The organism is Mesorhizobium sp. M7A.F.Ca.ET.027.02.1.1 (assembly GCF_004022985.1).
Taxonomy (GTDB): domain Bacteria; phylum Pseudomonadota; class Alphaproteobacteria; order Rhizobiales; family Rhizobiaceae; genus Mesorhizobium.
Genome location: NZ_RZOL01000009.1, coordinates 1 through 41,143, shown reverse-complemented (window position 1 = coordinate 41,143; position 41,143 = coordinate 1). Strand labels below are relative to the sequence as shown.

The window sequence follows — 41,143 nt, the reverse complement described above, 5'->3', positions numbered from 1 at the left end:
CGGCGATTGAACTGCTCGATGAGGGCGCGACAGTGCCGTTCGTGGCGCGCTACCGCAAGGAAGTCACCGGCGGGCTCGACGACACGCAATTGCGCGATCTTGCCGAACGCCTTGCCTATCTGCGCGAGCTCGATGCGCGCCGCGACAGCATCCTTGGCTCGATCCGCGAACAGGGCAAGCTGACCGAGGAGCTTGAAGGCAAGATCGTCGCCGCCAGCACCAAGGCGGAACTTGAGGACATCTACCTGCCCTACAAGCCCAAGCGCCGGACCAAGGCCGAGATCGCCAGGGAGCGCGGGCTGGGGCCGCTGGCCGAAGCCATCCTGGCGAACCGCTCATTGGTGCCTGCCGAACTGGCGCTGGCCTATGTCAGCGAAGAGGTGGCCGATACCAAGGCAGCGCTCGAAGGGGCGCGCGACATCCTGTCGGAACAATTCGCCGAGAATGCCGATCTGGTCGGAAAATTGCGCAGCTACATGAAGGAGCGCGCCTTCATGCGCGCCAGGGTGGTCGACGGCAAGCAGGAAGCCGGTGCGAAATTCTCCGACTATTTCGACCATGTCGAGCGCTGGGCAAATGTGCCGAGCCATCGCGCGCTGGCGATGCTGCGTGGCCGCAACGAGGAAGTGCTTTCGCTCGACATCGAGGTCGATGCCGATGATACGTCGCCGGTGAAGCCGGTCGAGCGGATGATTGCCAATGCCTATGCCGTCGGCGGCAGCCTGCCGGGTGACAGATGGCTGATGGAGGTGGCGGGCTGGACCTGGCGCATTAAACTGTCGCTGCACCTGACACTCGATTTGATGCGCGACCTGCGCGAGCGGGCAGAAGAGGAAGCGATCCACGTCTTTGCCCGAAACCTAAAGGATTTGCTGCTGGCCGCTCCCGCCGGCTCGCGCGCCACTATGGGGCTCGATCCCGGCATCCGCACCGGCGTCAAGGTGGCCGTGGTCGACGGCACCGGCAAGGTGCTGACCACGACGACCGTCTACCCGTTCCCGCCCAGGAACGATGTGCGCGGCACGCAGGCGGAACTCGCCAAGCTCATCCGGCTGCACAAGGTCGAGCTGATTTCGATCGGCAACGGCACCGGCAGCCGCGAGACGGAAAAGCTGGTCGCCGACATGCTGTCCGACATGCCGGCGGATGGTGGTCCGAAGCCCCTGAAGGTGATCGTCAGCGAGGCCGGCGCCTCGGTCTATTCGGCATCGGCGACGGCGGCGGCGGAATTCCCCGGCCTCGACGTATCGCTGCGCGGCGCGGTGTCGATCGCCCGGCGCCTGCAGGATCCGTTGGCCGAACTGGTCAAGATCGAACCCAAATCGATTGGCGTCGGCCAGTACCAGCACGATGTCGACCAGTACCGTCTCGGCCGCTCGCTGGAAGCGGTGGTCGAGGACGCGGTCAACGCCGTTGGCGTCGACCTCAACACCGCCTCGGCGCCGCTGCTGGCGCGCGTTTCAGGTCTCGGCGCGTCTCTGGCCGACGCGATCGTTGCGCATCGCGATGCGACCGGGCCGTTCGCCAGCCGGAAGGATCTGCTCAAGGTGCCGCGGCTCGGACCGCGCGCCTTCGAACAATCCGCCGGCTTCCTGCGCATCGCCAATGGCAGCGAGCCGCTCGATGCCTCGTCGGTGCATCCGGAGGCCTATGGCGTGGCGAAGAAGATCGTCGCCGCCTGCGGGCGCGATGTGCGGTTGTTGATGGGCGATAGTGCCGCGCTGAAGGCACTCGACCCGCGCGTCTTCGTCGACGAGCGTTTCGGCCTGCCGACGGTGCGCGACATCCTGGCGGAGCTGGAAAAGCCCGGCCGCGACCCGCGCCCAGGCTTCAAGACGGCGACCTTCGCCGACGGCATCGACGACATCAAGGATCTGAAGCCCGGCATGCTGCTCGAAGGCACGGTCACCAATGTGGCCGCCTTCGGCGCCTTTGTCGATATCGGAGTGCATCAGGACGGGCTGGTGCATGTCTCGCAACTGGCCGACCGGTTCATCAAGGACGCGCATGAGGTCGTGAAGGCCGGCGATGTGGTCAAGGTGCGGGTCGTCGACGTCGACATCAAGCGCAAGCGCATCGCGCTTTCCATGCGCAAGGATGGCGGCGAGGGTGGCGCACCGCGTGGCGGGCCACGCGACAATGGTGGCGGCAGGCCACGTTCGCCGGCACCGCAGCAACGCCAGCCGGAGCGGCCGGCACAGCAAGGCGCATTCGGTGCTGCCTTGGCGGATGCGCTGAAGCGAAAGTAGCTACCACGCCAGAACGGCCGGCTCCTTCTCGACCTGGCCCAGCAGCCAGTCGCGAAAACTGGCGACTGGCGGATGGCCGCGCTTGTGGTGTGGGACGACGAGATAGTAGGCGCTGCGGCTTTGCATGGGCTGGCCTGGCGCCGGCACCAACTGGCCGCGCTGCAATTCACCTGCAATGAGGATCAGCGGCAGCAGCGCCACGCCGAGCCCCGCCATGCAGGCCTGGGCGGCGGTGCCGAACTGCTCGAACTGCATGCCCGGTCCGGTCGGCGCGCTCAGGCCCTGATGCTCGAACCATTCGGTCCAGGCGCCAGGACGCGTCGCCATGTGCAGCAGCGGCAGGCGGCCGATATCGGCCGGTGAGGCGATGGCGCGGCCGGCGAGGAATTCGGGCGACACGACCGGCGCCACGGTTTCGCGCACCAACAGTGTCGAGTCGGCCTCGGGCCAGTCCGGCAGGCCATAGTGGATGGCGGCATCCAGCCTCTCCCTGGCGAAGTCGAAGCGGCCGACGCGGGTGACGAAATTGATGGTGATATCGGGATTGTTTTCTACGAAATCGGGGATCATCGGCATCAGCCAGCGCGTGCCGAAGGTCGGCAGAATGGCAAGGTTCAGGATGCCGCTATGCCGATTGCTCATCAATCCAAGGGCTGCGTCACGCAACTGGCCAAGTGCTGAACGCACCGCCTCGGCGTAGATTTCGCCCGATGTCGACAGCCTGACATTGCGGCTGTCGCGTTCGAACAGCCGGCGGCCGAATTGGTCTTCAAGCGATCTGATCTGCCGGCTGACTGCGCCCTGGGTCAAATCGAGCTCCTGGGCGGCAGCGGTGAAACTGCCCAGCCGGGCCACAGCCTCGAAGGCGGCAAGGGCGCTTATGTTGGGCAAAAGGCGGCGTTGTACACTCATGATCCATTCCTAGAGCTCATTGATCGGTGAATCAATTTCGTTTGATTTTTTCGAGACGCAGGCCGATAGAACGGGCCAACATTTTGCTTCATGCATGTCATCGTTTTGAGCGACATGCATTGGTTTGGGAGAAACGCGATGGCCGCCGACAAGAACGCATTCGTCTGGGAAGATCCGTTCCTGATCGAGGGCCAGCTTTCGGAAGACGAGCGCATGGTGCGCGACGGTGCGGCCGCCTTCGCCGCCGACAGACTGGCGCCTCGGATCGAGGACGCCTACCTCAACGAGACATTCGATACCGCGATCTTCCGTGAAATGGGCGAGGCCGGCCTGCTCGGCATCAACATCCCTGAAGAATTCGGCGGTCTCGGCGCCAACTATGTGACCTACGGACTGGTCGCGCGGGAAGTCGAACGTGTCGACTCGGGTTATCGCTCGATGATGTCAGTGCAGTCGTCGCTGGTGATGTATCCGATCTACGCCTATGGCTCGGACGACCAGCGCAAGAAGTACCTGCCCAAGCTTGCCAGCGGCGAGTGGATCGGCTGTTTTGGCCTGACCGAGCCGGATGCCGGCTCCGACCCGGGCGGCATGAAGACACGCGCCGAGAGGACAGCCAACGGCTACAAGCTGTCCGGTTCGAAGATGTGGATTTCCAACGCGCCGGTCGCCGACGTGTTCGTCGTCTGGGCGAAGCTGAAGGGCGAGAACGGCAAGGACGAGATCCGTGGCTTCGTGCTGGAAAAGGGCATGAAGGGGCTTTCGGCGCCGAAGATCGGCGGCAAGCTGTCGCTGAGGGCGTCGATCACCGGCGAGGTGGTGATGGAAGGCGTCGAGGTCGGCGAAGACGCGCTGCTGCCCAACGCAAAAGGCCTTGGCGGACCGTTCGGCTGCCTCAACCGGGCTCGCTTCGGCATTTCCTGGGGCTCGATGGGCGCCGCCGAGGATTGCTGGCACCGCGCCCGCCAATACGGTCTCGACCGCAAGCAGTTCGGCAAGCCGCTGGCCGGCACGCAGCTCTACCAGAAGAAGCTGGCGGATATGCAGACCGAGATCGCGCTTGGGCTGCAGGCATCCTTGCGCGTCGGGCGGCTGCTGGATGAAGGCAAGATGGCGCCGGAAATGATCTCGATCGTCAAGCGCAACAATTGCGGCAAGGCGCTCGACATCGCCCGCCAGGCCCGCGACATGCATGGCGGCAACGGCATCCAGATCGGCTACCACGTCATGCGCCACGCGCAGAATCTGGAGACGGTCAACACCTATGAAGGCACGCATGACGTGCATGCGCTGATCCTGGGACGGGCGCAGACGGGGATACAGGCGTTTTTCTGAGCCGGCAACCGTTGCTTAAATTAGGTGCACCGCAACATCTCTGCTTGGAGAATGGCCGCCTGATGTGTCAGGGTTCAGCGAAATCGTTTGAAACGCTGAATTCCGGGGCTCCATGGCAATTCTGGCAGCTGTCTACCACCTGACCCATTACAAATATGACCGGCCGGTGGTCCTCGGGCCGCAAATCATCAGGCTGCAGCCGGCGCCGCATTCCCGCACCAAGGTGCTGAGCCATTCGCTCAAGGTCGAGCCGGCCAACCACTTCGTCAATCTGCAGCAGGACCCCTACGGCAACTTCCTCGCCCGCTTCGTGTTTCCGGAGCCGGTGACGGAGTTGAAGATCGAGGTCGACCTCGTCGCTGACATGACGGTCTACAATCCGTTCGATTTCTTCGTCGAGCCGTCGGCCGAGGCATTTCCATTCGAGTACTCGGAAGAAATCCGCGACGATCTCGCCATCTATCGCACGCCGGAACCGGCGGGACCGCTGCTGTCGGCGCTGCTGAACACCATCGATCGCAGCGCTGCCAACACCGTCAATTTCCTGGTGGACCTCAATGCGCGGCTGCAGCGCGAGATCGCCTATATCGTGCGCATGGAAACCGGGGTGTTCTCGCCGGATGAGACGTTGGCCGCGAAAAAGGGGTCATGCCGGGATTCAAGCTGGCTGCTGGTGCAGATCCTGCGCAATCTCGGCATCGCCGCGCGCTTCGTCTCCGGATATCTGATCCAGTTGAAGCCCGATCTGATCGCGCTCGACGGTCCGCCGGGAACGGCGATAGACTTCACCGATCTGCATGCCTGGTGCGAGGTCTATCTTCCCGGCGCCGGCTGGATCGGCTTCGATCCGACCTCGGGCCTGCTCACCGGCGAAAGCCATGTGCCGCTGGCCGCCACGCCGCATTTCCGCAACGCGGCTCCCATTTCCGGCATGGCGAGCTTCGCCAATGTCGAATTCGGCTTCGAGATGCGGGTCGACCGCATCGCCGAGCATCCGCGCATCACCAAGCCATTTTCGGACGAAAGCTGGCAGGCGCTCGACGCGCTGGGCAACAAGGTCGATGCAGCGCTTGCCGCCGGCGACGTGCGGCTGACGATGGGGGGCGAGCCGACTTTCGTGTCGATCGACGATTTCGAGTCGGCCGAGTGGAACACCGCCGCCGTCGGTCCCACCAAGCGCGAAAAGGCGGACGAACTGATCCGTAAACTGCGCGAGCGCTTCGCGCCCGGCGGCTTTCTCCATTACGGCCAGGGCAAATGGTATCCGGGCGAAAGCCTGCCGCGCTGGACCTTTTCGCTCTACTGGCGTGCCGACGGCCAGCCGGTATGGAGCGATCCGTCGCTAATCGCACGCGAAAAGAGCGAGGCCGATATCGGCCCGAAGCAGGCCGAAAGCCTGCTCACCGCGATTGCCGGCGAACTCGGCATCGACAAGGCCATGGTCAGCGAAGCCTATGAGGATCCGGCCGAATGGCTGCTCAAGGAAGGCAAGCTGCCTGACAATGTCGATCCGTCCAACTCCAGGCTGGAGGATCCGGAAGAACGCAGCCGTATGGCGAAGGTGTTCGAACGCGGACTGACCAAGCCGTCCGGCTATGTGCTGCCGGTGCAGCGCTGGAATAGCCAGGCATCGGATCCGCGCTGGCGCTCGGAAAAATGGAAGACGCGGCGCGGCCGGCTGTTCCTGGTACCCGGCGATTCACCCGTCGGCTACCGCCTGCCACTCGGCACGTTGCCCTATGTGCCGCCGGAGCAATTCCCCTACATCGTGCCGGTCGATCCGTCGCTGCCACGCGGACCGCTGCCCGCGCGTGAAGCCATCCTGCCCTCGGCGGCTCCGGCTGAACTGGAAGGTGCCGACGAGATGGCGCGCCGCCAGCAAGCGGCATCGTTCACCGCTGCGACCGGCCAGCAGGACCGGGTCGAACAAGAGATCACCGAGATCGGCGGCGCGGTGCGCACCGCGCTTTCGGTCGAGCCGCGCGATGGGCGGCTTTGCGTGTTCATGCCGCCGGTCGAGGCGCTGGAAGACTATCTCGAACTGGTCGCTGCGGCCGAGAACGCGGCGAAGGCGATCGGCCTTCCCGTGCATATCGAGGGCTACGGCCCGCCTCACGATCCGCGCCTCAACGTCATCCGCGTCGCGCCTGATCCCGGCGTCATCGAGGTCAACATCCATCCTGCTTCCAACTGGCAGGATTGCGTGGCGACGACGACGGCGATCTATGAGGAAGCGCGGCAGACACGGCTTGGCGCCGACAAGTTCATGATTGACGGCCGCCACACCGGCACCGGCGGCGGCAACCATGTCGTGGTCGGCGGTGCGACACCCAATGACAGCCCCTTCCTGCGAAGGCCGGACCTGCTGAAGAGCCTGGTGCTGCAATGGCAGCGCCATCCGTCGCTGTCCTATCTGTTCTCCGGCCTGTTCATCGGGCCGACCAGCCAGGCGCCACGCTTCGACGAGGCGCGTCACGACTCGCTCTACGAGCTTGAGATCGCGATGGCGCAGGTACCGCATCCGGACCAGGGCAACGCACCCTTGCCATGGCTGGTCGACCGGCTGTTCCGCAATTTGTTGACCGACGTCACCGGCAATACGCATCGTTCGGAAATCTGCATCGACAAACTGTTTTCGCCGGACGGACCGACCGGTCGGCTGGGACTGGTCGAATTCCGCGGCTTCGAGATGCCGCCCAATGCACGCATGAGCCTCGCGCAGCAACTGCTTGTCAGGGCGATCATTGCCCGTGCCTGGAAGAGCCCGCTCGATGGCCGCTTCGTGCGCTGGGGCACCTCACTGCACGATCGTTTCATGCTGCCGCATTATGTCTGGGCCGATTTCCTCGACGTGCTCGACGACCTCAAGCTCAACGGCTTCGAATTCAGGCCCGAATGGTTCGACGCCCAGCTCGAATTCCGCTTCCCCTTCTGCGGTCAGGTTCAGCATGCCGGCATCAAGCTGGAACTGCGGCAGGCGCTCGAACCCTGGCATGTCATGGGCGAGCAAGGCGCGATCGGCGGCACCGTGCGTTTCGTCGATTCCTCGGTCGAACGGCTGCAGATCAAGACCGAAGGGCTGAACCCGGAGCGTCACGCAGTTGTCTGCAACGGCCGCATCGTGCCTATGAAGGTCACCGACAATCGCGAAGTGGCGGTGGCGGGCGTCCGCTTCAAGGCCTGGCAGCCGGCATCGGGCCTGCATCCGGCGCTGCCGGTCAACACGCCGCTGGTCTTCGACATCTATGACCGCTGGTCGGGACGTGCGGTCGGCGGCTGCGTCTACCACGTCGCCCATCCCGGCGGGCGCAATTACGACACCTTTCCGGTCAATGGCAACGAGGCGGAAGCTCGGCGGCTCGCCCGCTTCGAACCGCGCGGCCATACGCCATCCGCCTATGTGATCCGTGAAGAACAACCGGCGGAAGATTTCCCGATGACCCTTGACCTTCGGCGGCCGGCAAGACTCTGATCAGCGATGGCAAAGGGGAATCACAAGAGGGGACGCGGCAAGCCGCAGACCCACAGCCTGCTGGAGCACTACCAGCCGATCGACGGCGTCGTCGACGAGATGGTCGATGCGTCAGGCAATCCTCGCCCGGCCTGGAAGCATTTTGTCGAGGCGCTCGAGGAACTTGGCGCTGAAAAGCTCGGCCAGCGCTTTGCCCGCGCCGACCAATATCTGCGCGATGCCGGCGTTTATTACCGCGTCTATGACAAGGCCGGTGCCAATGAGCGCGAATGGCCACTGGCGCATGTCCCGGTTCTCATCGAGGAGAGCGAGTGGGCGGCGATCAGCGCCGGCCTCGTGCAGCGCGCCGACCTGTTCGAGGAAACCATCGCCGATATCTACGGGCCGAACCGGCTGGTCGAGAAAGGCATCCTGCCGGCGGGATTGATCGCCGCCAGCCCCGAATATTTGCGGCCTGTCGTCGGCACCAGGCCGGCGGGCGGCCACTTCCTGCATTTCTGCGCCTTCGAACTCGGCCGCGGACCTGACGGCCAGTGGTGGGTGCTGGGCGATCGTACGCAGGCGCCGTCCGGCGCCGGTTTCGCACTGGAAAACCGCGTCGCCACCACACGCGCGCTGTCCGACATCTATGGCGAGATGCATGTGCACCGCCTTGCAGGCTTTTTCCGCCGTTTTCGCGACGCGCTGATCGGCATGGCCAAGGAGACCGACGGCCGCGTCGCCATCCTGACGCCGGGGCCGCTCAACGAAACTTATTACGAGCACGCCTACATCGCCCGCTACCTCGGCATCATGCTGCTCGAAGGCGAGGATTTGACCGTCTCCGGCAGCCGGCTGATGGTGCGCACGGTTTCCGGCCTGATGCCGATCAGCGTGTTGTGGCGGCGGCTCGACGCCGCCTTCGCCGACCCGCTGGAACTGCGCCCGGATTCGCAGATCGGCACGCCGGGCCTGGTCGAGGCGATCCGCCAGGGCGCGGTTGCTACCGTCAACGCGCTGGGCTCCGGCCTGATGGAGACGCGCGCGCTGCTTGCCTTCCTGCCCAAGATTTCACGGGCCTTGCGGGGCGAGGAATTGCTGCTGCCAAGCGTCGCGACATGGTGGTGCGGGCAAGCAACCGAACGCGCGCATGTGCTGGCCAACATCGATCGCATGGTGATCGGGCCGGCGCTGTCGACGAGGCTTGCCTTCGAGGACGACGATTCAACGAAGCTAGGCTCGGCTCTGTCGGCCGGGGAGCGGGCGGAACTGGTGGCGCGCATTGAACGTGATGGCGGCGATTTCGTCGGCCAGGAAGCGGTGACGCTTTCGACGACGCCCGTCTATGTCGGCGGCTGGCTGGAGCCGCGGCCAGCCAGCCTGCGCGTCTACCTGGCGCGAACGCCGGAAGGCTGGACGGTGATGCCGGGCGGTTTTGCCCGTATCGGCCTGTCGCTCGACCCGACGGCGATCGCCATGCAGCGTGGCGGCCAGGCGGCGGATGTCTGGGTTGTCAGCGACAAACCGGTGGAGCGCGAGACGCTGCTGCCGCAGGAAGGCGACAGTTTCAGCCGCACCAGGCCCGGCAGCCTGCCCAGTCGCGCGGCGGAGAACCTGACCTGGCTCGGCCGCTATATCGAGCGCTCGGAAGACACGGTGCGTATCCTGCGCGCCTACCATGTGCGGCTGGCCGAAACCTCCGACCCGGATATGCCGCTGCTCGCCGACATCAGGGATTATCTCGAACCTTTCGGCATCGATGTGGAGACGGCGATCCCGTCAGGGCTGATCGGCACGCTGGATAGTGCGGTCTACAGCGCCGGGCAGATCCGCGACCGCTTCTCGCCCGATGGCTGGCTGGCGCTGAAGGACCTGTCGAAAACCATCCATCAGTTCGCAACGACGGTCGCGCCCGGCGACGACGCGACCCGGGCGATGACAGTCATCCTGCGTAAGCTCGCCGGCTTTTCCGGCCTGCTGCACGAGAACATGTACCGCTTCGCCGGTTGGCGCTTCCTCGAGATCGGCCGCCGGCTGGAGCGCGGTATCCAGATCTCCCGCACGCTGTCGCGGCTGACCAGCGCCAAGGCGCCGGACGGCGCGCTGGACATGATGCTGGAGATCGGCGACAGCGTGATGACCCATCGCCGCCAATATCCGGTGCAGGCCGGTCGGCGCACGGTGATCGACCTGCTGGCGCTCGATCCGCTTAACCCGCGCTCGATCCTGTTCCAACTTGAAAGGCTGAAGGCCGAAATCGGCCTGTTGCCGTCGCTCGGCGGCGAGGGGCAAATGTCGCCGGCGGCGAAGGAAATCCTGCAGCTCAACACCCAGATCGCCATCAAGGAGCCTTCGGATATGACGGCAAAGGCGCTGGACGACCTCGCCTTTGAAATCGGCGGCCTCTACAACAGCCTCGCCAAAGCCTATTTCGGCTAAGCAGGTTCCGCAAAAGTGTCGCACGGTTTTGCGACAAGAACCTGCGCAAAGGCAGAAAAATAGAACATGCTCTACGACATCAGGCTTCATCTGCATTACGATTACGCTGCGGCGGCCGGCGGCGGTCGTCATCAGGTGCGCGTACTGCCGTCGACGATATCAGGCGTGCAGCGTGTCATCGCCGCATCCCTGTCCTTTGCGCCGGCACCCAACGAACGTTCCGACTTTTCCGATTTCTTCGGCAACAACGTCACCTCGATCGCCTTTCGCGACGCGCATGACGCGCTCGACATCAGGATGAGCGCCCGCGTGTCGGTGTCTCGGCCCGAGCCCGGGCTCGACGTGTCGCCCGATATCGCCCGGCTGAGGCAAGAACTCGCCGCGATGCGGTCTCTGGCACCTGATGCACCGCACCACTTCCTGACGGCCAGCACCCATGCCGGCATCGACGATGCGATCACCGCTTACGCACGCGACAGCATCGCCGGCTCTGCCGCCGGCACGGCCGTGAGCCTGTGCAATCGCATCCATCGCGATTTCACCTATGACGGCGAAGCGACAACGGTGCGGACCCGGGCCAGTGATGCCTTCAAGTTGAAGCGCGGCGTTTGCCAGGACTTTTCGCACATCATGATCGCCGGCCTGCGCGGGCTCGGTATTCCGGCCGGCTATGTCAGCGGCTTCTTGCGCACCATCCCGCCGAAGGGCAAGCCCCGGCTGGAAGGCGCCGATGCCATGCATGCCTGGGTCAAGGTCTGGTGCGGGCGCGATGCAGGCTGGCAGGAATTCGATCCGACCAACGGCATGCGGGCCAGCAACGACCATATCACCGTCGGCCACGGCCGCGACTATTCGGACGTGGCGCCGATCGTCGGCGTGCTCAAGACCACGGGGGGACAGGTTGGCGAGCAAGCTGTCGACGTCATTCCGGTCGTGCTCGAAAGAGCCTGAAGCAGGTCGTACACGCAGCGGTATTTGCGCCGCAATTCGGGATGGACAAGACTGCTTCTCAAATACCGATGCGGCCGCTAGTCTGTATTCGTTTCGGGGTGACGGTAGTTGTATCCTCAAGCGCATGGCGCGAGGTTTTGTAATTGGGAGCAATCAGCGTCGTCATTCCTGCCTGTAACGCGGCGGCGACCATTGCTGCAACGCTGGCATCGCTACGCAGTGAGGCCGAGATCATCGGCGAGATATTGCTGGTCGACGATGCGTCGACCGATGGCACGGCAACCATCGCGCGGGAGGCCGCGGCACAACTCTCGTTGCCGCTGCGCGTGCTGTCGGCCAAATGCCGCGATGCAGGCGGTGCCCGCAATTTGGCGCTGGCCGAAGCGGTCTATTCCTGGGTCTACCTGATCGATGCCGACGACCTGCATCTGCGGGGCGGGTTGCGCGCGCTGCTCCGCAAGGCCCGGGAGCAGCCGGAGGCCGACATGATCGTGGGTGCCTACCGGCGACGGGTGAACGGCCAGGACCGGCAGATCAAGATGCCGAACGGCTATCAGGCTGCGTGCCTGGCAAATGCCTCGGCCTATGTGAAAGGCGACATACGTTCGGTCGCCGTGGGCAGCGTTCTGGCATCGCGGACCCTGATCGGCGAGACGCGGTTCCCCATCGGAATGGCCTATGACGAGGACACGCTGTTCTGGGCACGGCTGATGAGCAAGGCATCGCTCGCCATGGTCTCGCAACCTGTCATGGTCTATGAGGTTTCGCCGGTACGTTCCGATGACCGCTTTGCCCTCAACCCGGTGCGGCGCTTTCTGGACTGGCGCCGGGAACTGCGCACACTCACCGACTGCAACATCCCGTTGTCGGCGCTCAAGGCCAGGGAAGGGCTTGTCGCCCTCAAGATCGCCCGGGTCCACTATGCGCGCGGCGATCTGGGCACCGCGGCGCGCTTCCTGGCGGTAGCCGCGGCCGCGCCGAAGCGGCGCTCAGAAGCTTGGCGCTGCCTGCGCTACAGGTTCAAGCTCGCGGCGCGGCGGCGTTTGTCGGCGCCGCCGATCAAGCTGCAAGGCGCTCTGTAGGCGCCGGCCAGCGCGATATCGGCGCGAGGCGCTTTTCGGACGGCGGGTGGAACCAGGAGTCGGCCAGTGGCTTATCTACGGAATTCGCGTGGAGCCGACATGTTGCAAAAATCCGGATTGTCGCCCAGCCGACCGGCTGGCGAGGACGCTGTATCGCCAGATGGTGCGCCCAAAAACGGGGCACAAAGCTCGGCCGACCATGCGTCGCTTAGCTATGTCAGTGATGCCGAGCCCGGTATCCGGCGGCTGAAAACAGGCAAGGGGTTCTCCTACAAGGGACCGGACGGAGGAACAGTTTCGGACACTACCAGGGCCCGCATCGAGGCGATCGTCATTCCGCCGGCCTGGACGGATGTGTGGATTTCGCCGGACGCGGACGGCCATATCCAGGCAACCGGCAGGGACCAGCGCGGACGCAAGCAATATCGCTATCATCCGCAATGGGCCGAAGAGCGCGATGGTGCCAAATATTCGAGCCTGGTTGCTTTCGCCGAGAGCCTGCCGGACCTGCGGCACAGGATCGACAGCGATCTGCGCCGTCGTGGCCTGCCGTTCGAGCGTGTCGTCGCCGCGGTCGTCTGGCTGCTCGACAACACGATGATCCGGGTCGGCAATGCCGCCTACGCCCGCGACAACAAGAGTTTCGGGTTGACCACGTTGCGCGACCGGCATGTGGATATTGTCGGTTCAAGCCTGCGCTTTGCCTTCAAGGGCAAGTCGGGCAAGGAGTGGAAGCTGAAGCTGGTCGACCGCCGCATCGCCAGGATTGTGCGCGGCGCGCAGGACCTGCCAGGCCAGAAGCTGTTCCAGTATCTCGATGAGGACGGCAACAGGCGGCCGGTCCGCTCCGAGGACGTCAACCGCTATATCCGTGAGGCGGTCGGTGACGCCTTCAGTTCGAAGCATTTCCGCACCTGGGGCGGCACCATTCACGCCGCGTCGCTGTTTGCCCAAACGGAACTGCCGCAAAGCCAGGCGCAGCGAAACAGGGCGATGAACAGCGTCATCGACAAGGTTGCCGAGCGGCTGGGCAATACGCGTGCCGTCTGCCGCAAATGCTATATCCATCCGCAGGTCTTCGAAGCGTGGTCCGAGGGGCGGTTGCTGAATGAAATGGCGCAAGCCAACAAACGCAAACGCTCCATCGATGGTCTCGATGACGAGGAAGCTCTCGTGCTGCGATGGCTGAAACTGGGAGAAAGCTGACCGGCGCGGCTGGCCGTGGCCAAATCCGTCCACATCTGGATTTTTTTATCGACGTCGTGTCGGGATCGGTCTTACTGTTTCGTCCTTTGACAGAGAAAAAAGGACCAGCCATGCTCTACGCAATCCTCTGCTATGCCTCCGAAGATGTCGTCTGCTCCTGGAGCAAGGCACAGGACGACGAGGTCATGGCCAATCTCCTCGACGTTCAGGACAAGTACGCCAAGGCTGGTCGGCTCGGCCCGGTGGCACGGCTTCTGCCGACGACCGCCGCGACGACCCTGAGAAAGGTCAAGGGCGAATCGGTCGTCATCGACGGGCCGTTCGCCGAGACCAAGGAACAGTTCCTCGGCTTCTACACGCTCGAATGCGCCGATCTCGACGAGGCGGTGGAGTTCGCCCGCGAGCTTTCCGAAGTCAACCCGAGCGGCGGCTCCTATGAGATCCGGCCGGTCTCGATCTTCAATCCCGCCAAGGTTTCCGCATGACCGAGATGGCCTGGATAAGCTCCGCGATCAGCGCCGCCCGCCCGCAGGCGATGGGTGCGCTGCTGCGTTATTTCCGCGATCTCGATACGGCGGAGGAAGCTTTCCAGGACGCGTGCCTCAGGGCGCTGAAGAACTGGCCGCAGAACGGGCCGCCGCGCGACCCGGCGGCGTGGCTGATCTTCGTCGGCCGCAACAGCGGCATTGATGCGGTGCGCAAGCGCGCCAAGCAGGCGCCGATGCCGGAGGAAGACCAGGTTTCGGATCTGGAGGACGCCGAGAGCGATATCGCAGAGCGGCTGGACGGGGCGCACTACCGCGACGACATATTGCGGCTGCTGTTCATCTGCTGCCATCCTGATCTGCCGGCAACGCAGCAGATCGCGGTGGCGCTGCGCATCGTCTCCGGTCTTACGGTCAAGCAGATCGCGCGCGCCTTCCTGGTTGGCGAAAGCGCCATGGAGCAGCGCATCACTCGCGCCAAGGCGCGCATTGCGGACGCCGGCGTGCCGTTCGAGACGCCGGGCGCGGTCGAGCGGTCGGAACGCCTCGCCGCCGTCGCCGCCATGGTCTACTTGGTCTTCAACGAGGGCTATTCGACCAACAGCGGCGAGGCGCCGGCCCGCGCACCGCTGTGCGAGGAGGCGATCCGGCTGGCACGGCTCCTGCTGCGGTTGTTCCAGACCGAGCCGGAGATCATGGGGCTGACGGCGCTGTTGCTTCTGCAGCATGCGCGCGCACCGGCCCGTTTCGACGAGAGCGGCGAGATCGTGCTGCTCGAAGACCAGGATCGCAGCCTGTGGAGCCGCAAGATGATCGATGAGGGGCTGGCGCTGGTCGACAAGGCGCTACGCCATCGCAAGCCCGGCCCCTACCAGGTGCAAGCGGCGATTGCCGCATTGCACGCGCGGGCCGAAAGGGCCGAGGATACCGACTGGAACGAGATCGACCTGCTCTATCGCTTGCTGGAGCAGATGCAGCCGTCGCCGGTGGTCACACTCAACCGGGCCGTCGCGGTCTCGAAGGTGCGTGGACCGGCAGAGGCGCTGGCCATGATCGAGCCGCTGGAAGAACGGCTTTCCGGCTATTTCCATTTTTTCGGCCTCAAGGGGGGCCTCTTGATGCAACTCGACCGGGGGGACGAGGCGCGCGTCGCCTTCGACCGCGCCATAGCGCTTGCTAACACGGCGGCGGAAGCAGCTCATATCCGCATGCATATCGACCGGCTGATCAGGGACGGTGCGGTACGCCCACCGGCCAAGAAGGCAAACTGAGCGCCATCTGCCCCATCTGGCTCAATCGTGCAGTTTGGGCTTGGACCATGCCGGGGTGGTGATTTTCCCTTGAAACGAGTAATGCCACGCGATGATCGTGCCTGAGGTGCCTTTGTGCACGCGGGCAGCATGGCGCCAGGCTTTGACCGGCATGCCTTTTGTGCATGTCGTTGTTCCAAAACCGGGGCACTTTTGGCGACATGCATTATGAGCGACGAGATCTGAAAGGGACAAGAATGACGATAGGCAAGGAAACGACCGAACTGCTGGCAAAACTGGGTGTGGCCGAGGAGACGCTTGTCGGCGGCGACCTGATCGTGCGCAGCCCGGTGACGGGCGAGCAGATCGCGGCGCTGAAGACAATCTCACCGGCTGACGCGGCCAAGGTGATCGATGCCGCGCACAAGGCCTTCCAGGCCTGGCGCATGGTGCCCGGCCCGCGGCGTGGCGAACTGGTGCGGCTGCTGGGCGAGGAGCTGCGTACGCACAAGGCCGAGCTTGGCCGGCTGGTCTCGATCGAGGTCGGCAAGATCCCGTCCGAGGGCCTCGGCGAAGTGCAGGAGATGATCGACATCTGCGATTTCGCCGTAGGCCTCTCCCGGCAATTGTACGGCCTGACCATCGCCACCGAGCGCCCGGGCCATCGGATGATGGAAACCTGGCATCCGCTCGGCGTCGTCGGCGTCATTTCCGCCTTCAACTTCCCGGTGGCCGTGTGGTCGTGGAATGCAGCCCTGGCACTGGTCTGCGGCGACGCAGTGGTGTGGAAGCCGTCGGAAAAGACGCCGCTGACCGCACTTGCCTGCGAGGCTATCTTCAAGCGTGCGGTCGAGCGCTTCGGCGCGGACGCACCTGATGGCCTGGCGCCGGTGCTGATCGGCGACCGCGCCGTCGGCGAGATCCTGGTCGATCACCCCAAAGTGCCGCTGGTTTCGGCAACCGGCTCGACCCGCATGGGCCGCGACGTCGGCCCGCGGCTGGCCAAGCGCTTTGCGCGCGCGGTGCTGGAACTCGGCGGCAACAATGCCGGCATCGTCTGCCCGACCGCCGATCTCGACATGGCACTGCGCGCGATTGCGTTTGGAGCGATGGGCACGGCCGGCCAGCGCTGCACGACGCTGCGGCGCCTGTTCGTGCATGACAGCGTCTACGACGCCTTGGTTCCGCGCCTCAAGAAGGCCTACGAGAGTGTGTCTGTCGGCAATCCGCTGGAGACCTCCTCGCTGGTCGGGCCGCTGATCGACAAGGCGGCCTTCGACGCCATGCAGAAGGCGCTGAAGGAAGCCGCTGCCCATGGCGGCAAGGTGACCGGCGGCACGCGGGTCGAGAACGGCCATCCGGATGCGTACTACGTGCACCCGGCGCTGGTCGAAATGCCAAGCCAGGTGTCACCGGTGACGGAAGAGACCTTCGCGCCGATCCTCTACGTGATGAAATATTCGGACTTCGACGCGGTGCTCGACGAGCACAATGCCGTGGGGGCAGGCCTGTCCTCGTCGATCTTCACCCGAGACCTGCAGGAATCCGAGCGTTTCCTAGGTGTCGACGGATCGGATTGCGGCATTGCCAATGTCAACATCGGTACCTCGGGCGCCGAGATCGGCGGTGCCTTTGGCGGCGAAAAGGAAACCGGGGGCGGCCGCGAGAGCGGCTCCGACGCATGGAAGGCCTATATGCGGCGCGCCACCAACACGGTGAACTATTCCAAGGCGCTGCCGCTCGCCCAGGGCGTGTCATTCGATATCGACTGAAAGGCTCGCCGGCTTGGGCATCCCCGCACCGGGGATGCCGCACCGGTCAGCTGCCTGCCGGCGAGTCGAAGGCCTTGACGAACGCGACATCGATGATAGCCAGCTTGACGGCCTGGGCGGTCATGTACTCCCGGTAGAAGTCGCCCGACACCCACATCACCGAATTGCCGCGCTGGCCAAGCCAGCCAACGCTGCCGAGGTCTTCGGCATCCCGCAGTTTGCGTGCCAGGTGGGTTCGCGACAGCTTGAGCCATTTGGCGAAATCGCCGATCGAGACGACGCCGGTCGGTATTTCAGCAAGGCCGGCATGGTCGGTATCGACGCCCGATATCAGCCAGTCCATGACGACGCCGCCATTGTTGAGCCAGGTGAACAGCGAAAAGGTCTGCCTGCGCTCGCGCACGGGGCTGGAGGAGATCAGGCCGTCGGCGACCAGCGGCTGCACCCTGGCGAGAGCATCGGGCCGCTCCAGAAACGTCGCCAGACGGTTCGCACCGTCGAGACTGTCCAGCGTGTGCAGGTGCGCCATCATCCAGCCGGCAACCGTCTCCAGCGTGTTCACCGTTGGCTGAATGGGGCGGATGCGGCCGTCCTGTGTTGCCGGCAGGTGCTCGATGAAATTGTAATGCAGCATCTCCTTGAGGAAGGCGTCGGCGGTGTTGCGGCTGGCGACGGAATTCTCCCGGATGACGTCGATGAAACGCGCCGCCGTCAACTGCTTGCGGTAATCATCGGGCTCCCGTCTGAAATGCAGGGCAAGGCCGATATGCGCCATCAACCAGCGCTGCTGGGTGGCAAATATCGAGGCAAGCCTCGGGTTCATCCCATAGGCCTGGATCATCGCCTGCGCCTGGGCACGGACACAGCGATGCAATGCCGGGTGACCGGCAATATGGTCAAAGGTCTGCGTCATTCCCCCCATGCTCCGATCCAGCCTTACGGCCACGAAGACGCAGATCACATTCTCAGCCTTCACGGCCCGTGTCCAGACGCGCCCTGTCTATAACAGGTTATGATCGCCAGGAGACAATGTTCTCGGTCCGGGCAGATGTCGATCGCGCCGACCCTCAGCGGTCTTCCGGGACTGGAAAACAGGCGGCGAATGCCGCATCGACAATGGCCAGCTTGGCGGCCTGGACGGTCATGTACTCCTGGTAGAAGGTGTTCGACACCCACATCACCGAATGGCCGCGCTGGCCGAGCCAGCCGATGCTGCCGAGTTCCTCGGCAGCGCGCAGCTTGCGGGCGAGGTGGGTCCGCGACAGCTTGAGCCACTTGGCGAAATCTCCGATCGAAACCACGCTGGTCGGAATCCGGTCCAGGCCGGCATGATCGGGGTCGATGCCCGACATCAGCCAATCCATGACGATGCCGCCATTGTTGAGCCAGATGAACAGGGAAAAGGTCTGGTTGGGCTCGCGCACCGGCTTGGAGGCAAGCAGGCCGTCCGCCACCAGAGGCTGCAGCCCGGCAACCATGTCAGGCCGCTCCAGGAACCTGGCCAGCCGGTTGCCACGGTCGAGATGATCCAGCGTCTGCAGATGGGCAAGGACCCAGCCGGTGAAAGTCTGCACGGTTGCCGCCGTTGGTTGCAAGGGGTGCGTACGCCCGTCGCCACCCGAAACATACTCGGCGACATGATAATGCAGCATCTCCTTGATGAAAGCGTCCGCCGTGTTGCGGCTGGCCACCGCGTGCTGGTGTACGAACTCGATGAAACGCGATACCGTCAGCTCCTTGCGTCGGTCGTTCGGATCGCGCCTGAAATGCATGGCAAGGCCGACATGACCCATCAGCCAACGCTGCTGCGTGGCGAAAATGGAAGCCAGCCGCGGGCTCGTTTCATAGATGTTGATCAGCGCCAACGACTGTGCCTGAACACAGCGATGCAGGGCCGGATGGCCGGCAATGTCTTCCAGATTCAGCGCCATCCTCCTCATGTTCCGAGTTAACTCCAACAGCGGAGTCGCGTCTACATTTTCCAGCCTTCGATAGCTGTGTCCAGAGGCACCAAATGCGAAGAGCAAGCCCAACCCGAACATGGCGCCGGCCACGACCGGTTCATGGTGGGGTCCGCTAACCGGTTGGCATGCCCTGGGAAGCGGGCCGGTGATCTGCGGCTTGACGGGGATGGTGGAGAGTGAGTTACCGTGCCAAGTCCAATCGCGACAAAATCAGCCAGGTAATCCAGCTGCGCGAACCGCGCCGCGCGTCAGTCTGCAGGGGCGTTTTCAACTGATCCATGGCGGCATCATCTCTCGCCCCCAATACGCGACCAAACCGGCCAGCTTTGGCCGGCCGGTTGGTACGATCGACATCAGCCGCAGACGCGGACCTCTTCGATCACCCTGTGGTGGTGGCGCCAGTGCCTGACCAGTTCGATGTGGCAGCGGTGATGCCGGTGGTGGCGGCGATATTCGCCGTACCGGTATCCGCCATTGTCATACTGAACATCCTGGTCGCCATCATACTGATTGTCGTAATAGCGATCGCGGTGGTGACGGCGAATAACGATCCCACTATCGGAATCGTCATCCGGCAAATATCGGTCGTCATCGTCGGACTGGATGGTCACGCTTGCCGCTTGCGTCGGCGCAGTGATCGCCGCTGTCGCGGCCAATGCCAACAGGGAAGCCAGAATCAGCTTTTTCATCTCGTCCTCCTGCGCGTTCGAGACATGTTAACTCGGGGAAGAACTGGGCGTTCCGTCTAATTTTACACGCTTTGCGACGCGGAAGACATCAAGGCGTTATCGTCTCCCCGCTCCAGGCGTACGAAGGCCGTCAGCGGCAGGTGGTCGGAGGCAACGCGCGAAAGCGGCGTGTCATGCGCGTTAATGGCGGCAATCATGCCGTGCCTGTTGGCCATGATCCGGTCGAGCGCCAGCAGCGGCAGGTTCGACGGGAAGGTGGGGACCGCCGGCGGCTGCGGGCCGAACGTTGCATGCAGCGTGTTGAGAGCGGAGCGGTTGCCAAGTCGCCATTCGTTGAGGTCGCCGAGCAGCAAGGTCGGTCTTTCGTCCGGGCTGTTCATCAGGTCGAGCACGACGCGCGCCTGCTGGGAGCGCGAGCGGCGCAGCAGGCCGAGATGGGCGGCGATGATGCGCAGCGTCTGGCTGCCATCGAGGTCGATCTCCGCCACCACCGCGCCGCGCGGCTCCAGTCCCGGAAGCTTGATCTGGTGCACGTCGCGAACGACGCCCTTCTTGAACAGCAAGACGTTGCCATGCCAGCCATGGCCCTTGCCGGTGGCCGAAATCGGCACCGGAACCAGGCCGGTTTCCCGTTCGAGCCGGGGCAGGTCGAGAAGCCCATTACGGTCGCCGAAGCGATTGTCGGCCTCCTGCAGCGCGATGAGATCCGGATCGATTTCGCGGATGACGCGGATGGTCCGTTCCGGGTCGAATTTCCTGTCGACGCCGATGCATTTGTGGACATTGTAGGAGGCAACCAGCGTGCCGGTGGTGGCTGTCGTCTTGAGTGCGGCGGCATTCGCTTTCTGCATCCGGCGGTCACGAAGGGACAGAAGCATGGTTGCCGGGAGGCTGCGTCCAATTCTGTGCATCTCTGTGCTGCTCGTCCTCGCTGGCATCAATTCAGAAGCCGGATACAGTGAAAATAGGCAATTTCCGCGTATGTTCCATGACGGACGAGTTCCTCAAGCGCACCTCCGCCTTAGAGATAGGGTGAACCGAGCCACAATACCCGGTCGAACAGCCTGATAAGAAACGGCCGGGCTCGCAAGGCTTCCAGCGTCACCGGCACGGCGGAGGCGATCGCCGACCCGATCCGCGCCTCGATCTCGCTGGCAAAGCCGGCATCGAGCACCTCCAAGTCGATCTCGAAATTCAGCCGCAGCGATCGGGCGTCTAGATTGGAAGAGCCGACATAGGCCCACACTCCGTCGATCGAAAGCAGCTTCGAATGGTCGAACGGTCCCTCGGTGCGCCAGACACGGCAATAGTGTTTGAGCACCTGATCGAACTGCGCCATCATCGCGCGGTCGACGAGGAAAAGATTGTTCACCGCCGGCACCACGATGTCGATTTCGACCCCGCGCCTGCCGGCGGTGATCAGCGCGCTGATCAGTTCCCGATCCGGCAGGAAATAGGGCGACATCACGCGTATAGACTTGCGGGCGACCGAGAATGCACCGATCAGCAGCTTGTGGTTGGTCTCGTTGCTGGCATCCGGGCCGGAAGCGACCGCCCGCACCATCATCGGTGCGCCTGGCGACGGCGACAGCGGGGCGATGCGCCAGGCGTCGCCTTTCAGCGCCTCGTTGGTGGCGAAGCGCCAGTCCTCGGCGGCAACCGAAAAGAGGTCGGCGACGATCGGACCGGTCACCCGGAAATGTGTGTCCCTGGCGCTGTTGGAGCCGGCGAATTCGGCGGAGAAGCCTTTTCGGATGTTCATGCCCCCGGTGAAGGCGGCGATGCCGTCGACCACCAGGATCTTCCGGTGGGTCCTCAGATTGGCGTAGGGCAGGCGCAGGCCCATGACGATGTTGCCGTTGAAGACATCGGCGGGGATGTTGGCCTCGCGCAAATGCCCCAGGATGCTCGGCACCGAGTAGCGGGCGCCGACGGCATCGATCAGCACGCGGACGGTGACGCCTCGGTGGACGGCGCCGGCAAGCGCCTGGACGAAGAGCAGGCCGACGGCGTCATTGTCGAAAATATAGGTCTCGAGCAGGACGCTGCGCTCGGCACCATCGATGGCCGCGCACATGGCGGCATAGGCCTCGTCGCCGGTCTCCAGCACATCGATTGCATTTCCAGGATTGAGCGCGCGCCGCGCCACCCTGTCGCCCAATGTCCGCAAGCCCGTGAACCGTTGCCCGTAGCGCTCGACGATCAGAGCCTCTTCGACAGCGACGTCGCGCTCGTGCTTGGCGGATACCGCGCCATCGGCAAACGGGCGCTGGGCGGTGATCGTGGCGCGGCGAATGCGGTTGATGCCGGCGACGGCATAGATCAGCACGCCGAGAATCGGGGACAGCACCATCACGCCGACCCAGCCGGTGGCGGCGCGGACATCTTCCTTGGTCATGACGGCATGGACGATGCCGAGCGTCGCCATCACCACGGAGATGATCGCCAGAATTTGCGGCCAGTGAGTCGCCAGGGTCGCCAACATGCCGAGACTATCCAGCGAGCGGTTGCAGAAGGCAATGCAGCCGCTCGTGCCGTGCATTCGGTGGATGGTGGCATGCGGCCTTGGCTGAAGAGTTCGACCGGCCGCAGAGATCGATGGGTTGAAGCACCCCGATAGATCCTGTTCAGAAGGACAAACCTGACCCAGGGGAAGCATAAAGCCTGGCATCGTCCTGTTCTTCCCAGGCCCACCGAAGCCTCTTATGCTTTGGTACCACCTCTATTGTATATCAGGAGGAATGAATTTAGTTATATAAACACTTTGATTGATGGCGAGGGGGGCGCTGAATGATGAAATTCAACTTCGATGGACCTCCCGGCGATGACGCAGTTGCCGACACGTCGGCAGAATGCCAACGCCAATTGCTGCCTCTCGTCCGTGAGATCGTTCAGGCAGCGGTCGCTGCCGGGTGGAGCGAGGAGGACGTTCTTCTGGGGTTTGTGGAACTTACATGGGATTTGTACGAGAATCGTCGCGACGATCTGCAATGACCGGCAGCAAATCGGGTAGCTCTGCATTGCCTTGAAGGGCTGCTGAATTGGTCGAATTGTCCAAACCTGAAGCAGGGCTCCGAACTCAGGCCAACCAGAGGCCTCGCGGCAGCGGGCTCGGTGTGGCAGCTTTTGCGCGGGCAGCTTTCACGATAGGAATTTTTTCTTGACTCGGTGACCTCAGCTAAGGTATAAATTCGTGCATGGTGCTGATTTGCGCCAGTGACCCGCCGAACAGGCGGGTTTTTCGTTTGATGCTCCGTCAGCCAATGCGCCGGCGAAGGTTCCGAAATGGTCCAGCCCTTGCCTTGTTGACTGGTCCGTCTTCTTATCCCGAACAAAATTTTTTCTTTGCGTACGGATGTTATTCACACTCCGCGCCATGTGCGTTACGTTGGATCCGGGTCGGGCTAAGGGGGATTTCAGGCGGCGGACAAGCGGCTGAGGCCAGGCAATGAAAAATACGGACGATGCTCGGGAAAGCGGCGTTTCCCGGGGCGTCAATCGAGAACGGACAGCTCGATTTGTCCTGGACATAATTCCTGAAAGCGCCGGGCCCAGGAGGGTCACCGCGCGGGGGAGTGTCATATCCTCCGTCCGCGATCCCGTCTCGCAGACATTCATCGTTCGCCGTCCGGCCGGAACGATCCGATGAATGGCGATGCCGGTCGGCTTCGATCAATCACGAATTGTTTTTCGGGGGAACGAGGAGGAAGGCCTCCGGTTGAACCTCATCTGGGACGTGTCAGGAGGCCGAAAAATGCCGGGTGATGATGGTTTCCCCGGACCGGCTTCCGGAACCAATCTGCGACAGCCGACGCTCAACGCGAAAGGCGGACTTTCGGTCCGCAGCACACGCCGCGTGCAGGAATTTCTGGACAAGAACTTCACCCGCAAGCTGGCGCTTGCCGAAATGGCCGCTGTTTGCGAGCTTTCGCCGTACCACTTCATGCGGGCTTTCTCGAGGACGTTCGGGGTGCCGCCGCACCAGTATGTCCTCGAGCTGCGGCTGGATTTGGCTGAAAGACTGCTTGCCGACAGCCGCATGACGATCGCCGACATCGCGCATTCCTGCGGATTTTCAAGCCAGAGCCATTTTACCACCGTGATGAAGAAATACCGCCAGGTGACGCCGCTGCAGCTGCGGGTGGGCAAGCTTAACGCCAAGGTTAGATGAGGCGGCGCTTAGGTCGTTGCTTTATTTCTTGGTTTTAAAGCATTGGCTAAGGTAACAAGCCGTTAACCTCTGCAGGTTTGCTCCGATCTTTTCTCACAAGGCAGCAATTTCGTGAAATACCGCGGGCAGGAATCATGTCTTCCTGCGGTGGAGCGGAATTGTCAGACATTTCGTGCCGGCCAGCGGAGAGGGAACCATGACCGACAACCAGTTTTCGAACGGCTCGCTTCTTGTTCAGCGTCGCGCGGCGCATTTCGCCGGGCACTGGATCGCGGGGGCCGATGTCAGTTCCCGCTCGGTTCGCCGCCGCCTGATGGCGGTGCTGCGGATGGCGCATCGTGCGCTCGGTATGGGGCGCAAGCGCCTGGGGCTGGGAACTTTGGGCGTTGGCGGGATGCTCGGGGCCGTGGTGGGGATCATGGTCCCGCAGCCGGCGTTCGCGCAGCTTGCCATTGGTAACGGGGTTCTGACCAACACCGCGAACTGCACGACTCCCTCCGCGGGGGTGCAAAGCACAGCGATCGGATGTGCCACCAGCGCCACCGGCTCCGCCTCGACCGCCATTGGTGCTGGCGCCAAGGTGAATGGTGACAACGGCGTGGCGATAGGCACCGGTAACACCGCAACGGGCAATGCTTCGATCGCCATCGGCTATACGATGAGTGCCACTGGCCTCAACGCCATAGGCATAGGCGTCTTCGCGAACGCGACCGGCGTCAATGCTCTTGCCGTAGGCGGGAACGCCCGCGCGCTCGTGGATGGAGCATCAGCTTTTGGTGTCAACAGCACCGCAAACGGGGCGAACGCGACTGCCATCGGCTCCACGGCTACTGCTGGCGCCGCCGCGACGGCCGTTGGCGTATCGAGCCAAGCGACCGGCGGCAATTCCGTCGCTATCGGCAGCTTAAGCCAGGCTTCGGGGAACAGTTCGACCGCGCTCGGCACGGGGACCGTCGCCAACAGCTTTGGTACCGCGGTTGGATCGACCAGCCAAGCAACCGGCGGCAACGCGACCGCAATGGGAGCGGGTAGTAACGCAAGCGGCGGCAATTCGATAGCGCTGGGAGTGGTCAGCCAGGCAACCGGCGCCAATTCTCTCGCCGCCGGGAACGGCGCCAACGCCAGCGGAGTCTCGGGCGTCGCCGTCGGCAACGCTGCTAGGGCGACCGGCAACAGCTCAACGGCACTCGGGGTGCAAGCGGTGGCGATCGGCGACAGCACGGTTGCGGTCGGGCAGGGTGCGGGTGCCGGCTCGACCACCGGAAATGCCAGCTCGGTCGCGGTGGGCATCGCGGCAGGCACGCTCGTCAGCGGCGGACAGAATACCGCTGTCGGCGGCGGCGTCCCAAGCGTCTTGAGAGGCGCTGGCTCCGGCGTCACGGGGCAGCGCAATGTCGCCCTCGGCACTGGTGACGGCGCCGTTGCCTATGACGCAACGCTCTCCGCCTCCGCGGGCAATCTGGTCACCGGCAACGACAACATCGCGATCGGAACCAATGCCGGTATTGGTGTCGCCGTCAGCAACACCGCGTCGATCGGCCACAACGCCCAAGCCAGCCAGACTAACGCCGCCGCCATTGGCACGGGATCCATCGCCAGCGGCGTGAATTCCATCTATCTGGGCGCACGCTCCGCTGTCGGAACGGGGGCTCTCGCTCAGAGCGCGATCGCTATCGGCGTGGACGTGACGGCAAACGTGGCTGATGCCACGGCGATCGGCCGTACAAGCGTGGCATCGGCCCAGTTCGCCGTCGCAATCGGGGTAAATTCCCGTGCGACGGGGATAAGCTCGTCAACGCTCGGCCCCAACGCACTCGCCTCAGGCAATTTCGCATTGGCTTTCGGCAATGCCGCCGTGTCGAGTGGAATCGGCTCGGTCGCGATTGGATCGGGTGCCCAGGGCACGGATGTTGGCGCCGTGGCGCTCGGCAATGGCGCCCGTGCGACCCTCGCGCGCGCAACGGCGCTGGGCGTTAGCGCATCGGCGAGTGGCGCGAGCGCGCTGGCGATGGGCGATACCGCGAACGCGAGTGCCCAGAACGCGATCGCCGCCGGAACGAACGCGGTCGCAAACTCCGTCGACGCCGTCGCCATCGGCACCAACGCAAACGCAAGCGGCGGCAAGGCTGTCGCCATCGGTGCGGGCAACGTCGCTTATGGAGACGGCGCGGTTGCCATCGGCGATCCGAGCTTCGCCAGCGGCACCGGCGCCTTCACCGGCGGCGCAAACAACATCGCCAACAGCGACGGCACGGCGACCGCCACCGCGGCCAACGCGGCCAACGGTGCCGTCGCCATCGGCAACAACAACAAGGCGATCGGCCAAGGCTCAGTGGCGTTGGGCAACGGCTCCACGGCAGGTGCCGCCGGCCTCGCCGGGAATATCGCATTTGGCGATGGCGCGACGGCGGCGGCAAGCTCCGGCGACGTGGCGCTCGGCTCGGGCTCGGTGACCACCACGGCGGTCGGCACGGCCAGTGGGGTGGTCAATGGCACGACCTATGCCTTCCAGGGCACCAACCCGACCTCGACGGTCAGCATCGGCGCGCCCGGCGCGGAACGCACTATCACCAATGTCGCCGCGGGTCGGATCAGTTCGACGTCGACCGACGCCATCAACGGCTCGCAGCTCGCCGCCACCAACCAGGCCGTCGATGCCATCGGCGCCGTCGTCAACAACATCAATGTCGGCGGCGGCATCAAGTATTTCCATGCCAACTCGACGGCGGCGGACTCCTCGGCGACGGGCACGGACTCCGTCGCGATCGGACCCGTCGCGACCGCAACGGGGACGAACGCCATCGCGGCCGGTGTCAATTCGAGCGCATCCGACGCCAATGCGTCGGCCTTCGGCAGCGGCGCCGTCGCATCGGCGCTCGACGCAACGGCGATGGGCTACATCTCCAACGCCTCGGGCCAATACAGCACCGCCATCGGCGCGAATGCCAACGCGACAGCGACCTCCACCACCGCGATCGGCCAGAACGCCTTTGCTACCGGCCTCCAGGCGACCGCTCTCGGCATGCAAGCGAATGCCAGCGCCGCGGATGCGCTCGCGCTGGGTGCAAACTCGACCGCTGGCAACGCAGGCGATGTGGCGCTCGGCTCGGGCAGTGTCACCGACGTCGCCGTCGGCACGCCGAGCACCGTAATCAACGGCACAACTTACGCTTTCCAGGGCACCACTCCGACTTCGACGGTCAGCGTCGGCGCGGTCGGCGCGGAACGTACCATCACCAATGTCGCCGCGGGGCGGATCAGTTCGACGTCGACCGACGCCATCAACGGTTCGCAGCTCGCCGCCACCAACCAGGCCGTCGACGCCATCGGCACCACGCTCAGCACCATTGGCGGTTCGGTGACCGATCTCGGCAACACGATCAACAACATCGCCGGCGACACCTCGACCGCCTATACCGACGCCAATGGCGAGGGCATCCGCTACGCCCGCACCAACGAGGCCGGTCTGGCGCAAACCGATTCCTTCGCACAAGGGGTCGGCTCCACCGCCGTCGGCTACCAGGCGACCGCGACCGGCGACAGCGCGCTGGCGCTCGGCCGCGACAGCAATGCCAGCATCGACGGCGGCGTGGCGCTCGGTTCGGGCTCGGTTTCCGATCGTGCGATCGCTCCGACTACCGGGCAATTGCCCGCCGGCCCATCCAACTTCATCCAGTACAACACCACCGACAAGACGCTGCTCGGCGCCGTTTCGGTGGGCGATGCCACCTCGTACCGGCAGATCACCAATGTGGCCGACGGCACCCAGGACCAGGACGCGGTGACGGTGCGCCAACTCGCCGGCGCCATAGCTGCCGTATCGGTCACCTCGACCAAGTATTTCCATGCCAATTCGGCGGCGGGCGACTCGCTGGCGGTCGGGGCAGAGTCGGTCGCGGTCGGTCCGACCACGGTCGTCAACGGCGACAACGGCATCGGCATCGGCAACGGCGCCATCGTCGACCAGACCGCACCCGGCGGAACCGCGATCGGCCAGAACGCCCATGTCATGCTGGCCGACGGCCTGGCCTTCGGCACCAATTCGCTGGCGTCCGGCATCCAGTCGGTGGCGCTCGGCGCCGGCGCCCAGAGCACCTTCATCAACAGCGTGGCGCTCGGTGCGCAGTCCATCACCACGGTCGGCGCGCAGGCAGGCTACACGGCCTTTGCGCTCGCCGGTCCGCAAACGTCGGTCGGCGAGGTGTCGATCGGCTCTGCCGGGGCCGAACGCAAGCTCACCAATGTCGCGGCGGGCTCTGCCGACACCGACGGCGTCAACGTTTCGCAGTTGCGCGGCGTGACGCAAAACGTCAGCAACCTGTTCGGCGGCGGCACGACCGTCAATCCCGACGGCTCGATCACCGGCCCAACCTACAACATCCAGGGCAACAATTATTCCACCGTCTATGACGGCTTCACGGCCGTCGACAATGCGCTGACCAGCATCAGCAATGGCGGCGGCATCAAGTATTTCCACGCCAACTCGACGCTGGCCGACAGCATCGCCGGCGGCACCAACGCCGTTGCGATCGGACCGGAGAGCGTGGCGAGCGGCACCGACAGCTTGGCCGCGGGACATGGCTCGACGGCCGCTGGGCAAGGCGCCGTCGCGCTCGGCCAGGGCGCGCAGGCCAACAATGCCAACGATGTGGCGCTCGGTTCCGGTTCGGTGACGCAGACCGCCGTCGGGACCTCCAGCACCGTCATCAACGGCAAGACCTACACTTATGCCGGAACGACTCCAACCGGAACCGTCAGCGTCGGCGACGCCGGCGCCGAGCGGACGATCACCAATGTCGCTGCCGGCCGCGTGTCTTCCGACAGCACCGATGCGATCAACGGCTCGCAGCTCTACGCCACCAATACGGCGATCGAGGATCTGAAAGCCGGCGTCGGAAACCTTACCGAGAACGCGGTGACCTATGACGCCCCGGGCGGCGTCAAGTCGAACACCATCACGTTGCAGGGCGGCGACGTCAACGCGCCCGTCGTCATCTCCAATGTCGGCCCCGGCGTCAAAGGGACCGATGCGGTCAACGTCGACCAGATGAACCAGGGCCTGACCGCGGGCAAGAGCTATACGGACAACCGCGTAGCCTACGCTATCGATACGTCCAACGACTACACCGACAAGGTGGCGGTCACGACCTTGCAGCAGGCCAACGACTATACCGACCAGAAGCTCAGCCAGCTAAATTCGGACATTAGCGGCATCCGCGACGAGGCGCGGCAGGCGGCCGCAATAGGCCTTGCGGCCGCCTCGCTGCGCTATGACGACCGGCCCGGAAAGCTGAGCGTGGCGGCAGGCGGCGGCTTGTGGCGGGACGCAGGCGCGTTCGCCTTCGGTGCGGGCTACACCAGCGAAGACGGCCGCATCCGGGGCAATCTGTCGGGCACGGCCGCGGGTGGGCATGTCGGTGTCGGTGCCGGCATCAGCTTCACCTTGAACTGAGGCAGGAATGAAAGGACTTGTTGCCCTGACCTGCCTGGCGCTCTGCGGCGGCCTGGTGCCGGCCGCCGGGCAGGTCGCCTCGACCTACAGGATCAAGCCATCGGACGTGGTGGTGCCGCCCGAGGTGAAGCTCGGCGACTATCAGCGCACCATCCGCCCATTCGATAACTGGACGCTGATCTGCGACGAGAACCTCAAGGCCCGCAAGAAGGTCTGCAACGTCTCGCAGATCATCGAGGACGCAGCAGGCAAGATGGCCTTCAGCTGGTCGCTTGCCGCCACACAGGACGGCAAGCCGTACATGATCCTGCGCACCGCTGCGAATGCCAGGAGCGATGGCCTGGTGTCGCTGAAGTTCGATGGACAGAAGCAGCCGATCGACGTGCACCTGAACGGCTGCAACGAAATGGTCTGTGTCGGCATGTTGCCGGTCGGCCCCCTCATGCGCCGGCAGATCTCGCAGAATGCGACACCGGCGATCTCCTATTCGACAGTCGACGGCCAGACGATCACCGTGACCGCAACACTCAAGGGGCTGTCAGAGGCCCTTTCACCACTCAAATAATCGGGGCATCACCATGAGCCAGCAGGACCAGTTCACGTCCGCGAAACGCACTCCGGCCGTCGAGGCGGATCGGCAGAGGCGGGCCGAGCCCCCACGGCGGCGCTGGCCACGCGTGGCCGGATATTCATTGCTGGGATTGGTCGTGGCGGGGCTTGGCTTCGCCGCCGGGAACTATGCCGCGATCGCCAATCTGGTCGGCGGCGCGACGGCCGCACCTGCAGAAACTGCGGCGGCCCCCGTGCTTCCGGACACGCCCTTCCTCGAGCATGTCAAGCAGGCCGGTGTGCAGGCCTGCTCGACCGTCTATCCGACGCTCGGACAGATTCTGACGAACGGCACGAAATACAGCGTCAAATCCCTGTGGAACGGTCAGGCGGCCGACAAGCACGCCATCCAGGCCTTTGTCGGCATGGACTATGCGTCGGAACGCTATAGCGGACCGGCCGCCGGCATCGTGTTCGCTTCGCCTACTGCCACCGGTTGCGAAGGGGCGATGGTGCGGGTGGCGCCGTTCGCCAGCCCGTGCGCCGACATCGCATCCATCCTGCCGCAGGGCAGCAAGATTACCGACCATCTCGGGCAGGTCGAGGTCTACGAACTCGGCGGCAATGCCGGTGAAGCGCTTCTCCTGCCGACGGGCAAAAGCTGTGTGGTGATCTCCCTCGCTTCGGCGGCGAAGTAGGACGCGAAGCGATTGAGGTTAAGGAAAGGATGGCCGACCATGAGATCGCAGGCTTTGGCAGTTTTGGGCTTGACCCTGTTGTGGAGCGGACAAGTCGTCTCAGCCGACCTTGTGGCCCCATCGGAGCCGCAACAGGAGGAAAAAGGCATATGGGCGGCCATTGCCTATTCGCAGGCCGATAGCAAATACGGCTTCTTCTGGGGCGCCGACAAGCGGCAGGAAGCGAAGGACATCGCACAGAAATATTGCGAAAACGCGGGCGGAAAAGCCTGCAACGTCGTCACCGTCTTCCGCAACCATCGCCATTGGAATGATGACGACGAGACCGGCTTTCCCTACAAGCACTGCGGTGCCCTCGCCGTAGCGGACAAGGTGGAGAACCGTTTTACGCCCTGGGGCGTGAACTCGGCAGAGACCCGTCGGGAAGCGGAGGATCTCGCTTTGCAGGCCTGCGAGGCGACGGGAGAGAAATGCAAGATCCGCTAGTGGGTCTGCACATGAAGCCTGGCCCGAAGGCCGTCTCCGCATGTGGGGCAATTCTATTCTCGTTGATGTCGCCGGCGTCCGCCCAGCAACAGGTGGCGGCTGTCCCGGACGGACCGTCATCGCTGCGTGAGGTCTATCAGGACTGGAGTGTGACCTGTTCGGTTCGCGAGAAGGCGAGAGTGTGCTCGCTCGCGCAAGACCAGGTCCAGCAGAACGGGCAGAGGCTTCTTGCCGTGGAGATCGCGGCACGCCCGGACGGCTCGACGACGGCTACCTTGCTTTTGCCCTTCGGCATCCTGCTCGATCCGGGCGTGACGCTGCAGATCGATGATCAGCCGCCACTGTCCCCGCAGCGATTCAGGACTTGCCTGCCGACGGGTTGCGTCTCCGTCTTTACCGTCGATCGGCCGACGCTTGGAAAGCTGAGGGGAGGCTCGGTGCTGAAGCTCAATGTCACGACGGACGCCGAGACCCCGCTGAGCTTCCCGGTGTCGCTTCGCGGCCTGACCGCGGCGCTCGACCGCATGGTGGCGTTGAGCGCAAATTAGAGATACGCGCTGACCAGCTTTTGGCCGTGATGAGCGACATGACGCGCAAGCCGGCCGCCACTATGGAGTATTTTTTGGACGCGGCACCCAAGGGGGGCGTGCCTGAAAAAGCGTTCAACCTCCGGTTGGATTGTCGACAACCGCTATCCGAACCGGCCATGATTCTGGGCATATCGGCCCACTGGCCTGCGATTTTTTTGTGCTTGCCCACTGAATGGGGCGTCCGGATACAACCGCAGCGAGCCGACGTTATGTGCTATTTTTGCTACATCTCGCAGCCTTGTTGCCCAAAAAGGCTATTTAGCGCCCTCTAAATCAATAATCGCTCACACATTTCGTGAATTTGTGAATAATCCACCGACGGGCAGGCCTTGGCTTGGTTAGCGCTCTGAAAAGGACGCTGGGGAAACGTTAGGGTGGGATTAATGAATACGACAAACATGTCGACCATAGGCAGGCGCCTTGGTCTTTTGATGGCGGCCACCATGCTGACCTGCGGGGGTGCTCATGCGCTTACGCTCAAGGAGGCGATGGCTGTCGCGGTGGAATCCAATCCCGAGATTGGACAGGCGATCGAAAACCGCGAAGCAATCGAGTTCGAGTTGCGGCAGGCCAAGGGCCTTTACCTTCCCAGTGTCGATGTCGAGGGATCGGCTGGCGTTCGCCGGCTCGACAATTCGTCCCGGCGCTCGCTGTCGATAGAGAACGATTCGCTCTATCCGGCGGAAGCGAATCTGGTGGTGACCCAGAAATTATTCGACAGCGGAGCGCGTCGCGCGGAATTGAACCGCCAGGCATCGCGCGTCGACGGAGCGTCGTTCCGGGTGCTGGAACGGTCCGAATTCATCGGGCTGTCCGTTGTCCAGGATTACCTCGAATACATGCTGCAGGCTTCGATCGTTTCCGAAGCCAAGAAGAATCTGGGTTTCCATCAGGCGATACTCGGCGACATCCGGCAAGGCATCTCAGGCGGGGCGTTGAACGAGGCCGACCGCCAACAGGCCGAGGAGCGTCTGTTCGCGGCCAAGGCCCGCATGCAGGAGGCGACCGAAGAGCTGGAAGCCTCCAAGATCCGGTTCTTCAAGACCGTCGGCAAGCCGCTGGTCAATGCTTCGCGGCCGGGTGACGTCGCCGCCGCGCTTCCGCGGTCACTGGATGACGCGATCGGCCTGGCACGACAGAACAATCCGCGCGTTCACATGGCCACCAGCGATATCGACGCCGCGGCTTCCCTGGTGGATGCGGCCCGGGCGAAATATGGCCCTGAAGTCATTGCTGAAGGTCGGGCCAGGGCAGGCACCGACATTGACGGCGACGACGGGGACACCAATGACCTGCAGGCGCGTCTGGTGCTGCGTTGGAATTTGTATCGCGGCGGCATAGACAAGGCCATTGAACAGGAGCAGATCCGCCGCGCCAGCGAGCAGCGGCTCGCCTATCATCAGGTCTTGCGCGAAATCGAGGAAGCCGTTCGCACCTCATGGGATCGCCGTTTCCGGCAAGCCGATCTGGCGAAGACCCTGAGGCAACAGGCCGCCGCCAATGAAAAGCTGGTCGCTTCCTATCGCGAGCAGTTCAAGGTTGGACAGCGCTCGCTGCTCGACGTGCTCGACGCGCAGAATACGCGGTTCAACACGGCAACGCTGGCCGATACCGCGTCCTACGCATCGCTGTTTGCCCAGTACCGGCTCCTGGCCGCGACCGGACAGTTGCTGAAAACGATGAATCTCGAGCCGGCAAAGCAAGCGACAGCCTATGCGCGCACCGAGTTTGCAACACCGGAAACCGCGGACACCGAGACCTATGCGCGGACGCCATCGGAGCAGAAGAACGACCTGCCATTCGATATCCTCGCCCCGGTGAGGAAGAAATAAGACGACGCAAGGTCCAGCGAGCGTCCTGACGGGCAGATCGTGAACCAGCAACCCAATATCCTCTCCCCCAAGGAGGCGTTCAAGGCCTGCTTCTCGGCCGTTGCCGGATATCTCGGCAGGCCGAGCGCGGAGACCGTGCTGTTTGCCGGCGTGCCGCTCTCGGACACGCGAATTGCGGCCGACGACATCAGGCACCTTGCCGAACGCATCGGCCTGGAAGTCACCGAGTTCAACCACCGCGATTTTCTCAGGGGGCGTATCGACCTGCCGGCAATCGTCTTTCGCGTCAGCCAATTGCCGGTTGCCCTGCTCGCTCTGGGCGAAGACGATGCGTATATCACCGCGCCCCAGGAAGACGGCCGCACCACGATCGGCCGATCGGAACTGGCCGCCAGCTACATCAGCGGCGGCGCTTCCTTCTCGATCACCTATGCCAATGCCGCCGAGACCATGTCGGTCGGCTCGGCGGCCAGGATCGAGCGGAGACATTGGCTTACGGGGACGATGGGCGCTTTCTGGCGCACCTACTCAAAAGTCGTCCTGGCGGCGGTGTTCATCAATCTGCTGGCCATAGCCTCGCCGATCTTCACCATGAACGTCTACGACAGGATCCTGCCGAACAAGGCAATATCGACACTGTGGGTCCTGGCTCTCGGCATCGGCGCGGTCATCCTGTTCGACCTGCTTTTGAAGACGGCCAGGGCCTCCCTCATCGACTATGCCGGGCGCAAGGCGGATCTCCGAATATCCTATCTGCTGTTCGAGAAAGTGCTGAACTCGTCGCTGTCGGCGCGCCCCGGCTCGACCGGTGAATACGCAAACAGGGTCACGCAATATGAATTCGTCAGGGAGTTCTTCACCTCCAACACCATAAGCGTGTTCATCGACACGGCATTCGTCTTCGTCTTCCTCCTTGTGATCTATGCAATAGGCGGATGGCTGGTGATCATACCGGCGCTGGCCTTCGTGATGTCCGTCATCGTCGGCCTGATCACCCAGCGCCGCATCGGCAAGCGCGTCGCCGCCTCGATGAACGAAGCGTCGCAGCGCCAGGCCCTGCTGGTCGAATCCATCTCGACGCTGGAGACCATCAAGTCGTTGCGCGCCGAGGCCTATCTGCTGCGAAAATGGGGAGAGCACTCCAAGAACGCCGCCAACACGTCCGAGAAGATCAAGCAGCTTTCGGCGGCGGCGGGCAACATCACCCAATCCATACAACAGCTGGTGACCGTCGCCCTGGTCGTGGCCGGCGCCTATGCCTTCTCGGAAGGGCATGTTTCGACAGGAGCAATCATAGGAACGGTGATGCTGGCGAGCAGGGCCGTGGCGCCGCTCGGCCAGATCGCCATAACGCTGTCCCGGTTTCGCCAGGCCATGCTCTCGCTGAGAATGGTGAACTCGATCATGGCTCAGCCGGAAGATCGACCCGACACGGTGGGCTTCGTCAACCGCCCCATCCGCAAGGGGGCGATGGTGTTCAGGAATGTCGGGTTTGTCTATCCAGGCTCGGAAAACGAGGTTCTGACCGGCCTGAATATCTCGGTCAAGCCGGGTGAGCGGATCGGCATCATCGGCCGCATAGGATCGGGAAAGACGACGATGGGGCGGCTGATCGGCCGGCTCTTCCTGCCGACTTCCGGTGAGCTGCTGCTGGATGGGATCGACATTCGCCAGTATCACCCGTCCGAGGTTCGCGCCGCGGTCGGCATCGTTGCGCAGGCCGGCGACCTGTTCTCGGGCACCATCAAGGAAAACCTCCTGATGGCATGCCCCGAGGCTACAGACGAACAGATCATCGAAGCGGCAAAGGCGGCCGGTGTCGACGATTTCGTTTCACGCCACCCGCGCGGCTACGACATGAATGTCGGCGAGCGCGGCACCAATCTTTCCGGCGGCCAGAGGCAGACGGTGGCAATCGCACGCCTGCTGCTGACCAAACCGAAAATCGTCTTTCTGGACGAGCCGTCGGGCTCGATGGATCTTGCATCGGAACGCCAGTTGATCAAGCAGCTCAAAGTCGCCTTCGACCGCGACACCACGCTGATCGTCTCGACACATCGCTTCAGCATGCTTGAGCTGGCCGACCGCCTGATCGTTATCGAACAGGGCAGAATCGTTGCCGACGGACCGAAGGACCAAGTCATACAGGCGTTGCAGAAAACAAGCGCCTGACAAAACAAATATTGCTGCATCCAATGCGTTGGGGCGTGGGAAATGCTTGCCAGAGAAGATCGACCGCCGCTGTTTGCGTCGGCGTCCATATTCATCATCGGAGCGCTCTTCGTGGTCTTCGTCGCCTGGGCGTCCTTTGCCGAAGTCGATGAGATCGCACGCGGCGACGGCAAGGTCATACCCGCTTCCAAGACCCAGATCATTCAGGCGAGTGAAGCCGGTGTCGTTCAGGAAATCGCCGTGACGATTGGCCAGGTGGTCAAGAAGAACGATCTCATCATCCGCCTGGACAACACGCTCAACACGTCCAGTCTCGGCGAGCAGCAGGCCAAGGCGCGCGCGCTGGAAGTGCGCATAGCAAGGCTGAAATACGAACAGGCCGGCAATCTCTCGGGCCCATTTCCGTGCCCGCAGGACATCCAGTCGGTCGCTCCGCAAATCTGCGACAATGAACAGAAGCTGCTCATCGCCCGGCGCGGGAACTTCGATAACAAGCTATCCGTGCTCAAGTCACGCCTTGACCAGCGCGAGAGGGAACTGGCCGAGGCGCAGGCCAATTCCGATCGTCTTACAAAGAACCTGGTCGTCAGCGACCAGGAGGCAAAATTGGTCGACGCGATGGTCAAGAAAGGCCTGATGGCACGGACCGAGCAACTCCGGGTGGAGCGCGAACAGACCGAGCTCAACGGCCAGCTGAACCTTGCGGGCGAAACGATAAAGAAGATCAAATCGTCGATCACGGAAGCCCAGCTTCAGGTCGAGGAACTCGGCCTGCAATTGCAGCAGGAGGCGTTGGATGACCTGACCCAGGCGCTGGCGGAACTGTCGGTGGTGGATGAGACCATAAGGGGAGCCACCGACAAGGTCGCGCGCACCGACATCCGTTCTCCCGTGGACGGCATCGTCAACACGCTGGAGCTTAACACGGTCGGGGCCTTCGTTCAGCCTGGCGCCGTGGTGGCCGGCATCGTGCCGACCTCCGAGACGTTGCTGGTGGAGGCACGGGTCTCGCCACGGGATGTCGCGTTCATCCGTCCCGACCAGGAGGCCCTTATCAAGGTCACCGCCTATGATTTCTCGATCTTCGGCGGCATCGAGGGCAAGGTCTCGAACATCACAGCCGACAGCCTGGTCGATCAGAAAACGGGGGAACCCTACTATCAGGTGCGTGTGGCGACGGACAAATCCACCCTTCAAAGAGACGGCAAGGCCTATTCGATCATCCCTGGAATGATCTGCTCGGTCGACATCAAGACCGGGCGCAAGACGATCCTGCACTACCTCCTGAAGCCGATCAACAAGGCGCGCGAGGAGGCGATGAGTGAGCGGTAGCGCCAGCCTTCATCATTCCGGTCGGCTGCTGCCTCCAGTCGCCGCCGAGGATTTTGGACTGGAATTCCGGGTTGTGGCGCGCGGCGGCATCCGGCGCGGCATCCGTTTGGAGCGGGCATTCTGGATGTCGCTGAAGCAGATGGCCGAAAGCAGGAAGTGCACGATCGGCATGCTCATCGACGAGATCGCCGAAAGCCAGGCACAGACAGGCAATTTGACATCCGCGATCCGGGTGGCCTGCATGCGTGGATTGGGTGACGAAAACCTGACCCTGCGAAAGCTTGCATCGATCAACACCATCAACGCCATACTGGTCGCTTGCCCGTCTCCGGCCTTTGCCCTGGCTTCGTCGAAGAAGATCCTGTCGTTCAACGCGCCGTTCCAGCAATTGGTCAAACGTCAATTGCCGATCGCCCCAAGCGATGACGCACGCCACGATCTCAAGCTGGCGCTGGACCTCAATGTGGCCGACATATTCGCGCGGCTCGATGCCAATGGCGAATCGCCGGTGGCCACCGGTTTTGTCATCGGCGCGGGCGACCGTCGATACCGGGGACAATTGAATGCGGTGCGGGCTCCGGTGCTCGAGCCGGAGCTGCTGATGGCGTTCGTCTTCGGCGGCTAGAGCAGTTCACCGTTACACTTACCGGAGTTGCTCTGGATGCATCGCCAATGCTGGCGAACCTATGGCTGAAAACCTTCGCCGGGGGCGACGGTTGCGAAACCGCCCTTGATGTCGGCCATCTGGGCTCCGCCCGGTCTTGAACCGTGGATCCAGGCCCGGTCCGTGCTGAACGAATAGAGCGGAACGTAATCCGGAAGATCGCTGTCACGCACGACAGTGTTGCTGAGGCTGTCGAGAATGAAGGTGCCGCTGCCTGTGCTCACCGACAGCACTGCGTGAAAGAAGCCTCTCTTGCGATCCTGGAGGACGACAAGCGCCATGCTTTGCGTGGGAATGCCGGCCCTCAGCAGGGCTGTCATCTTGAGGATGGCAAAATCCTCGCAATCGCCGGCTCGCCGCTCGAGAATCTCCGAAGGCTTCGCCCAATAATCGAGCTTGCCGTAGACGACGCTGTCTTTCCTGTAGGCGATCAGGCGATTCACGCTGCTGTTGACGAAGGACAGCTTCTCGCTGAATCCCTTGCCTTGTGCGGCGGCGATCAGGCCGGCAAAAGCCGCGCTCTTGTGCTCGCAGGGGCTGCCTGCCGAACAAGCGGCGATTGCCCGGTAGACCGGCGCCCAGCGAGCCGCGACGGGAAAATTGCGCATGGACAAGGCAACCGATCCGAACACCCCCGGAATGATGGACGCGGTCTGCACCGGATCTATCCCGGCGTCATCTCGCGCCATTGACGAGCCATCCCCGCGGCCAACATCTGGGCCATAGCTGCCGGTGACCAGACCGATCCGGTAAGCGCCCGCAGGCTGCCAGGGCTGAGGCCTCGCCAGCGAAACACCGCCGAGACTGGGTGGCGTCTGGACCTTCTCCTGAGGCCAGCCGGGTGCGGCGATATCGCTCGCGAATGACGGCCCCGCCAGGCCGACAAGCCCGATTGCCAGCAGGAGCATCTGGAGCCGGGTTTTTCCCGGAACTGATTTTTGCTTTTTCATAACGCCCACCTTTGACTGTGGACGCTACCAATCTTGTCTCAAATTATTGGAAAGGAAGGTGGATAAATATCCAGCAACTGTCTTTATCCATTTTGCTTAAAATTTTATTCAAATTTATACTTTGGTTTACCGGAAAATTGCCGCCCAGCTATCCGTCAAGGAGGTCTCCAGAAACCTACATATAACAGGTTATATTGTAGCGGTTTACCACGTGTAAAAAATGCCGGGCAATGCATATCATAATATATGAAATAGATTAGGGGGCAGTTGCAAAGTAGAAGTGGCCGCTGTCTCTATCCGGTAAATATCGGAGGGGTTTCAGCCATGACGAACAATATCGAGTTGGACAGCTTTTCGGCTTCCTTGAACGAGCATCCCGTGTCCAATGAACACGGCGATCAGGCATCGCCTGCGGAGATCCGGGTCGCACAGGCAAATTCGGCGCAGCAGCCCGCGCCGGCAGCGTCCGAACCGGTGCCGGTCGATGTCGGCGGCGGAGCGCCCGTCAAACCAGAAGCCCCCGCGGAAGCAAAGGCACCGCCGGCAGCCGCGCCGCACGAATATGTAGCCGACGCCAGCCATGTGGTGAGGCTTCCGGCCAACGCCTCCATCGACAACATCAAGGTCGACGGCCAAAACCTTCTGCTCGAACAGGCCGACGGCTCGGTGATCGTGATCAAGGACGGCGCCCTGAACGTGCCGACCTTCATCATCGGCGACGTCGAGGTGCCGCGCGTTGCGCTGCTGGCGGCGCTGGAAGCCAGCCATGTCGATGTGGCCTTCGGCGCCGACGGTTCCATGTCGGCTGGTCCTGGCGGTTCGAACTCGAGCGCAGGCGGAGATTTCTCGGTTCCCCCCGGCGGTATCGGCGACGGGTTCGAGCTGTCGGCGCTGCTGCCGCCGACTGCCTTGCAGTTCGGACTCCTGGAGCGGCGCGAACTGTTCCCGTCCATCGTCGACAGGCAGGTTTCAGTGACGGCCACGTCACTGCTTGCCCCGACCGAAGCGGCCAGTGAAGCCGGCCTCAATGGCGGCCAGACACAATCTCCCGGCAGCGACGCGCCAAGCAACTCCGAAACCTCCGGCATCGGAACGATCAGCATCGACGCGCCGGATGGAATTGGCTCGATCGTCATCAATGGCGTCACCGTCACCGGCGTCGGCCAGCAGATCCCGGGCGATTTCGGCTTCCTGACGATCGTCTCCTACAATCCGAGCACGGGTGCCATCGAATACAATTACACGGTCACCGAATCGGTCACTCATCCAGAGCACACGAACGGGTTCGATCCCAACGACACGGTTCCGGACAATTTCAGCATCACCGTCACGGACGTCGACGGCGATTCGGCCAGCACCACCTTTGCCGTCGCCATCGTCGATGACGTGCCGACGGCAGTCGCCGATATCGACAGCATCGCGGCCGGCCAGTTCGGCCCGGCGACAGGCAATGTACTGGCTGGCGGAACCGATGCCGGTGACGCCAACGTGACGGACGGCGTTGCCGACACCAAGGGCGCCGACGGCGCGACTGTGGTTGGCGTGCAGGCCGGCAACACCAATACCGATGTCGACAATGCGGCCACGCTGAACGCGCCGATCCAGGGCACCTACGGCACGCTGACACTGCTGGCGGACGGCTCCTACAGCTATGTGCGCGCTGCCGGCACACCCGGCGGCGTCAACGACGTCTTCACCTACACGATCAAGGATGGCGACGGCGACACCTCGCACACGACGTTGACGATTTCGATTGGCAACTCGACGCCTGTGATCACCGACCTGACGCCGGAGGCAAATGGCGGCGACGTCATCGTCAACGAGGCGGCGTTGAATGTCGGCACGCCCGGCGGGCCTGGCTCCGATCCTGCAAGCACGGCCGAGACCGGCGCCGGCACCTTCACCGTCTCCTCTCCCGACGGCATCAACTCGCTGGCGATCGACGGCAACGCCTTCATTACCAACGGCGTGTTCACGGCGGGCTCGTTTACAACGGCGCTCGGCAACACGCTGACGGTGACGGGCTACAATGCAGGCACCGGCGAGGTGAGCTACACCTACACGCTCGTGGACAACGAAGCGCATGACCCCATCCAGGGCCAGAACAGCGCGTTCGAGAATTTCACCGTTACGCTGACCGACCAGGATCTGCAGAGCACCGACGCCACGCTCACCGTCAACATCGTCGACGACGTGCCGACGGCAAGTGCCGACAGCGGCGACGTCACCGAAGGCGCTTTGCTGACGGTCGCGGCGACAGGTGTTTTGGGCAATGACGTCGTCGGCGCCGACGGCGCCACGATCGATGGCGTGCGGGCAGCGGGCGGCAACACGACGGCGGCGTGACGACCGGTGTCAACACCAACATTGTCGGCCTGCACGGGACGCTGCATCTCAACGCCGACGGCTCCTATACCTATCAGTCGACGGCCAACAACATCTCCTCGGCGACGACGGACGTG

General features: G+C 63.4%; 30 protein-coding genes. 22 read left to right on the top strand and 8 right to left on the bottom strand.

The window, feature by feature from the left end:
* On the top strand, window positions 1–2,249 hold a 2,249-nt coding region (locus EN749_RS02585; RefSeq protein ID WP_145990870.1), incomplete at its 5' end, for a Tex family protein.
* Here EN749_RS02585 and EN749_RS02580 read toward each other — a convergent pair.
* The gene (locus tag EN749_RS02580; protein ID WP_128362512.1) at window positions 2,250–3,161 is read right to left on the bottom strand and encodes a LysR family transcriptional regulator; all 912 of its coding nucleotides are present in this window, start codon (window positions 3,159–3,161) and stop codon (window positions 2,250–2,252) included.
* 138 nt (window positions 3,162–3,299) lie between these two features.
* Here EN749_RS02580 and EN749_RS02575 point away from each other — a divergent pair, with 138 nt between their 5' ends.
* The 8 genes from EN749_RS02575 (at window position 3,300) to EN749_RS02540 (ending at window position 15,381) form a co-directional block, all read left to right on the top strand.
* Window positions 3,300–4,496, top strand: coding sequence for an acyl-CoA dehydrogenase (locus tag EN749_RS02575; RefSeq protein WP_128362511.1), 1,197 nt, complete (start codon window positions 3,300–3,302; stop codon window positions 4,494–4,496).
* Window positions 4,497–4,608: 112 nt separating this feature from the next.
* A complete protein-coding gene (locus EN749_RS02570; protein ID WP_128362510.1) occupies window positions 4,609–7,968 on the top strand; it encodes a transglutaminase family protein in 3,360 nt (1,119 codons plus the stop codon).
* A 6-nt stretch (window positions 7,969–7,974) separates the two neighbouring features.
* The gene (locus tag EN749_RS02565; protein WP_127809434.1) at window positions 7,975–10,386 is read left to right on the top strand and encodes a circularly permuted type 2 ATP-grasp protein; all 2,412 of its coding nucleotides are present in this window, start codon (window positions 7,975–7,977) and stop codon (window positions 10,384–10,386) included.
* A 66-nt stretch (window positions 10,387–10,452) separates the two neighbouring features.
* On the top strand, window positions 10,453–11,337 hold the full coding sequence (locus tag EN749_RS02560; RefSeq protein ID WP_127270501.1) for a transglutaminase family protein: 885 nt from the start codon (window positions 10,453–10,455) through the stop codon (window positions 11,335–11,337).
* 143 nt (window positions 11,338–11,480) lie between these two features.
* On the top strand, window positions 11,481–12,419 hold the full coding sequence (locus EN749_RS02555; protein WP_128362509.1) for a glycosyltransferase family A protein: 939 nt from the start codon (window positions 11,481–11,483) through the stop codon (window positions 12,417–12,419).
* Window positions 12,420–12,518: 99 nt separating this feature from the next.
* Entirely contained in the window at window positions 12,519–13,625 is a 1,107-nt protein-coding gene (locus EN749_RS02550) for a DNA topoisomerase IB (RefSeq protein ID WP_128362508.1), read from the top strand.
* A gap of 110 nt (window positions 13,626–13,735) precedes the next feature.
* On the top strand, window positions 13,736–14,110 hold the full coding sequence (locus EN749_RS02545; RefSeq protein WP_127270092.1) for a YciI family protein: 375 nt from the start codon (window positions 13,736–13,738) through the stop codon (window positions 14,108–14,110).
* Complete coding sequence (locus tag EN749_RS02540; protein WP_127408380.1) at window positions 14,107–15,381, top strand: RNA polymerase sigma factor; 1,275 nt, start codon at window positions 14,107–14,109, stop codon at window positions 15,379–15,381. The genes EN749_RS02545 and EN749_RS02540 overlap by 4 nt, the downstream gene beginning before the upstream one ends.
* 21 nt (window positions 15,382–15,402) lie before the next feature.
* On the opposite strand, the gene EN749_RS39395 is transcribed toward EN749_RS02540, so the two are convergent.
* Window positions 15,403–15,534 carry a hypothetical protein gene (locus EN749_RS39395; RefSeq protein ID WP_281057362.1) on the bottom strand — a complete coding sequence of 44 codons (132 nt, stop codon included), beginning with the start codon at window positions 15,532–15,534 and terminating at the stop codon, window positions 15,403–15,405.
* 83 nt (window positions 15,535–15,617) lie between these two features.
* Between EN749_RS39395 and EN749_RS02535 the strand changes: the two genes are divergently transcribed.
* On the top strand, window positions 15,618–17,132 hold the full coding sequence (locus EN749_RS02535; RefSeq protein ID WP_127408379.1) for an aldehyde dehydrogenase family protein: 1,515 nt from the start codon (window positions 15,618–15,620) through the stop codon (window positions 17,130–17,132).
* A 46-nt stretch (window positions 17,133–17,178) separates the two neighbouring features.
* Here the strand turns inward: EN749_RS02535 and EN749_RS02530 are convergent, their stop codons facing one another.
* The 5 genes from EN749_RS02530 to EN749_RS02510 form a co-directional block, all read right to left on the bottom strand.
* Complete coding sequence (locus EN749_RS02530) at window positions 17,179–18,045, bottom strand: hypothetical protein (protein WP_128362507.1); 867 nt, start codon at window positions 18,043–18,045, stop codon at window positions 17,179–17,181.
* A 154-nt stretch (window positions 18,046–18,199) separates the two neighbouring features.
* Window positions 18,200–19,063, bottom strand: coding sequence for a hypothetical protein (locus EN749_RS02525; RefSeq protein WP_189367321.1), 864 nt, complete (start codon window positions 19,061–19,063; stop codon window positions 18,200–18,202).
* 386 nt (window positions 19,064–19,449) lie between these two features.
* Window positions 19,450–19,785: a hypothetical protein gene (locus EN749_RS02520; protein ID WP_128362505.1), complete on the bottom strand. Its 336-nt coding sequence runs from the start codon at window positions 19,783–19,785 to the stop codon at window positions 19,450–19,452.
* 62 nt (window positions 19,786–19,847) lie between these two features.
* On the bottom strand, window positions 19,848–20,696 hold the full coding sequence (locus tag EN749_RS02515; protein ID WP_128362504.1) for an endonuclease/exonuclease/phosphatase family protein: 849 nt from the start codon (window positions 20,694–20,696) through the stop codon (window positions 19,848–19,850).
* Between the two features lie 110 nt (window positions 20,697–20,806).
* On the bottom strand, window positions 20,807–22,270 hold the full coding sequence (locus EN749_RS02510; RefSeq protein WP_127809444.1) for a phosphatidylserine/phosphatidylglycerophosphate/cardiolipin synthase family protein: 1,464 nt from the start codon (window positions 22,268–22,270) through the stop codon (window positions 20,807–20,809).
* Window positions 22,271–22,575: 305 nt separating this feature from the next.
* On the opposite strand from EN749_RS02510, the gene EN749_RS02505 reads away from it, so the two are divergent.
* From EN749_RS02505 to EN749_RS02450, 11 genes are all read left to right on the top strand, one after another.
* Window positions 22,576–22,779, top strand: a complete 204-nt coding sequence (locus EN749_RS02505; protein ID WP_164749109.1) for a hypothetical protein — start codon at window positions 22,576–22,578, stop codon at window positions 22,777–22,779.
* Between the two features lie 655 nt (window positions 22,780–23,434).
* Window positions 23,435–23,956, top strand: a complete 522-nt coding sequence (locus EN749_RS02495; protein ID WP_127809445.1) for an AraC family transcriptional regulator — start codon at window positions 23,435–23,437, stop codon at window positions 23,954–23,956.
* A gap of 196 nt (window positions 23,957–24,152) precedes the next feature.
* Window positions 24,153–29,408 (top strand): YadA-like family protein, encoded by a 5,256-nt coding sequence (locus tag EN749_RS02490; protein ID WP_128362503.1) that lies wholly within the window; start codon window positions 24,153–24,155, stop codon window positions 29,406–29,408.
* A 7-nt stretch (window positions 29,409–29,415) separates the two neighbouring features.
* On the top strand, window positions 29,416–29,973 hold the full coding sequence (locus EN749_RS02485; protein ID WP_128289218.1) for an invasion associated locus B family protein: 558 nt from the start codon (window positions 29,416–29,418) through the stop codon (window positions 29,971–29,973).
* A gap of 13 nt (window positions 29,974–29,986) precedes the next feature.
* Entirely contained in the window at window positions 29,987–30,655 is a 669-nt protein-coding gene (locus tag EN749_RS02480) for a hypothetical protein (protein WP_128362502.1), read from the top strand.
* A gap of 39 nt (window positions 30,656–30,694) precedes the next feature.
* Complete coding sequence (locus EN749_RS02475) at window positions 30,695–31,141, top strand: DUF4189 domain-containing protein (protein WP_128362501.1); 447 nt, start codon at window positions 30,695–30,697, stop codon at window positions 31,139–31,141.
* Window positions 31,126–31,689, top strand: coding sequence for an invasion associated locus B family protein (locus tag EN749_RS02470; RefSeq protein ID WP_189367319.1), 564 nt, complete (start codon window positions 31,126–31,128; stop codon window positions 31,687–31,689). Before EN749_RS02475 ends, EN749_RS02470 begins: the two co-directional genes overlap by 16 nt.
* A 425-nt stretch (window positions 31,690–32,114) precedes the next feature.
* Window positions 32,115–33,563, top strand: coding sequence for a TolC family protein (locus EN749_RS02465; RefSeq protein ID WP_128362500.1), 1,449 nt, complete (start codon window positions 32,115–32,117; stop codon window positions 33,561–33,563).
* A gap of 39 nt (window positions 33,564–33,602) precedes the next feature.
* Complete coding sequence (locus tag EN749_RS02460; RefSeq protein ID WP_127271964.1) at window positions 33,603–35,735, top strand: type I secretion system permease/ATPase; 2,133 nt, start codon at window positions 33,603–33,605, stop codon at window positions 35,733–35,735.
* Between the two features lie 42 nt (window positions 35,736–35,777).
* On the top strand, window positions 35,778–37,067 hold the full coding sequence (locus tag EN749_RS02455) for an HlyD family type I secretion periplasmic adaptor subunit (protein WP_127320297.1): 1,290 nt from the start codon (window positions 35,778–35,780) through the stop codon (window positions 37,065–37,067).
* Window positions 37,057–37,692 (top strand): ribbon-helix-helix domain-containing protein, encoded by a 636-nt coding sequence (locus tag EN749_RS02450; protein WP_128362499.1) that lies wholly within the window; start codon window positions 37,057–37,059, stop codon window positions 37,690–37,692. The genes EN749_RS02455 and EN749_RS02450 overlap by 11 nt, the downstream gene beginning before the upstream one ends.
* Window positions 37,693–37,751: 59 nt before the next feature.
* Here the strand turns inward: EN749_RS02450 and EN749_RS02445 are convergent, their stop codons facing one another.
* Window positions 37,752–38,681, bottom strand: a complete 930-nt coding sequence (locus tag EN749_RS02445) for a transglutaminase-like cysteine peptidase (protein ID WP_128362498.1) — start codon at window positions 38,679–38,681, stop codon at window positions 37,752–37,754.
* A gap of 324 nt (window positions 38,682–39,005) precedes the next feature.
* Here EN749_RS02445 and EN749_RS02440 point away from each other — a divergent pair, with 324 nt between their 5' ends.
* On the top strand, window positions 39,006–41,027 hold the full coding sequence (locus EN749_RS02440) for a hypothetical protein (RefSeq protein WP_189367317.1): 2,022 nt from the start codon (window positions 39,006–39,008) through the stop codon (window positions 41,025–41,027).
* Window positions 41,028–41,143: the final 116 nt, after the last annotated feature.

What these genes read in the sequence shown, in the direction of transcription:
- EN749_RS02535 (WP_127408379.1), top strand. Translation starts at nt 15,618, where the DNA reads ATGACGATAGGCAAGGAAACGACCGAACTGCTGGCAAAACTGGGTGTG.
- EN749_RS02495 (WP_127809445.1), top strand. Translation starts at nt 23,435, where the DNA reads ATGGCGATGCCGGTCGGCTTCGATCAATCACGAATTGTTTTTCGGGGG.
- EN749_RS02510 (WP_127809444.1), bottom strand. Translation starts at nt 22,270, where the DNA reads ATGTTGGCGACCCTGGCGACTCACTGGCCGCAAATTCTGGCGATCATC.
- EN749_RS02515 (WP_128362504.1), bottom strand. Translation starts at nt 20,696, where the DNA reads ATGCACAGAATTGGACGCAGCCTCCCGGCAACCATGCTTCTGTCCCTT.
- EN749_RS02485 (WP_128289218.1), top strand. Translation starts at nt 29,416, where the DNA reads ATGAAAGGACTTGTTGCCCTGACCTGCCTGGCGCTCTGCGGCGGCCTG.
- EN749_RS02490 (WP_128362503.1), top strand. Translation starts at nt 24,153, where the DNA reads ATGACCGACAACCAGTTTTCGAACGGCTCGCTTCTTGTTCAGCGTCGC.
- EN749_RS02575 (WP_128362511.1), top strand. Translation starts at nt 3,300, where the DNA reads ATGGCCGCCGACAAGAACGCATTCGTCTGGGAAGATCCGTTCCTGATC.
- EN749_RS02445 (WP_128362498.1), bottom strand. Translation starts at nt 38,681, where the DNA reads ATGAAAAAGCAAAAATCAGTTCCGGGAAAAACCCGGCTCCAGATGCTC.
- EN749_RS02455 (WP_127320297.1), top strand. Translation starts at nt 35,778, where the DNA reads ATGCTTGCCAGAGAAGATCGACCGCCGCTGTTTGCGTCGGCGTCCATA.
- EN749_RS02505 (WP_164749109.1), top strand. Translation starts at nt 22,576, where the DNA reads ATGATGAAATTCAACTTCGATGGACCTCCCGGCGATGACGCAGTTGCC.
- EN749_RS02525 (WP_189367321.1), bottom strand. Translation starts at nt 19,063, where the DNA reads ATGGCGCTGAATCTGGAAGACATTGCCGGCCATCCGGCCCTGCATCGC.
- EN749_RS02565 (WP_127809434.1), top strand. Translation starts at nt 7,975, where the DNA reads ATGGCAAAGGGGAATCACAAGAGGGGACGCGGCAAGCCGCAGACCCAC.
- EN749_RS02520 (WP_128362505.1), bottom strand. Translation starts at nt 19,785, where the DNA reads ATGAAAAAGCTGATTCTGGCTTCCCTGTTGGCATTGGCCGCGACAGCG.
- EN749_RS02480 (WP_128362502.1), top strand. Translation starts at nt 29,987, where the DNA reads ATGAGCCAGCAGGACCAGTTCACGTCCGCGAAACGCACTCCGGCCGTC.
- EN749_RS02580 (WP_128362512.1), bottom strand. Translation starts at nt 3,161, where the DNA reads ATGAGTGTACAACGCCGCCTTTTGCCCAACATAAGCGCCCTTGCCGCC.
- EN749_RS02470 (WP_189367319.1), top strand. Translation starts at nt 31,126, where the DNA reads ATGCAAGATCCGCTAGTGGGTCTGCACATGAAGCCTGGCCCGAAGGCC.
- EN749_RS02570 (WP_128362510.1), top strand. Translation starts at nt 4,609, where the DNA reads ATGGCAATTCTGGCAGCTGTCTACCACCTGACCCATTACAAATATGAC.
- EN749_RS02560 (WP_127270501.1), top strand. Translation starts at nt 10,453, where the DNA reads ATGCTCTACGACATCAGGCTTCATCTGCATTACGATTACGCTGCGGCG.
- EN749_RS02545 (WP_127270092.1), top strand. Translation starts at nt 13,736, where the DNA reads ATGCTCTACGCAATCCTCTGCTATGCCTCCGAAGATGTCGTCTGCTCC.
- EN749_RS39395 (WP_281057362.1), bottom strand. Translation starts at nt 15,534, where the DNA reads ATGCCGGTCAAAGCCTGGCGCCATGCTGCCCGCGTGCACAAAGGCACC.
- EN749_RS02540 (WP_127408380.1), top strand. Translation starts at nt 14,107, where the DNA reads ATGACCGAGATGGCCTGGATAAGCTCCGCGATCAGCGCCGCCCGCCCG.
- EN749_RS02475 (WP_128362501.1), top strand. Translation starts at nt 30,695, where the DNA reads ATGAGATCGCAGGCTTTGGCAGTTTTGGGCTTGACCCTGTTGTGGAGC.
- EN749_RS02530 (WP_128362507.1), bottom strand. Translation starts at nt 18,045, where the DNA reads ATGACGCAGACCTTTGACCATATTGCCGGTCACCCGGCATTGCATCGC.
- EN749_RS02465 (WP_128362500.1), top strand. Translation starts at nt 32,115, where the DNA reads ATGAATACGACAAACATGTCGACCATAGGCAGGCGCCTTGGTCTTTTG.
- EN749_RS02550 (WP_128362508.1), top strand. Translation starts at nt 12,519, where the DNA reads ATGTTGCAAAAATCCGGATTGTCGCCCAGCCGACCGGCTGGCGAGGAC.
- EN749_RS02440 (WP_189367317.1), top strand. Translation starts at nt 39,006, where the DNA reads ATGACGAACAATATCGAGTTGGACAGCTTTTCGGCTTCCTTGAACGAG.